This window comes from Blautia sp. MSK17_66, assembly GCF_020538025.1.
Lineage (GTDB): Bacteria > Bacillota > Clostridia > Lachnospirales > Lachnospiraceae > Blautia_A.
Genome location: NZ_JAJBNQ010000024.1, coordinates 1 through 57,671, shown reverse-complemented (window position 1 = coordinate 57,671; position 57,671 = coordinate 1). Strand labels below are relative to the sequence as shown.

General features: G+C 43.6%; 45 protein-coding genes, 1 riboswitch and 1 other annotated feature (1 of these 47 running past the window's edge). Of the genes, 43 read left to right on the top strand and 2 right to left on the bottom strand.

The window, feature by feature from the left end:
• The 43 genes from LIR34_RS13145 to LIR34_RS12930 form a co-directional block, all read left to right on the top strand.
• Nucleotides 1-397 carry the end of a plasmid recombination protein gene (locus LIR34_RS13145; RefSeq protein ID WP_055057786.1) on the top strand. 848 nt of this gene lie to the left of the window's left edge, so only the last 397 of its 1,245 coding nucleotides appear in the window; the start codon falls outside the window, past its left edge; its stop codon occupies nt 395-397.
• Nucleotides 398-669: 272 nt separating this feature from the next.
• On the top strand, nt 670-1,230 hold the full coding sequence (locus LIR34_RS13140; RefSeq protein ID WP_055057787.1) for an RNA polymerase sigma factor: 561 nt from the start codon (nt 670-672) through the stop codon (nt 1,228-1,230).
• Nucleotides 1,227-2,255 (top strand): DUF4179 domain-containing protein, encoded by a 1,029-nt coding sequence (locus tag LIR34_RS13135; protein ID WP_055057788.1) that lies wholly within the window; start codon nt 1,227-1,229, stop codon nt 2,253-2,255. The genes LIR34_RS13140 and LIR34_RS13135 overlap by 4 nt, the downstream gene beginning before the upstream one ends.
• A gap of 453 nt (nt 2,256-2,708) precedes the next feature.
• On the top strand, nt 2,709-4,214 hold the full coding sequence (locus LIR34_RS13130; protein WP_173902952.1) for a hypothetical protein: 1,506 nt from the start codon (nt 2,709-2,711) through the stop codon (nt 4,212-4,214).
• Between the two features lie 93 nt (nt 4,215-4,307).
• Nucleotides 4,308-6,038: a class I adenylate-forming enzyme family protein gene (locus tag LIR34_RS13125; RefSeq protein ID WP_244092319.1), complete on the top strand. Its 1,731-nt coding sequence runs from the start codon at nt 4,308-4,310 to the stop codon at nt 6,036-6,038.
• 166 nt (nt 6,039-6,204) lie between these two features.
• Nucleotides 6,205-8,169: a bifunctional metallophosphatase/5'-nucleotidase gene (locus LIR34_RS13120; protein ID WP_173902954.1), complete on the top strand. Its 1,965-nt coding sequence runs from the start codon at nt 6,205-6,207 to the stop codon at nt 8,167-8,169.
• A 29-nt stretch (nt 8,170-8,198) separates the two neighbouring features.
• Entirely contained in the window at nt 8,199-9,587 is a 1,389-nt protein-coding gene (locus LIR34_RS13115) for an MATE family efflux transporter (protein ID WP_173902955.1), read from the top strand.
• A 219-nt stretch (nt 9,588-9,806) separates the two neighbouring features.
• Nucleotides 9,807-10,376 (top strand): glycerol-3-phosphate responsive antiterminator, encoded by a 570-nt coding sequence (locus tag LIR34_RS13110; protein ID WP_173902956.1) that lies wholly within the window; start codon nt 9,807-9,809, stop codon nt 10,374-10,376.
• A 38-nt stretch (nt 10,377-10,414) separates the two neighbouring features.
• Complete coding sequence (gene glpK / locus LIR34_RS13105; RefSeq protein WP_161285389.1) at nt 10,415-11,911, top strand: glycerol kinase GlpK; 1,497 nt, start codon at nt 10,415-10,417, stop codon at nt 11,909-11,911.
• A 119-nt stretch (nt 11,912-12,030) separates the two neighbouring features.
• Nucleotides 12,031-13,467, top strand: a complete 1,437-nt coding sequence (locus LIR34_RS13100) for an NAD(P)/FAD-dependent oxidoreductase (RefSeq protein ID WP_173902957.1) — start codon at nt 12,031-12,033, stop codon at nt 13,465-13,467.
• 17 nt (nt 13,468-13,484) lie between these two features.
• Entirely contained in the window at nt 13,485-14,753 is a 1,269-nt protein-coding gene (locus LIR34_RS13095; protein WP_173902958.1) for an NAD(P)/FAD-dependent oxidoreductase, read from the top strand.
• Between the two features lie 3 nt (nt 14,754-14,756).
• Nucleotides 14,757-15,116 (top strand): DUF1667 domain-containing protein, encoded by a 360-nt coding sequence (locus LIR34_RS13090; protein ID WP_173902959.1) that lies wholly within the window; start codon nt 14,757-14,759, stop codon nt 15,114-15,116.
• 292 nt (nt 15,117-15,408) lie between these two features.
• Nucleotides 15,409-16,068, top strand: coding sequence for a signal peptidase I (lepB, locus tag LIR34_RS13085; protein ID WP_173902960.1), 660 nt, complete (start codon nt 15,409-15,411; stop codon nt 16,066-16,068).
• A 103-nt stretch (nt 16,069-16,171) separates the two neighbouring features.
• A complete protein-coding gene (locus LIR34_RS13080; protein ID WP_173902961.1) occupies nt 16,172-21,277 on the top strand; it encodes a prealbumin-like fold domain-containing protein in 5,106 nt (1,701 codons plus the stop codon).
• An 81-nt stretch (nt 21,278-21,358) separates the two neighbouring features.
• On the top strand, nt 21,359-22,861 hold the full coding sequence (locus LIR34_RS13075) for a SpaH/EbpB family LPXTG-anchored major pilin (RefSeq protein ID WP_173902962.1): 1,503 nt from the start codon (nt 21,359-21,361) through the stop codon (nt 22,859-22,861).
• 100 nt (nt 22,862-22,961) lie between these two features.
• On the top strand, nt 22,962-23,819 hold the full coding sequence (locus LIR34_RS13070; protein ID WP_173902963.1) for a class C sortase: 858 nt from the start codon (nt 22,962-22,964) through the stop codon (nt 23,817-23,819).
• A gap of 21 nt (nt 23,820-23,840) precedes the next feature.
• Nucleotides 23,841-24,839, top strand: coding sequence for a Cna B-type domain-containing protein (locus tag LIR34_RS13065; RefSeq protein WP_173902964.1), 999 nt, complete (start codon nt 23,841-23,843; stop codon nt 24,837-24,839).
• Nucleotides 24,826-25,515: a sortase gene (locus tag LIR34_RS13060; protein ID WP_173902965.1), complete on the top strand. Its 690-nt coding sequence runs from the start codon at nt 24,826-24,828 to the stop codon at nt 25,513-25,515. The genes LIR34_RS13065 and LIR34_RS13060 overlap by 14 nt, the downstream gene beginning before the upstream one ends.
• A gap of 87 nt (nt 25,516-25,602) precedes the next feature.
• A complete protein-coding gene (locus LIR34_RS13055) occupies nt 25,603-26,289 on the top strand; it encodes a hypothetical protein (protein ID WP_173902966.1) in 687 nt (228 codons plus the stop codon).
• A gap of 146 nt (nt 26,290-26,435) precedes the next feature.
• Nucleotides 26,436-26,681: a binding site (T-box leader), on the top strand.
• An 84-nt stretch (nt 26,682-26,765) separates the two neighbouring features.
• Nucleotides 26,766-27,263: a TRAP transporter small permease gene (locus LIR34_RS13050; RefSeq protein WP_173902967.1), complete on the top strand. Its 498-nt coding sequence runs from the start codon at nt 26,766-26,768 to the stop codon at nt 27,261-27,263.
• Nucleotides 27,264-29,618 carry a TRAP transporter large permease subunit gene (locus tag LIR34_RS17770; RefSeq protein ID WP_320442970.1) on the top strand — a complete coding sequence of 785 codons (2,355 nt, stop codon included), beginning with the start codon at nt 27,264-27,266 and terminating at the stop codon, nt 29,616-29,618.
• A 392-nt stretch (nt 29,619-30,010) separates the two neighbouring features.
• A riboswitch (TPP riboswitch) is annotated at nt 30,011-30,118 on the top strand.
• A 307-nt stretch (nt 30,119-30,425) separates the two neighbouring features.
• Entirely contained in the window at nt 30,426-31,397 is a 972-nt protein-coding gene (thiS, locus tag LIR34_RS13035; RefSeq protein ID WP_173902968.1) for a sulfur carrier protein ThiS, read from the top strand.
• A gap of 18 nt (nt 31,398-31,415) precedes the next feature.
• Nucleotides 31,416-32,651, top strand: a complete 1,236-nt coding sequence (gene thiH / locus LIR34_RS13030; RefSeq protein WP_173902969.1) for a 2-iminoacetate synthase ThiH — start codon at nt 31,416-31,418, stop codon at nt 32,649-32,651.
• Nucleotides 32,638-33,219, top strand: coding sequence for a thiamine phosphate synthase (locus LIR34_RS13025; protein WP_173902970.1), 582 nt, complete (start codon nt 32,638-32,640; stop codon nt 33,217-33,219). The genes thiH and LIR34_RS13025 overlap by 14 nt, the downstream gene beginning before the upstream one ends.
• A 161-nt stretch (nt 33,220-33,380) precedes the next feature.
• Nucleotides 33,381-35,096: an ABC transporter ATP-binding protein gene (locus LIR34_RS13020; protein WP_173902971.1), complete on the top strand. Its 1,716-nt coding sequence runs from the start codon at nt 33,381-33,383 to the stop codon at nt 35,094-35,096.
• 6 nt (nt 35,097-35,102) lie between these two features.
• A complete protein-coding gene (locus tag LIR34_RS13015; protein WP_173902972.1) occupies nt 35,103-36,047 on the top strand; it encodes a hypothetical protein in 945 nt (314 codons plus the stop codon).
• Between the two features lie 88 nt (nt 36,048-36,135).
• Entirely contained in the window at nt 36,136-36,414 is a 279-nt protein-coding gene (locus tag LIR34_RS13010) for a DUF1294 domain-containing protein (RefSeq protein WP_320442969.1), read from the top strand.
• Between the two features lie 33 nt (nt 36,415-36,447).
• Nucleotides 36,448-37,056, top strand: coding sequence for a GDSL-type esterase/lipase family protein (locus LIR34_RS13005; RefSeq protein WP_173902973.1), 609 nt, complete (start codon nt 36,448-36,450; stop codon nt 37,054-37,056).
• Nucleotides 37,044-37,985 (top strand): GTP-binding protein, encoded by a 942-nt coding sequence (locus LIR34_RS13000; RefSeq protein WP_173902974.1) that lies wholly within the window; start codon nt 37,044-37,046, stop codon nt 37,983-37,985. The genes LIR34_RS13005 and LIR34_RS13000 overlap by 13 nt, the downstream gene beginning before the upstream one ends.
• Before the next feature lie 29 nt (nt 37,986-38,014).
• A complete protein-coding gene (locus LIR34_RS12995; RefSeq protein WP_173902975.1) occupies nt 38,015-38,830 on the top strand; it encodes a Cof-type HAD-IIB family hydrolase in 816 nt (271 codons plus the stop codon).
• Nucleotides 38,831-39,027: 197 nt separating this feature from the next.
• Nucleotides 39,028-40,095 (top strand): CDP-glucose 4,6-dehydratase, encoded by a 1,068-nt coding sequence (gene rfbG / locus LIR34_RS12990; protein ID WP_173902976.1) that lies wholly within the window; start codon nt 39,028-39,030, stop codon nt 40,093-40,095.
• A 13-nt stretch (nt 40,096-40,108) separates the two neighbouring features.
• Nucleotides 40,109-42,088 (top strand): hypothetical protein, encoded by a 1,980-nt coding sequence (locus LIR34_RS12985; protein ID WP_173902977.1) that lies wholly within the window; start codon nt 40,109-40,111, stop codon nt 42,086-42,088.
• A 14-nt stretch (nt 42,089-42,102) separates the two neighbouring features.
• Nucleotides 42,103-43,440, top strand: a complete 1,338-nt coding sequence (gene rfbH / locus LIR34_RS12980; protein WP_173902978.1) for a lipopolysaccharide biosynthesis protein RfbH — start codon at nt 42,103-42,105, stop codon at nt 43,438-43,440.
• A gap of 22 nt (nt 43,441-43,462) precedes the next feature.
• The gene (locus LIR34_RS12975; RefSeq protein ID WP_173902979.1) at nt 43,463-44,791 is read left to right on the top strand and encodes a phenylacetate--CoA ligase family protein; all 1,329 of its coding nucleotides are present in this window, start codon (nt 43,463-43,465) and stop codon (nt 44,789-44,791) included.
• Entirely contained in the window at nt 44,754-46,031 is a 1,278-nt protein-coding gene (locus LIR34_RS12970; RefSeq protein ID WP_265107733.1) for a lipopolysaccharide biosynthesis protein, read from the top strand. The genes LIR34_RS12975 and LIR34_RS12970 overlap by 38 nt, the downstream gene beginning before the upstream one ends.
• Nucleotides 46,018-47,340 (top strand): phenylacetate--CoA ligase family protein, encoded by a 1,323-nt coding sequence (locus LIR34_RS12965; protein WP_161285407.1) that lies wholly within the window; start codon nt 46,018-46,020, stop codon nt 47,338-47,340. The genes LIR34_RS12970 and LIR34_RS12965 overlap by 14 nt, the downstream gene beginning before the upstream one ends.
• Nucleotides 47,340-49,187, top strand: coding sequence for a thiamine pyrophosphate-binding protein (locus LIR34_RS12960; RefSeq protein ID WP_173902981.1), 1,848 nt, complete (start codon nt 47,340-47,342; stop codon nt 49,185-49,187). The genes LIR34_RS12965 and LIR34_RS12960 overlap by 1 nt, the downstream gene beginning before the upstream one ends.
• Before the next feature lie 28 nt (nt 49,188-49,215).
• A complete protein-coding gene (locus LIR34_RS12955; protein ID WP_161285409.1) occupies nt 49,216-50,142 on the top strand; it encodes an NAD-dependent epimerase/dehydratase family protein in 927 nt (308 codons plus the stop codon).
• Nucleotides 50,143-50,148: 6 nt separating this feature from the next.
• Nucleotides 50,149-51,117, top strand: a complete 969-nt coding sequence (locus tag LIR34_RS12950) for a glycosyltransferase (RefSeq protein WP_173902982.1) — start codon at nt 50,149-50,151, stop codon at nt 51,115-51,117.
• The gene (locus LIR34_RS12945; protein WP_173902983.1) at nt 51,114-52,955 is read left to right on the top strand and encodes an ArnT family glycosyltransferase; all 1,842 of its coding nucleotides are present in this window, start codon (nt 51,114-51,116) and stop codon (nt 52,953-52,955) included. The genes LIR34_RS12950 and LIR34_RS12945 overlap by 4 nt, the downstream gene beginning before the upstream one ends.
• 144 nt (nt 52,956-53,099) lie before the next feature.
• Nucleotides 53,100-53,627, top strand: a complete 528-nt coding sequence (gene hpf / locus LIR34_RS12940; protein ID WP_161285412.1) for a ribosome hibernation-promoting factor, HPF/YfiA family — start codon at nt 53,100-53,102, stop codon at nt 53,625-53,627.
• A 79-nt stretch (nt 53,628-53,706) separates the two neighbouring features.
• Nucleotides 53,707-54,975 (top strand): GNAT family N-acetyltransferase, encoded by a 1,269-nt coding sequence (locus LIR34_RS12935; RefSeq protein ID WP_330603717.1) that lies wholly within the window; start codon nt 53,707-53,709, stop codon nt 54,973-54,975.
• A 63-nt stretch (nt 54,976-55,038) separates the two neighbouring features.
• A complete protein-coding gene (locus LIR34_RS12930) occupies nt 55,039-55,473 on the top strand; it encodes a hypothetical protein (RefSeq protein ID WP_161285413.1) in 435 nt (144 codons plus the stop codon).
• 67 nt (nt 55,474-55,540) lie between these two features.
• On the opposite strand, the gene LIR34_RS12925 is transcribed toward LIR34_RS12930, so the two are convergent.
• On the bottom strand, nt 55,541-55,783 hold the full coding sequence (locus LIR34_RS12925; RefSeq protein ID WP_161285414.1) for a hypothetical protein: 243 nt from the start codon (nt 55,781-55,783) through the stop codon (nt 55,541-55,543).
• Nucleotides 55,784-56,142: 359 nt separating this feature from the next.
• Entirely contained in the window at nt 56,143-57,318 is a 1,176-nt protein-coding gene (locus tag LIR34_RS12920; protein ID WP_161285415.1) for an IS110 family transposase, read from the bottom strand.
• Nucleotides 57,319-57,671: the final 353 nt, after the last annotated feature.

Here is a 57,671-nt window from a genome sequence, read left to right as displayed (position 1 = left end):
ACGTGAGTATGGATATTATCCGGAAGAATGGCTGCCAGAAGCCGGAACTTTAGAGTCAGCAAAATCTTATCGGAAGAGAATATTTCCTTTGGTGAAAAAAGTTGCGAATATGATACAGGCATTATATAGCAAGTATTTGGATTTGAAAAACAAAAATCAAAAGCTGTCAGATCGAAACATAGATCTTGAAAATCGTGTAGATCGGTTGAGAGAGGAAATATCTGTTATAAAGAAAGAGAATGTAGCTTTGTTAAATGTGGCATATGATATGGATCGTGTTGTAGCTGTTTTGGGAGAAAATAAGGTCAAGGAAGCAATAGAAGTGGCAAAGCATTTGGAACAGGTAAATGCAAAGCAAAAAGGTAAGAAGAGACGTACAGATAGAGAGGGGAGATAAAGGGAGTCGAAGAAATCAAATCTATGTTTAGAAAGTACGGTTTAGATGTTGATTTTTGAAGTATAAATTAGAGAGAGTAGATTTTATACAGAAAGAAATAAAAGAGAGGAGAATAAATAGTGTAATATAAGTAAGCAGACAGTTTTTTATAGCTGCTTTTATATGGTCTGAAAACTTGTCTGAAAATTTATTTGAAAAGTGTAACTAGATGGCATAAATTATTGCTATGAAGTATGAAGGTATTAAATATAATCAGGAAGGAGGTTGTTAGAGTGGACGATGATGAAATCGTGGAATTATTTTTGAAGAAAGATGAATCTGCAATTATTCATACTGCTGAAAAGTATGGTTGCAGATTACGTTCGATTTCGCAACGAATTACTGCAGATATTTTAACTGCTGAGGAGTGTGAAAATGATACATACCTCGAAGCATGGAATAGAATTCCACCAAATGAACCCAGAACGTATCTTATAGCATTTTTGTCAAAAATCATTCGTAATATATCTATTAATAAATGCATAGAGAAAAATCGATTGAAGCGCAGAGCATATATTGTAGAGCTATCTAGTGAAATGGAACAGTGTATTCCAGCGGTGAATGATGTTGAAAGCTATGTTGATGGAGTTGAGATAGGCAGGGTAATCAGTACATTTCTTCGCAAACAGCCTAAAGAAAAGAGAATAATTTTTATGCATAGATACTATTATTGTGATACTGTTTTGTCGGTTGCAAAGCGTTTTGGATATTCGGAAAGTAAAGTGAAAATTATGCTTTATCGTATGCGAAAAGACCTTCGAGTCTATTTAACAAAGGAGGGATATTTTTTATGAATGGAAAAGAATTATTGCAAAGTATGAGTGAGATAGAAAATGATTTAATCATTCAGTCAGAATTTGAATTTCATCAAAAGAAAAAAATAATTCATGTTAAAAGAAGGATAGCAATTGCAGCGTGTTTATGTTTGTGTTTATGCGGGACAGTGCCTATATTGGCATTTGCCGGCAATGATTTTGCACATGAACTTCTTTATTCGATTTCTCCATCAATAGCTCAAAAACTTAAGCCGATTAATGTTTCGTGTGAGGATAATGGCATTGAAATGACAGTAGTTGCAGCGGAAGTAAATGGCGAAAAAACAACCATTTTGTTGTCAATGCATGATAAGATTGCTAAAAGACTAGATGAAACAACTGATCTTTTTGATAGTTATAGTATTTGCACTCCGTATGATCAAAGTGGAGGATGTTCTCTTGTTAGTTATGATGCTGGTACGAATACGGCAACATTCATGTTAACAATTGAGCAAACAGACCATATATTGCTTCCAGGTGATAAAATTACGTTTTCTGTAAATCAGTTGCTCAGCAAAAAAGAACACAATAATTTTAAAATTGAAAAAATAGATACAAACAACGTGTATTCTATAACAGAGTTTCTAGAGGAACCAGATATCAGAGGAGGTAGTGATTCGGAGTCTGAATCCATTGATGGGGATAATATGTTATTTATTAAACCTGACGAAGCAAATGCTATTATTCTCAAAAAAGGGGTAGCTGTTACTGGATATGGAATCGTAGAAGGGAAGTTGCATATTCAAGTTAGATTTAGCGATATTCTTAATACAGATAATCATGGTTATGTATATTTGAAAAACGAAGATGGAAAAGTAGTTAATTGTCAATCAAGTGTTGCATTTTGGGATCAGAGTCATGTGAATAGTTATGAGGAGTTTGTTTTTGAAGTATCTGCAGAAGAACTTGTTAACTATGAAATATGGGGAGAATTTTGGACATGTAACAATGCACCGATAGAAGGGGAATGGCAAGTTACATTTCCGGTGGAGAAAAATGAATAATAACTTTTAAATAGAATTTCTTGTATAGATAGTAGATGATTATTAGTTGATCTTGATATATAGCATATTGTTGACAATAAAATGACAATACAATCAGATGAAAACATAGCGAATCCATACAAAACAGTTCAAAAACGAACGGTTTCAAGAACGGAATACCAGAGAAACACTACAAAGCAGATAGAACTTTGCGAGTTCGAATAATATCCATATCCCCAGAAAACTTTGAATTACAAGGTTTTCTGGGGATTTTTTCTTTTCGATGGCTACAAATTGTCTACTATTCGGGATGGTAGTAAGTCCCTCAAAGATTGAGGGATTCAGGGAATTTGAAGTGGACTTGTCCGCTTTGTTTGTGTATTTATAATTATATGACAACAAATTGGCATTGATGCGAAAATAGACGGAGAGTATAATAAAGTGAAAAATATTTGTACTGAAGGAGGGCAGAGTATGGAAACAACAGAAAAAAATCGTTTCAGTATTTTGTTGGAACAACTGATCAATATGGGAGAAGTTAAGAATTCTTCTCTGGCAACAGCACTTCGATATGATCCGAGTTATATCAGCAAATGGATTACAGGGCGAATACTTCCGGCTGAAAAAACAAAACAGAAGGTGCTTCGGGGAATCAGCCAGGAAATTGTCAGACAGAGCACGCAGAGCGGGCTGGAAACGTTGAGTGCAAATTATCAGATTACAGACTGTGAAGAACTGCAGGCTGTAATCTATGACAATTTAGAGGCAGAATATAATTATGTGATGGAATTACAGAAAACATATGGTACATTGGTTGCGCCGAAGATGAGCTTTTTTATGACTTTAAGTCCTGCCCAGTATATTGTGAAGATGCATCATCCGGTGCTCAGACGTGTGAAACAGTTGAACATTGCGGCAGAGATGGATCTGATGGCTTTAAAACATGAATACCGTATGCAGATCATACAGGGAAGTATGCGAAGAGAAGTATACAGAGCATATCCGGATGTCCATTTTTCCCTGCTCATTCATATTCAGCCTGAAAAAATGAATATTATAGAAGACACCATGTTTTTGATGAATGTCATATCAGATATGTCAAGAGTTGATTTTCGATTATATAAAAGCAGTCAGGCAGCAGGACGGATGATCTTTTCTGTTCAGGATGAATTTATGATCAGCGGTATGCTGGTGGATGATAAAAAATGCATGGCTGTCAATGTCAGTACAGAGGCTTCGCATTGCCGGAGTATGTTTGAGACTTTGCGTGAATCGTGCACAAGAGATGCTTTGCTTTACCGCCCGTCAACAATTGACGAATTGATCGTGGAACATATTTATCAGCGTTCGATGCTTGCTATGAACAGGAACTGGTATATAGGACATCTGACAGAACATTTTCTGCCGGATGAATTATTTGAAGAACTGCTGGAGACCTTGAAAAAAGGCATACATGAGGATGAACAAAGTAAAATAGAAGAAGCACAGCTGCGGTATCTGCATGCACTGACCCGGAAAGTATTGGCGGAAAGTCCATCCAGAGTCATTTTCTGCAAGGAAGCCATTGCACAGCTTGTAGTTGAAAAAGAAGTCAATTTTTTGGGTTATCCGATCAGGCTTTCATTAGCACAGGTAAAAACTTATCTGAGGTATTTACAGTCGTTGTGCAAAAATGGAGAAAGTCCGCTGGAGATAAAACTGCTCAGCGGACGACTGACGACGGATTATCAGTATGAGATGACACAATGCATTTTCCTTTCGGACAGCAATTCTTACTTAATATCCAAAACAGAGAACAGAAAAAATAATCTGGCATTGTTTACTCATCCGGAAATGACGAGTATTTTTGACAGGTTTTTCCAGGATATATGGAATATTCAAGATGAAAGATGTCTGTCAGAGTCGGCAGAGCAACAAAGATTTTTTGGCCATATGATTCATAATACAGAGATTCAGACAGATATCTCATTCAATTTTTAACGCTATTTATCATAAGAATTCAAGTCCGTTCATTTTTTTCTATGTTAAACTGTCCCCATCTTACTCAGGAAGAATATGAAAGGGGAAAATGTTATGAATAAAATGACTGGAAAACCGAGTATTGACAAACCATGGATGCAGTATTATCCGCCACAGCTGATACAGGGGCTTGCGATTCCGGAACAGACAGTTTATGAATATCTTATGGAGAGATGTCCTGGTGATGATGTGACAGCGATACATTATTATGGACGAGATATACAGTGGAAGGAAGTAAAAGAGCAGGTTGATCTGACTGCAAGAGCTCTGCGTGCGATCGGCTTTGGAGAGGGAGATCAGATTCCGGTTTTCCTGAGAGCTGTTCCTGAATTTATTTATCTGTTTTTGGCAGCAGAAAAGATAGGGGCATCTGTTCTCTGCAGAGATAACACACTTGAGGAAAACATAGAGGCAGTCAAGAAATCCGGAGCAAAAATGATCATTGCACATGATTTTCTTTCACATGAGGATTTAAACAGATACCGTAAGGAAGCCGGCATTCGAGGAGCAGTCTTGTTAAGTCCGATCCGCAGCGCCATGAGAACCGGGCTGCCGGATTACTGCTGGAACTATCTGGAATCTCTTTATACCGACTATCCTGCTTATGGACCTTATACGATGTCGTGGGATGCCTTTATTTCTGAGGGCAAACAGTTTTCAGGTACTGTGGAGGCAGAGAAAAACATTGACAGACCGCTGTTCAGGACCTATACAAGTGGTTCAACAGGACCATCCAAGCAGGTGATCCATTCTGCACACACAATGATTGGCAATATGCATCAGATGAATTTCTATGGCGCTTCTTCAGAATTCCGTCCGACCTGGCTGGTTACACAGCTGACTCCATCACTGGTAGCGGTGGTTGTTGCGATGCTTCTGATGCCGTTGGCATCTGATAAACTTCTAATCTTGAGTCCATTTATTGCACCGGAAGATGTTGATCTGGAAATGATGCATTATCGACCAAACTGCTGGCCATTGATTCCGATGTTTATTGAAATTGTCATGAGAAACGGACGTGTACCGGATGACTATGATATGTCTCATCTGTTTTCCGCAGGTGCCGGCTGTGAGGCTTACAACAACAACCAGTTAAAAAGAGCTCAGAAATTTCTGGAAGATCATCATTGTAAAGCCCGTTTTACAACTGGTTACGGATGCAGTGAAGCCGGATCTAACATGTCATTGCCATTAACAGCTCATCCGATAAAAGATGGAAACGTAGGTATACCGATGCCTCTTACAACGATTTCTATTTTTAAACCGGGAACAGATGAAGAACTGACGTATAACACAATGGGAGAAATCTGTCAGTGTGGTCCGGGAACAATGATGGGATACGATGATCCGACAGCAACGGAAAGAACAATCAAAATCCATGAAGATGGCAGTCGGTGGCTGCATACCGGTGACATCGGTTATATGACAGAAGATGGAACAATTTATGCTCTGACAAGGGGCGAAGCACCAAGATACGGCGGAGGTTCACTGGCAACACTGCCGATGGAAAACCGTCTTGCAGATGCAGAAGTAGAAGGAATCGATGACGAGTTTTTTGTTATCGTGCAGGATCCGGAACATCACAGATGCTTTATTCCATATTTGTTTGTAGTACTTAATAAAGGTTATACCGTTGATGATATTCGTGAAAAAGTAAAAGAAAGTCTGGAAGACTATATGCAGCCGGTTGACATTATTGCTCTTCCGGAGCGTCCGTTCTTCCATTTCAAAACTAATCGTATCGGATTGATTCATGATATTGAAGCGGGAAAATTTAATAAATAATTTTTCTTTTTCAGAGATGCTCTTTTCCAGGCAGACAAGTGAAATAAAAAAACCTGCTGCCTGGAAGGGAGTATTTTTTTTACTTTATTATTATACGTGACAAACATGGTGGAAATCACGTATACTCAAATCAGGTGAAAAAGTTCGAAATGAAAGGAAGTAGTTTATGAAAAAATGGAAAAAAATTCTGTCAGTCATGCTTGTTGTCGCAGTACTGCTTTTACCTGTGATGGATATTCCGGTGGGGGCGGCAGACAGCACAAAACAGATAGATGTCCTGTTTACGCATGACACGCATTCCCATCTGGACAGCTTCTCGACAATTGTAAACGGAAAGCAGGAAAAAGTAGGTGGATTTGCAAAAATTAAAACGCTGATCAACGAAAAAAAGAAAGAAGATCCGGACACGCTCATACTGGATGGCGGTGATTTTTCAATGGGAACACTGGTCCAGACAGTATATGATACAGAGGCAGCAGAGCTTCGGATGCTTGGATCTCTTGGTTACGATGTGACCACGTTTGGTAATCATGAATTTGATTATCGTTCCAAAGGTCTGGCAAATATGCTGAAGGCAGCCAAAAGCTCCGGTGAGACGCTGCCTGAGATCGTAGTGTGCAATGTGGACTGGGAGAGCATGGAAAAGGCTGGTCTAAGCGACGGTCAGAGACAGATACAGTCAGCATTTGAAACTTATGGTGTGAAGGATTATGTAATGGTTCAGAAGGGTGACGTGAAGATTGCAGTTGTCGGTGTTTTCGGAAAAGATGCCCTGGAATGCGCACCGACCTGCGAATTGTCTTTCAAAGATCCTATAGAGGCTGTTAAGCAGACTGTAGAAGAGATCAGGAAAAACGAAGAAGCAGACATGATCGCCTGCGTTTCTCACAGTGGAACCTGGGATGATGAGAATAAGTCCGAAGACGAGCTCCTTGCAAAGGCGGTTCCGGATATCGACCTGATCATCAGCGGACATACACATTCAGAGCTGCCGGAGGCAATTCAGCACGGAAACACCTATATTGTGTCCTGCGGGGAATACGGAAGAAATCTTGGTTCCCTTTCGATGACCCAGAATTCTGACGGACGCTGGGATTTGAGCTCTTATGAGCTGATTCCTGTATCGGAAGATGTAGAGGCGGATCAGGAAACCCAGAAACAGATCGATGCATTAATGGATAAAGTGGATACGAATTATCTGGCAGATTTTGGTTATACAAGAAAAGAAGTTCTTGCACAGAATGATGTTGAATTCAACAGTCTGGAAGAAATGGAGACGAAGCATGAAGAATTGAATCTCGGTGATATCATGTCGGATGCCTATGTCTATGCAGTGGAGAATTCTGAGTATTATGACGGGGATCCTGTAGATGTGGCTGTTGTTCCGAGCGGAACCGTGCGTGACACCTATACAAAGGGTGATATTACCGTAGAAGATGTATACAATTCATTTTCTCTGGGGATTGGCAGGGATGGAGTGGCCGGATATCCTCTGATCAATGCATATCTGACAGGAAAAGAACTGAAACTGGTGGCAGAAGTGGACGCATCTGTCTCTGATTTTATGATGACCGCAAGATTATATTGCAGCGGACTGAATTTTACATACAACCCGCATCGAATGATTCTGAATAAGGTAACAGACTGTTATCTGACAAGAGCGGACGGAGAGAGAACAGAGATCCAGGATGACAAACTGTATCATGTCGTAACAGATTTGTATACCGGCCAGATGCTTGGATCAGTAATGAAAATGTCTTATGGACTGCTGTCTCTTGAACCAAAGGACAAGGATGGAAATCCAATTGAAAATCTGGAAGATCAGGCAGTCATGGAAGGTGACAAAGAATTAAAAGCATGGGATGCGATTGCAAGATATATGCAGTCCTTTAAAGATACAGACGGAGATGGCATCGCGAATGTCTCAGAATATTATGCGACAACATATGGACGTAAAGTCGTGGATGACAGTAAAAATATAATCAGTCTGATAAAAAATCCGAACAAATTTACTGCAATCATAGTATCTGTTATTCTGATTATAATTGTAATGATTGTTCTTGTGACAGTCCTGATCCGCAAAGTCGTTCAAAAGATAAGAAAGAAGAAAAACGGAAAAAAAGAAAAATAAAAAGAACTGAAGTAAAAGGAAAAGTAACTATGTTAACACACTTTAAGGAAAAATATATTGGCAGTGCGTCATTTTACAAGAGATATCTGTGTCTTGCACTGCCAATGATCCTGCAGAATGCCATCACAAACCTGGTGAGCTTTCTTGACAACATTATGGTCGGTCAGCTGGGGACTGAGCCAATGTCGGGAGTTGCGATCGTAAATCAACTGATCTTTGTGTATAATCTGGCGATCTTTGGGGCAGTATCGGCAGCGAGTATTTTTGGGGCACAGTATTTTGGAAAAGGGAACCATAAGGGACATATGCATTCCTTCCGGTTCAAGTTATATGCGTCACTGACTATGACGGCGGCTGCAATACTTCTGTTTATAACAAAAGGCTCCACACTGATATCATTATATCTGACAGATACAACAGGAAGCGGGGCAACAGAAGCTGCCCTGCAGTATGGCCTGGAATATCTTGCGATCATGATGATCGGGCTGATCCCATTTGCGATAAATCAGTCCTATGCGACGAACATAAAAGAAACCGGTCAGACCATGATTCCTATGATTGCAAGTTTTGCCGCGGTTGGAATTAATGCAGTCCTGGATTATCTTCTGATCTTTGGACTTGGTCCAATCCCGAAGATGGGCGTTGTCGGTGCGGCACTGGCAACTGTGATCGCACGTTATATAGAAGCGTTGATCGTAATCGTGTGGGCACATACTAATAGAGCGAAAAACCGATATCTGGAAGGTGCATATCGCGGATTTGGAATTCCAAAGGCAGAGTTTAAAGCAATCCTTATCAAAGGACTTCCGCTTATGCTCAATGAAGTCTTTTGGGCGGCAGGAATGACAACAGTGACCCAGTGCTATTCTGTCCGTGGACTGGATGTCATTGCGGGGCTGAATATAGCAACAACGATCACCAATCTGTTTAACATCATTTATATTCAGCTGGGAGGCTGTATCAGTATTATTGTCGGACAGTATCTCGGTGCAGGCAAATTAAAAGAGGCCAAAGATGCCGATAATAAGATGATTGTTTTCAGCGTATTCTGCTGTGCATTAGTTGCCGGAGTAATGTTGATATTTGGTGGATTATTCCCACAGATTTATAATACGTCCGAAGAGATCAAAGCGCTTGCAACCAGCTTTATTGCAGTATCTGCGATCATTATGCCATTCTGTTCTTTCAGTCATGCCTCTTATTTTACGCTGCGTTCCGGTGGGAAAACGATGGTCACATTTTTATTTGATTCCGTATTTACCTGGGTTGTGGTAGTACCGACATCTTTTCTTCTGGCCCGCTATACAGGCCTTGGAATCGTGAGCGTGTATTTCCTGGTACAGGCAACAGAAGTGATCAAAGTAGTGATCGGATATTTCATGGTAAAAAGCGATGTATGGCTGGTGCAGATGGTGTGACCAGGTTGCTGTGAACGGAGTGAACAGTAACACTTGGTTTGTGTAAATAGTATATTTATTTTAAAAAATACTTGTAATTAATTGTGCAATGTGTTATGATAAGCGCATTGAATAAGTAATTGGAAAGTGAAGCTGTGAGAGGAGAGCGAATTCATATCAGTCGAAAGGCTGTTATAGAATGCGCTCTTTTTTATTTTTGAAATTGCAAGGAGTGAGAGGGTGAGCAGTTCTTTTTATGAAGCAGTTGAGGATAATCCGATCATTGCAGCAGTAAAAAACATGAACGATCTGGAAGTCTGTTGTTCCCTGGAGGACATCCGTGTGGTATTTATCTTATTTGGAGATATCTGTTCTGTCAAAGAAATCGTAGATAAGGTAAAGGCAGCCGGCAAGGTTGCAATGGTCCATGTGGATCTGATCAGTGGGCTCAGCAGCAAGGACATTGTAGTTGAATTTATCCAGAAGAATACAAAGGCAGATGGAATCATTTCCACAAAGCCGATCTTGATCAAAAAAGGAAGGGAACTGGGAATGTTTACAATACTCAGGTATTTTCTTCTTGATTCAATGGCATATGAAAACATCAGGCAGCAGCAACATGCAGTGAAGCCTGATTTCATCGAAGTCCTTCCTGGCGTGATGCCAAAGATCATCAAAAATGTCTGTAAGATGTCGAGAACACCAATCATTGCAGGCGGACTAATCTCAGATAAGGAATCTGTGATGGATGCTCTTTCAGCAGGAGCAATCGCAGTTTCATCCACAAATCATGAGGTCTGGATGTTATAAAAAGTAACGATATTCACATGTTTAATGGAGGAAAAGATATGGCTAAGTATGTAATGGCTCTGGATGCAGGAACAACAAGTAACAGATGTATCCTGTTCAATGAAAAAGGAGAAATGTGCAGTGTAGCTCAGCGAGAGTTCATACAGTACTTTCCAAAACCTGGCTGGGTTGAGCATGACGCAGATGAAATCTGGGCAAGTATGCTTGGTGTAGCGGTTGAAGCAATGAATATGATCGGAGCAGCAGCGGAAGATATTGCAGCGATTGGTATTACCAACCAGCGTGAAACCACCATCGTATGGGACAAAAATACAGGAGAACCAATTTATCATGCAATCGTATGGCAGTGCCGCAGAACTTCTGAATACTGTGACAGCCTGAAAGAAAAAGGACTTACCGATAAGTTCAGAGAAAAAACAGGTCTTGTTATCGATGCATACTTTTCAGGAACAAAGGTAAAATGGCTTCTTGACAATGTTCCGGGTGCGAGAGAACGTGCAGAAAAGGGCGAATTATTATTTGGTACCGTTGAGACATGGCTGATCTGGAAACTGACAAAAGGTGCAGTTCATGTAACCGATTATTCCAACGCTTCCCGTACGATGCTGTTTAACATCAACACGCTGGAATGGGACGATGAGATTCTTGCAGAACTGGATATTCCGAGATCCATGCTGCCGGAACCAAAACCGTCAAGCTGTGTATACGGAAAAGCAGATCTGGCCTTCCTCGGTGGAGAAATTCCGATCGCAGGTGCAGCAGGTGACCAGCAGGCCGCATTGTTTGGACAGACCTGTTTTAATGCAGGTGAAGCAAAGAATACATATGGCACAGGCTGTTTCCTTCTGATGAATACCGGTGAGAAACCGATCTTCTCAAAGAATGGTCTGGTAACAACGATCGCATGGGGACTTGATGGCAAAGTAAACTACGCACTGGAAGGTTCTATCTTTGTAGCAGGGGCTGCGATCCAGTGGTTGAGAGATGAACTTCGTATTATTGATTCCGCACCGGATTCCGAATATATGGCTAAAAAAGTAAAGGATACCCATGGTTGTTATGTAGTGCCGGCATTTACAGGACTTGGTGCACCGCACTGGGATCAGTATGCAAGAGGAACTATAGTGGGAATCACACGTGGTGTAAACAAATATCATATTATCCGCGCAACGCTGGAATCCATTGCTTATCAGGTAAATGATGTTTTGGAAGCTATGAAGGCAGATTCCGGAATCGATCTTGCAGCACTTAAGGTTGATGGCGGCGCAAGTGCAAATGATTTCCTTATGCAGACACAGTCTGACGTCATCAATGCGCCGGTTAACCGCCCGCAGTGTGTAGAGACAACTGCAATGGGAGCTGCTTATCTTGCAGGTCTTGCAGTAGGTTACTGGACAAGCAAAGAAGACGTTATCAAAAACTGGGCAATTGACAGGACATTCGAGCCACAGATTTCTGACGATGACAGAGCAAAACAAATCAGAGGCTGGAATAAAGCTGTCAAATATGCTTATGGTTGGGCAAAAGAAGATTAAATTTTTATAACTAAAAAGAGTAGCGGCATGAGATGAGAGAGCCTGGCAGGATAATCGCATATAGTATGCGCTTACTTGGCAGGCTCTTTTTACAAATCAGTTTAAGGAGTGATCTGAGAATGTATGATGTAATAATTATCGGAGCGGGAGTTTCAGGTGCGGCAACAGCAAGAGAGCTGTCACGATATAACGTAAAAACATGTGTGATCGAAAAAGAAGAGGATGTATGCTGCGGTACTTCCAAAGCGAACAGCGCGATTGTTCACGCCGGTTATGATGCAGCAGAAGGGTCACTGATGGCAAAACTGAATGTTCGTGGAAATCAGATGATGGAGCAGCTTTCCAAAGATCTTGATTTTCCGTTTAAGAAAAACGGATCTCTGGTCGTATGTCTGCATGAAGAGGATATGCCAAAGCTTCATGCACTGTACGACAGAGGTATTGCAAATGGTGTTAAGGAGCTGAGGATCCTTAACCGTGAGGAATTGAAAGAAATGGAACCGAATATTTCCGATGAAGCCTGCGCTGCACTTTATGCACCTACAGCGGGTATCATATGTCCTTTCAATATGAACATCGCAATGGCAGAGAATGCATATGCAAACGGCGTGGAGTTTAAGTTTGATACGGAAGTTACGGATCTTAAACCAATAGATGAAGGCTGGGAAGTCCATACAAACAATGGAGTTTTCCAGACGAGATACGTGGTCAATGCAGCAGGAGTCTATGCAGATAAGTTCCACAATATGGTGAGTGAGAAGAAGATCCATATCACTCCGAGAAGAGGTGATTACTGTCTGTTAGATAAGAGTGCAGGAAACCATGTGAGTAAAATAATTTTCGCACTTCCGGGAAAATACGGAAAAGGAATCCTGGTCGCCCCGACAGTTCACGGCAATCTGCTCCTTGGACCGACAGCAATCGACGTTGAAGACAAAGAAGGAACAAACACTACAAGAGAAGGACTGGATCAGGTCATTGAAAGAGCAGGAATGAATGTAAAAGATATTCCGCTTCGTCAGGTGATCACCTCATTCTCCGGACTTCGTGCCCATGAAGACGGACATGAATTTATTATCGGAGAAGTGGAGGATGCAAAAGGATTTATTGATTGTGCAGGCATCGAGTCACCCGGTCTTACCAGCGCTCCGGCAATCGGAGAGATGGTGGCACAGATTCTGAAAGAAAAAATGAATCTCGAAGAAAAAGAAGATTTTGTTGCAACAAGAAAAGGTATTCTGAATCCGAATACACTCAGCAAAGAAGACAGAATTGCCTTGATCAAAGAGAAACCGGAGTACGGAAATATTATCTGCCGTTGTGAAATGGTTACAGAAGGTGAGATCATCGATGCGATCACAAGACCTCTTGGAGCGAAATCTCTGGATGGAGTAAAGCGCAGGACAAGAGCCGGAATGGGACGCTGTCAGGCAGGCTTTTGTTCACCGAAGACCATGGAGATCCTGGCAAGAGAACGACATGTGAGCATGTTTGATATTACGAAATCCGGTGGAGATTCCAGAATTGTCACAGATTATAACAAGGATTCGTTATAAAAGGGAGGCATTGCATCATGAAAGCTTATGATATTGTTATCATCGGAGGAGGACCGGCAGGACTTGCGGCTGCGATTTCTGCTAAAAAAAGCGGAACAGACAGTATTCTGATCCTGGAAAGAGACAGAGAACTTGGCGGCATCCTGAACCAGTGTATCCATAACGGATTCGGACTTCATACCTTTAAAGAAGAGCTGACTGGACCGGAATATGCAGGACGTTTTATTGAACAGGTAAAAGAACTGGGCATTGAATACAAATTAAATACCATGGTCATGGATATCAGCCCGCAGAAAATCGTCACAGCAATGAACCGGGAGGAAGGTCTCTTCGAGATTCAGGCAAAAGCAGTAGTACTTGCAATGGGCTGTCGTGAACGATCCAGAGGAGCACTTAACATTCCGGGATACCGTCCGGCAGGTATTTTTTCTGCAGGTACAGCACAGAGACTGGTAAACATTGAAGGTTATATGCCGGGAAGAGAAGTTGTGATCCTGGGTTCCGGAGACATCGGCCTTATTATGGCAAGACGAATGACATTTGAAGGCGCAAAAGTTAAAGTAGTTGCAGAACTGATGCCGTACTCCGGCGGACTGAAACGAAACATTGTACAGTGTCTGGATGATTACGGAATTCCGCTGAAGCTCAGCCATACCGTTGTTGATATCAAAGGAAAGGAACGTCTGGAAGGTGTCACACTGGCACAGGTAGACAGCCATGGAAAACCGATCCCGGGAACAGAAGAAGAATACAGCTGCGACACCCTTCTTCTCTCCGTAGGTCTGATCCCGGAAAATGAAATCTCCAGGGGCATGGGTGTGGACATGAACCCTGTTACCTCAGGACCTAAGGTAAATGAGAGTCTGGAGACAAGTATCGAGGGCGTTTTTGCCTGTGGAAACGTACTGCATGTACATGACCTGGTTGACTTTGTATCAGAAGAAGCAGGAACTGCAGGAAGAAATGCAGCAGAATATGTCAAAGCAGGAAAAGAGTGCAGATCAGATGCAGAAGAAATCCAGATAAATCCTGTCGAAGGTGTCAGATACACAGTTCCCGGAACGATCAATGTGAATCGCATGGATGAAAATCTGACCGTCCGTTTCCGCGTCGGCGGTGTTTATACGAACTGCTACATCAGTGCATATTTCGATGATGAGAGAGTGATCCGCAAAAAACGTCCGGTTGTTGCACCGGGTGAGATGGAAGAAATCAAGCTGACAAAAGAACAGCTTCTAAAATATCCGGATCTCAAGACGATCACGGTAAAGATTGAGGAGGCATAGACTATGGAAGAGAGAAAACTGACATGTATTGGCTGTCCGATTGGCTGTCCTCTTACTGTTGTGATGAATGGGGAAGAAGTAGTCAGTGTCACGGGAAATACCTGTAAGCGAGGCGGTGTATATGCAAGAAAAGAAGTGACCAATCCCACAAGAATAGTGACCTCCACTGTACGCGTAGCAGGCGGAAGCATTGATATGGTATCAGTAAAGACAAGAGAAGATATTCCAAAGGGAAAAATCTTTGACTGTGTGAAAGCACTGAAAGGGATCGAAGTTCCGGCACCGGTTCATATTGGAGATGTGATTCTCAAAAATGTGGCAGATACGGGTGTGGATATTGTCGCAACAAAAAATGTAGAATAAGATATAGAAATCACCGGAAATACAGCTTACATATCTAAGAAAAAAAGAGACTGAAAGAGCTTTAAAAAAGAAGATTTTCAGTCTTTTTTTGTCAGAAAAATACCATATATGATAAAAAGTGACAAAAACGTGCACAAAAATGCAAACGAAAGTAAAAAAATGACTAAAAATAGTATTTTTGTGAATTGACCCGTCATATACAAAAAAAATATAATAATGACACTATTGATAAGAGTAAAAACATGGGTGATTTAAGCGAACCCGGGGTTAGAACATGAAGAAGAAAAATAACATGAGAAAGAATGACCTGAAGCATTTAAGCAGAGGCGAACTGATCGATCTGATCTGCGAGATGAAGAAGACAAATCCTTCCATGGATGTCCCGGAGATAGAAGAAGCCGAGAAAGAACAAAAAAGGTTAAGACGTCGTGCAGCTTATCGTCAGACCCTTCGCGGAACAGTTGCAGTGCTGATCGTTGTGGCGGCAGTTTCTGTTCTGGTGGCAACTTTATGGATGCCGGTTCTCCAGATTTACGGTTCTTCCATGTCCCCGACTCTGGAGCCGGGGCAGATCGTGGTTTCCGTAAAGAGCAGGCAGCTCAAAACAGGAGAGGTCGCTGCGTTCTGGCAGGGCAACAAGCTTCTGATCAAGCGTGTGATCGCAGGTCCGGGACAGTGGGTTGACATTGATGCGAACGGAGTGGTAACAGTCGACGGAGAGACACTTGATGAGCCATATCTTAATGAAGTGTCACCTGGAAACTGTGATATTGAGCTTCCGCATCAGGTGGCAGAATCTCACTGGTTCTTTATGGGAGACAACAGGGAGACATCGGTCGATTCGAGAACAGCATCGATAGGCGATATCTCAGAGGATCAGATTGAAGGGCAGATCGTGTTTCGAATCTGGCCGTTGAAAGAAGCAGGCAGGATAAATGCAGTAAACAGGTGACAAAAGCGGATCGTGAGTATCCGATTTATATAAAAAAAGTATCGAAGGAGAAGACTGAAAAAGAGAGGCATCAGATACACACCAGAAAAGAGAAGGTGGAACTGTGCAAAACAAGGGAACGGATTATATCAGAAGAATACTAAAGGACAAGGCACGGCTGAAACGATGGAGAAAAGTAATGCTGTGTCTTTCGTGTATAGTCGTTTTCTGTACAGTATATGTACTGATCCTTCCGGCGATCACGCTGGAGAGAAAGACGACATGTGGACAGGAAGAACATGTCCATACAGAGGAATGTTATTCCGTGGATGGTCAGCTGATCTGCGGCAGAGAGGAACATCTGCATACCGAGACGTGTTATGCGGCGGCTGATAATATTTCGGACAGCCAGTCGGATGCGGCGGAATGGGAGGAGAACCCGATACAGGAAGAGGACGGAAATACGGTTCAGGACGAAGGCAATGCCGGAGAGATAGAATTCATGCCGGATGAGCCATCAGATCAGGCCGCTGACAACATCGAAGGTGCAGAAGACGCGGCAGAGGATATGGATGCTGATTTCACCTCCGGAGACGAGAATAGCATCGCGGATACGGCAGAGCCGACAGCAACACCGACTCCGGCTCCGAATTCGGCAGACGGATTTGATCTGAGTGCGGCAGAGAACGGAAACAGACTTGAGGATGTTAAGCTGCTCTATAAACTGCCTGATAATGAGAACTGGCAGGAATTTAGTACGACAGATAATGCGGCGGTGATACCGGCAAATGCAAAGATTAAGCTGCAGGTTGAGTATAAGGATATACAGATCCAGAATCTGATAGATCACTATAATTGTAAACTGACCTATAATCTTCCGGAGTTATTGCGTAATATAACGACGGAAGGTGCGATTTTTGATGAGAATCAGAAGAAGGCAGGAACGGTGACGAGTCAGGGCGGGAAATTGATTGTTACCTTTGAGAAAAGATATCTTGAGGATCTCATTAAAAATAAACGATCCACAATTACCGGATATTTTTATGCACAGGGCGATGTGAATCTGATTCGGTTGCCAGATACTGGCAAGACAACAGTGGAATCAGTAAATAAGACTTATCATTTGAATTTCGGTCCGGATGCCGTTGCACAGTATGGGAAGATAAATGTTACGAAAGAATGTGCTGATCCTCAGGTGATATCTACATCTAGTGGAGATTACCTTGCTTATACCATCACCGTGACAGCAGGAGAAGATGGATGCCCGGATGTTTCGGTGGTTGATACGATCGTGAGCAGTTCGGATTGCGTGGATTCTTATGCAGAAATTAGTACGACAGCCCAAAATCTTGCAACTGGTCAGGATGGACAGAAGCCATATGAGACGATTGCAGAAGACAAGACTCCTGGAACAGTCTATCTGGGAAATACGATGGCTGATGGGACTGTTCCGCCAGAAAATACAAACATTACTACTGCACCGGGAAGTATGGTCTGGAAAATTGGTGATATGGCAGCAGGTGAGAGCCGCACACTTACATATTATGTGAAGTTGAAGGATAAGGTACCTTTAAACGGTAAGCATATTAAAAATAAAGCAGATGTGTATTCCAGGACTTATAAGAGAACTTATGCTGAGAAGACGTTTGTACCAACTATTGGTTATAATATGTGGAAGACGCGAGCGGAAGATATTGTACGGAACGAAGATGGATCTTATACAATAAAATATAAAATTTACTTTGATTTGACAAGTAACTATCCACTGAAGGATTTTGAATTTCTGGATTATCTGGATGATCAGTCGGATAATATTCATACAGATCCAGGGGCACTTCCATATATCAGTTACGATCGTGCTTCAGTAAAACTGTATAAGAATGGAAACGAATTGCCGTCAACAGATTATACTGTAAGCTGGGCAAATGGTAATGATAACTATGAAACTTCCTGGAATGATCCAGATAATAAGCCAACTCGATTTAAGATCTCAGGCACTGATTCCAGTCCGCTGACTGTGCGTATGGGAGATTCCTATTATGCAACTTACACAGTGACTGTGAAACCGGAAGCACTGGCGGCAATGAAGTCAGATCGTGTAGAAGTGAAAAACCGATATTATGTAAATACATCGAATGCATCTAAGAAGTGGAATTATGGACTGGATAGAGTTTATTCCAATGAAACAGTCGGTAACTACACATGGGATAAAAAAGTAGTCGGAAGTGGAACCACGTCAGAGCAGACGTTCACGATGAGTGGTGACAAGTATGACTATAAGTCGTCTGCCAAACCGGAAAAAATTAATTCTCAAACAGACATTTCTTTTACCGTCCCTGCCGGAAGCTATCCATATACCGTAGATGTCAACCAGACACTGGGTGACTGGAATGCGACAGAGGTGTCGATGACGGACACACTGAGTTCGGATAAGATGAACTATATCGGATATGCAAAAGTAGAAGCCTGTGAGTACAATGCAACTACGAAGATATATGATGTAAAAGATACAAAATGGGTAAAGATTGACGGCTTAAGATCATTTACCCTGAAACCATCGGATCTTGGCTGGACAGGTGTAAATTATGCATATAAATTTACCTACTATGCAAGGCCGGCAGACAGCAATTTTGGCGAGGTAAAGGTCACTAATACATTTTCATTGTCAGGAAATGCGATAAGAGGACAAAATAGCTTGCCACTTGACGGAATATATTCTCAGGGAGAGGTAACAGTCTCCGGCTCTTTCAAAATGAATGTCAAGAAAGAATCCTGGTATTATGAAGAACCAAAAACAGGAGCGACAACCTGGAAGAACGGAAAACTCTACTGGGTGATTGAAGTATCAGGAACGGCAATTTTGCAGGATACAGGTTTCCGGGATGCCATCTTAAATGGAAATGATCTGAAAGATTCTTATCTGCATTCAGATTCACTGGAAGGAATCTATATCGGAACATTGCCAGGAGGAAAGATGATTACCGGATACAGTAGTCTGGAAGAACTTAAGGCAAGTGGAAGCCTTACTGATGCTAAGGATAAGTTTACAGCACCAGTGTTGGGAAAAAGCAAAAACTTTGAGGGTACTGATAATTACAGTGAACTGACCGTACGGGCAAAGGAGCGGATCACTCTTGAAAATAATAAACTTTATTTTATTATAAGGACAGAACCCAGAGAATTACCGGCAGCATACAGAGATGCTTTTAAATTTGGAAATAGTATAGATACCTGTGAGAATGGTACAGACTGGGTTCAAAAGAGTAATGCAAATAAGACTCTTTATAAAGGTGCAGACATCCTGAAGGAGCTTGGGCAGACATTTACCTATGATGGAACAACAGTAACCAGCAAGAACGACGGTGCAGATCAGGGAAATAATAGCAGGATTGTTACAACCGCACTGTCAGGTGCAGGACAGTATGCGACCTGGGCATTTAAGGTGAACTATGCAGGGGAACTGTCAGGAAGCTATCGGGTGTTGGAGGCGATACCGGATGGTATGGAACTGGCATATATTCGAATCAAATGGGTTGGAGACCAACAGAACTTTAGTGCAATGTCCTCAAAAGAAATTCCAGAACTCCAGTCGGCCGGATGGGAAGAAAAAACCATTACGGCAGGTACGGATAATGGACCTGAAAAGACAACAACCTATTATGTCAAGGACAATCAGGCTATAGTTGAACTGGGCGATTTTACAGCAGGAAAGGGAAGGGATTCCTATTCTGTTGACGTGCAGGTTGTATGTAGGGTGACTGATCCGGATGTACTGCTTGGAGGACGAGAAAAGACATTTAGAAATCAGGTTACACTCCAGACAACTGACGGACAGGAGATTAATACTGCGACCGCTCCGGCAACCATAGAACCACAGAAGAAACTGGACAAAAAGATAACCAGTAAGGGAACCGAAAAAATAACATTTACAATCGAAGCCAATCCGTTTGGTGAGGCACTTCCTGCGGAGAACGGTACGACATTGACGTTGATTGATAAGCTGACTTCTACGCTGATTCTGGATACGGGATCGATTAAAGTGATTAACTCAAAGACGAATGAAGGTGTTGTCTATACAGCTTCTTTTGATGCAACAGCTAATATGCTGAAAATAGCAATTCCATGTAATGTGCCGGTTAAGATCACTTATGATGCGACGGTAGACGCACCACCGGGACAGACAGTAAGTTTCTCGAATGATGCATACTGGGAGAAATATTCTCCGGCTGGCGGAGACAGTGTGAAAGAGGAGAATTATTCCTATGCCGCAGGTGGAACCGTATCAGCGGGAGATAATATAACTCTGAAGATCATCAAGAAGGATCAGAACAATCTGTCTTCTTTATTGAAGGGAGCTGAATTTGAGATAATCGAGTGCGAAAGAGAATCAGATGGCACAATTACAGATGTATCAGGTAAGAAGTGGAATGGAACGACAAATGAGGAAGGGGAAATTTCCTTTGGATCAGGAAGATCAACAGATTCTGCAATGAATTACAATACTATCTATAAAGTGACAGAGACAGAGGCACCGTCGGGATATGCAGTAAACAGTGAACCAATCTATATTATGGTTCCAAGAAAAGCAAAAAATGTTACAGATTATTCGGATTATGTGAATGCTTGCATAAGTGATTCGAGAATTCATAAACAGTATAAGGCAACCTATGAACTGACTGTCCTCAACCACAAAGGTGAGATCACAGTGGAGAAGAAGTTCAAGGGTCCAGGTGGTCAGAATGCGAATCCGGTGAGTGGAACGTATAAGTTTGGATTGTATGAAAATGCAAATGGAACAAACACGACAAATCCAGGCGGAACTACATCAACCACAGCACCGCTTCAGACGGTCACCATTACATATAACGCAGCAGAGACAGGTTCCAGGACAGCGAAATTCACGAATCTGGATCTGACAAAGACATATTATGTTTTTGAACTTGATGATGAAGGAAAGCCGATTAAAAATTCCACCATAGCTGCGACGGTGAATAAAATGGAATACTTCACATCGTATGAGAATCCAAAGACTGCAAGTACGGCAACAGGGGGAAACAGCGCAGTCAGTGGAGACACGGTGACGGTTACCAACCAGATCCGTGTGAAAGAACTGCCTTCTACAGGCAGTTATGGATCCCTTATTTACAGGCTGGCAGGCGCGATATTAATACTCTTCGCGGGACTGCTGATGCTGATCAACATAAAGAAACAAACCTGCAGAAACAGGTAACAAAAAAGGGGTACTGTACCCTTCGGAAAAGCTGGTTTTTTCCGGGGGGGGGGCAGTAGTGCGAAAACAAGGAGGAAGAAAATGAAACTATTTAAAAAAATCGCCGCAATAATGCTCTCCATTATGATGGTACTGGGAATGGCAAGCGTGGTAAGCGCGGAGGGAACGACAAGTGGTACATACGGGAATAACGATGGAACAATAACAATTAGTAATGCGATAAAGGATCATACATATACGATTTATCGAATTCTGAAGTTGGAGAGTTTTAGTAAAACAGGTACTACAGAAAATTATGCTTACAAAGCAGAAACTAACTGGAAAAATTTTATCAAGAACGCGAAAACAAATGATAGTAAAAGTTATTTAGTAGAAGATAACAGTGGTTATGTAACATGGAATACTGAGGTGACACAAGATGATTCTAATAAAATAGAATTTGCAAAGAAAGCATTGGAGTATGCAAAGGATACTAGTCATAATGTAACAGCGGTTGAAACAGCAACAGCAACAGCAACAGAAGTAACATTTTCTACTCTTCCGCTTGGATACTATCTTGTAGATTCCAGCGTGGGTGCACTTTGTTCACTTAATACAACAAATCCAACAGCAACAATCCAGGAAAAGAATAATGTTCCTTCAGTAGACAAGAAAGTTCAGGAAGATTCTACAAACACTTGGGGTGATAGCAACACAGCTGACATCGGACAGACTGTAAACTTCCAGACTACAATCACAGCACAGCCAGGTGCACAGAACTATGTACTGCATGATAAGATGGATGCAGGATTGACATTTGATGGTACTGTAACTGTGACGAAAAATGGAACAGATGTTGAGGCAACAAATTATACACTAAAAAAATCTACAGATTCACCTGCTACTATCACCGATAAATGTACATTTGAAATTGCTTTTACTCAGGCATTCTGTAACACACTTGCAGAAAACGACAAAATCATCGTTACCTACTCTGCAACGCTGAATGAGAAGGCAGTGATTGCAGGAGAAGGAAATAAGAATACTACAAAACTTACTTATGGAGACAGCAGTGAAACAACTCCAAGTACAACAACTACAAAAACCTTTGAATTACCAGTACTCAAATACACAATGAAAAACGGTACAGAAACAGCACTTGCAGGTGCAATCTTCACATTAAGTAAGACTGCTGATGGAGCAAATCTAATTAAGCTTGTAAGTGATGGCAATGATGCTACAGCAGGTGATATCTACCGTGTAGCAAAGGCTGATGATGCAAACACAGTGACAGAAGTAACTACTCCAGCTTCCGGTAAATTCACAATCAAAGGTCTTGATGCAGATACATACTACCTTACAGAGACAAAGCAGCCAGACGGTTATAACAAACTGTCTGCTCCAATAAAAGTAGTCATTTCTGAAGATGGAACTATTACTGTTGGCGAAAACACATCATCTGTAGCTGAAGTTAAAGTCGAGAACAACACCGGTTCCCTCCTCCCATCCACAGGTGGAAGCGGAACAACCCTGATCTACATCCTGGGTGCAATTCTTGTACTTGGATCCAGTGTAGTACTGATCACAAAGAAAAGAATGAGATAATCATTTTATAGAAGAATCAGGTTATTACAAAGAGCAACATAATTTTGCTGCACAGGGAATATTTTTATTCCCTGTGCAGCAGCAAGGAGAGGATTGTAACATGAGAAAGCATATTTCGACAATTATTACAGCAATTATCTTTCTTACAGGTCTGTCCTTGCTGCTGTACCCGACAGTAAGTAATTTCTGGAATTCGAAGCATCAGACACAGGCGGTTGCGGAGTACTCGGACCGCATTGAAAAGATGGGAACGCAGGAGAAGAAGCAGGCTCTGGAGCAGGCAGCGCAATATAACCAGACGCTGGTTTCAGATGCAGGGCGTTTTAATCCGTCAGAGGAGCAGGATGCTTTGTACAAAAGTCTTCTGAATGCAGACGGAACAGGAATGATGGGTTATATCACCATACCTGAAATCAAATGTAAGCTTGCCCTCTATCACACGGTGGATGATTCCGTCCTGCAGGTAGGCATCGGTCATCTGGAAGGTTCCAGCCTGCCGGTAGGAGGTACCGGAACGCACTGTGTTCTTTCCGGGCACAGAGGACTCCCGAGCGCGAAGCTTTTTACGGATCTTGATAAGCTGCAGAAGGGAGATGTTTTTCTCCTTCATATCTATGATCAGGTTTTTACATATGAAATCGATCAGATCCGTATCGTGGAGCCGGAGGATTATGGTCCGCTTGAGATCGAAGAGGATAAAGATCTGTGTACGCTTCTTACCTGTACCCCGTACGGGATCAACACGCAGAGACTGCTGGTGCGGGGAAAGAGAATTGCGAACCGCGCGGGTGATGATTCCAGGATCACTTCGGATGCCGCAAAGATGAATACAGTGGTTGTCGCGACAGGCATCGCCATTCCGCTGCTTGTTATCAGTTTTATTGCAGTGGATATATCGACCCGGCGTTCCAGAAAGAAGAAAGAAAAACAAAAAGGTAACCATACGAAACAGAAGTAGAACCAGCAGTGGGAGAAGAAGATGGAGTATCGAAGGAAGAAAAACGTTCACAGACAGGTCAAAAACATAATATTTATGCTGGCTTTTGTCGCTGTCCTTGTCGGGATGATGACGAGGGTGCCAGTTCTGGCGGCAGATCAGACGAGGGGCAGTATTTCGATTGAATGTCCGGCAGAGGGGATGGAGCTTTCTTTGTACCGTGTGGCAGACTATGAAGACAGTTTTACGCTGACAGGAAAATTTCAGAATTATCAGGTTTCCCTGGATCAGAAGGATCAGGATGGCTGGAAGGGAGTGGCGCGTACTCTTGCGGACTATATCGGACGTGACGGGATCGAGGCAGATGCGGTGACGAAGTCAGGAAGTGACAGGAGTGCACGTTTTGAGGATCTTTCGAGAGGGCTTTATCTTGTGAGTGCGAAGGAGATCGAGGTGCAGGAGAATGGAAAGACCAGGATCTGCACTCCACAGGTTTCTCTGGTCGCACTTCCGGATTCCACGCAGGAAGATCCGTATAACATAGAAGTTTTTCTGAAATATGATGACAGGGAAAAGCCGGAAGGTTCCCGGACGAGGGTTCATGTGCTGAAGGTATGGAAGCAGGACAGGGAGGAAAACCGCCCGACTTCTGTGCAGGTGGAGCTTCTTCGGACAGATTCAAAGGGAAAGACAACGGTTGTTGACAGGCAGATCCTGAATTCGGAGAATCAGTGGTCTTATACCTGGGAAGATCTCTCATCGCAGGCGCGCTGGAGTGTGACAGAGCAAAAAGTGCCGTCTGGCTATACGGTAAGTACCAGCCGGCAGGGAAGCACGGTTGTGCTGACCAATACGGCAAAGGAGCCGGGAGGATCCGGAGACAGTGAAAATAATTCCGGAAACACAGGGCAGAAGCTTCCACAGACAGGACAGCTCTGGTGGCCGGTTCCGCTTCTTATGCTGGCGGGGGTGATGTGTCTGCTGGCAGGTAAGGTACTGCGAAGATCCGGAGATAAAAAGAAGAAAAATGATGCGAGATAAGAGAAAGAATCGACTTGGAAGATTTTTTACAGGGGCAGGGCTGATCCTGGTGGCATTGGCTGTGCTGCTTCTGATGTATAACCTGTGGGACAGCCGCCGTGCAGAGGAGAGTCAGGAGGAGATCCTGGCAGAATATCTGTCGGAAAACAAAAAAGCTTCAGAGGTTCCATCGGATCCTGACGGGGAAGCGGCGGACAGTCAGGACATACCGGACTATATGCTGGACCCGGATATGGAGATGCCGGAGTTTACGCTGAGCAGTCTTGGTGATATATCATGTATCGGGATTCTGGAGATCCCGGCTCTTGATCTGAAATTACCGGTCATCAGCAGATGGAGTTATCCGGCTCTGAAGCTGGCACCCTGTCGTTATTCCGGGAGTGCGTACAAGGGAGATCTGGTGATCGCGGCTCATAATTATCAGTCTCATTTTGGTGGGCTTCGGACGCTTGCACCGGGAAGTGAAGTGTTTTTTACAGATGCAGTGGGAAACAGATTCTCCTATTATGTGGCTGTGACGGAGGCACTGACTCCGTGGAGTGTGGCGGATATGACGAGCGGGGAGTGGCCGCTCAGTCTGTTTACTTGTACTCTGGACAGCCAGAACAGGGTGACAGTACGCTGTGAGTACAGCGAAGCATCTGAAAAACCGGATTTACAGGATGGTTTTTCGTAAGTGTATAATAAAAGCCGTTACAGGAAAAGCAGAATTTTCTGCCGGGAGTCGGAGAGTTCTGTGGCTTGATTGTAAGGGGCGATTATTATGAAACGATTCAGGGGAATGGTACTTGCAGGAATTGTACTTTCGATGCTGGCAGTGAATTTTTGCAGTGCAAAGGATCGAAAGGTCGGGGAAGATACGACAGAAACCCAGGAGCAGGAGATGGCTTCCGGGACGAAGGAAGAGGCAGCCGTGAAGGGGACGGTAAAGCTTCCGGTATTTATGGTTGACTTTCCGGATAACCGATTTCAGGAGGAAGCACTTCCCTCTGACAAACTGAAAACACTGCTTTTCAGCGAAAACCAGAACAGTATGACTACACGAGCGAAAGATATTTCGGATTCACAGCTTCATCTGGACGGAGATATTTTTTACTATACTGCCAAGTATAGTATGGAGAAATATGAGAACAGCAATGATCCGACGGAGGAACTGGCCCGTGAGGTTTTGTCTGCGTTTGATTCTCAGATCGACTATATGGATTATGACAGTAACGATGACAAATACGTGGATGTTTTTGTACTGAGCGTTGCAGGGGAGGATACCTGCTGGCAGGAAACAAATGGAATCTGGAAGGAAAATTCCGGATTTCAGCTGGATGGAATGAAATTCGGCAGATATATTGTCAACGATGCACAGCCATATACAGAGAATGAAGATGGCTTTGTGGAAAAAATGAATTATGAATTTGACCTGTGTATGGGACTGACCGATTATTACAAAAGATAAAATAATCGGCCGGTCCCTTAATCTTTGAGAGATTTTGATTCATATATATCGAAAAAAGTTGATTCATATATCTCGAGAAAAGTCTTGACTGTGACGAAAAAGAGTTGTAGAATAGCTTTGTCCTGTTAAAGGGATAAAGCATAAAACTAAATTCTGAGAAGGGAATCAGTAGGAACAGAGAATGTGTGTCTACAGAGAGCCGCAGGTGGTGCGATGCGGCGGCAGCACTGTTTTGAATATCATCCCTGAGAAGGAAGACCGAACGCTATATGATTAGTAGGTTTTCACGGAGGCTCCCCGTTACAGGAGACGCGTATGCCGGTACGTTGCAGAATCGTACTTGTTTCAATGGAGAAACAGGGTGGTTGCGGAATATCAGATCCGTCCCTGAGGGACGGTTTTTTTGTGCCTAAATTTCTGAAACCGGGAAGAGGGGATTTTTTCCCCGATATCATAATATAGGGAGGAAAGAGAGGATGAAAGTCTACAAAAAACTTATGAATGCACTGGCAGCAGTAGAAAAAATTGTTCTTGTGATCTCGACACTGCTGATCCTGGTGCTCACTGTGGGAAATGTATTTTCCCGTAAAGTAATCCACCGCTCCTGGTCTTTTACAGAAGAACTGGTCGTAGCGGTATTTGTACTTATTACACTTCTGGCAGCGGCACTGTCCTGCAGAGAAGGCGGCCTGGTAAGCCTGACGCTGGTTACGGATCGTCTTCCAAAAAAACTGAAAAAACCTTCTGTGATACTGATCACAGTTTTGAGTATTGTTTTTTCAGTGATCCTTTTTAAATATGGTATGGACAAGGTTCTTACTCAGCTTGCAAATGGCAAGAGGACGTTTGTACTGAACTGGCCGGAATGGATCTTCTGGTCCTTCGTACCGATCGGGGCAGGATGTATGATCCTTCATTTTATTGAATACTGCCTGGATATCTGTCTTGGAAATAATGATAAGGAGGAAAAATAAATGATCAGTGCAGTTTTATTTATCTCATTTTTTATTTTTTTGATTCTGGGTGTGCCGATCGCATTGTGCCTTGGTCTTTCCTCCGTCTGTGCGATCCTTTATTCAGGTACTTCACTTACTATTGTTGCGACAAATATGTATTCGGGAATCAGTAAGTTCCTTCTTCTGGCAATTCCGTTCTTCGTACTGTCCGGAAATATCATGGCAAAAGCCGGAATTTCCCGCAGACTGATCGACTTTGTAGATACCTGCGTTGGACACAAAAAAGGTGGTATTGCGATCGTATGCGTTATTGTTTCCTGTTTCTTTGGAGCAATCTCCGGTTCCGGTCCGGCTACAGTAGCAGCCCTCGGTGCTGTACTGATCCCGGCAATGGTAGAGCAGGGAGGATTTTCCGCACCGTTCTCCACAGCACTGATGGCGACATCGAGTTCCGTGGCGATCGTCATCCCGCCGAGCATCGCGTTTGTCGTATATGCATCCATCACAGGTGTTTCCATCGCAGATATGTTTATGGCAGGTATCGTTCCTGGAATTCTGATGGGCGTGGCACTTGTGATCGTTGTACTTCTTGAAGCAAACAAACATGATATCAAACCATCCCGTAAGAAGGCGACAGCAAAAGAACGCTGGAGTACCTTCAAAGATGCATTCTGGGGATTTCTGATGCCGGTTATTATCCTGGGCGGAATCTATGGAGGAATCTTTACACCGACAGAGGCAGCTGCCGTATCTGTTGTGTATGGACTTTTTGTAGGTATGGTGATCTACCGCGAGGTGTCTTTCAGAGATCTGTTTGATATTCTGGTAGACTCAGCAAAAACAACCGGCGGAATCATGCTGATCGTTGCAAGTGCGTCTCTGTTCTCATTTGTATGTACCAAGTTTGGTATTGCAGATGCCGCATCAGGACTGCTCGCATCCATTGCACATAATCAGTTTGTTTTCCTTCTGATCGTCAATATTATTTTCCTGATCGCAGGATGCTTCATCGATGCAAACTCAGCAATGTACATCTTTATTCCAATCATGCTCCCGGTATGCAAGGCACTTGGATATGATGTTGTTGCATTCGGTGTTATGGCAACAGTCAACCTTGCAATCGGACAGGTTACTCCTCCGGTTGGCGTCAACCTTTTTGTTGCTATCAGTATCAGGATCAAGAAAGGTCTGGAAGTTACCCTGCAGGAGATCTCAAAGGCAGTTATGCCGATGATCGCAGCCAGTGTGGCGGTGCTTCTGATCGTTACCTATATTCCGGCAGCTTCCACTGCACTGCCGAAGGCACTTGCAAAAAATGGCTCCTACACGGGAGACCAGTCCGGTACTGATACGGGAAGCGGTACTTCCAAATCAGCCGGAAATGACAACGATTCCTTTAATACAATTGAAGATTACAGCGACCTTGATTGGCCGGAAATGACCTGGAACTTCGCATGCTCCACAACAGAGACAAGCACCTGGGCAGACGGCGGCCGTAAATTTGGTGAGCTGATGGAAAAAGCAACCGGAGGCAAGATTAAAGTCAATGTTTATGCTACAGATCAGCTGACCAATGGAAACCAGTCTGAAGGAATCCAGGCACTGATGAACGGAGACCCGGTGCAGATCTCCATGCATTCCAACCTGATCTACTCCGCATTTGACCCGAGATTCAATGTCGTATCACTTCCGTTCATCTATGATTCCTATGATGACGCAGATGCGAAATTTGACGGGGCAGCAGGTGAGAAACTGAAAGAACTGCTTTCTGAATATGGACTGCATTGTATGGGAATCGCAGAGAACGGCTTCCGAGAACTGACCAACAGCAAACACGAAGTCAAGACTCTGGATGACATGAAGAACCTCAAGATCCGTGTGGCAGGCTCCAACCTTCTGATGGAATGCTATAAGAGATGGGGAGCAGACGCAACAAACCTGAACTGGACAGAGACTTACACAGCCCTGCAGCAGAATACAGTAGAAGGACAGGAAAATCCTCTTCCGGCAATCGATGCTGCAAGCGTACAGGAAGTACAGCCATACTGTTCCATGTGGGATGCAATCTACGACTGCCTGTTCTTCTGCATTAACCAGGACCTGTACGATACACTGACACCAGAGCAGCAGGCTGTTGTTGATGAATGCGGACAGAAAGCCGTTGAATATGAGCGTTACATCAACCGTTCCGGCGACGAAGAGATCATGAGCCGCTGGCAGACCAAAAATGACGTTACCATCACAGACAAACAAGATATGGATATCGATTCCTTCAAAAAAGCCGTAGATGGCGTAGATGAGTGGTTCGTAGAACAGCTCAAAGATGCCGGATACGACGATGGCCAGGAACTGGTAGACCTCTTTGAAAAATAAAAAGCCCATGAAAAGTCCGGATTTTCCGGACTTTTCATATATAATCGCCTACCTGCAATGACAGTACTCCCGCATTACATTGAACAGCCCCTGGCATAAACCAGACAACAGGATCACGGAAACAAGTCAGGGAATGCTCAAGAGTACGGCGTAATGAGGTGCAGGCAAGCTTCCGCCACCAAGCCCACTGTCTGAGCGAAGCGAGTTTGGGCGACTGGCGGATAAAAAGCGAATGCACCGAATAGCCGCACGCAATGGCATTCCCTGCACTGTATCCGTGAATCCGTTGTCGTAAATGTTATAAAGATTACTGTTCACAATAATCTGGTCAAAATCCATTCCACACAAAACACACCTTGACAGAAAAGAACTTTCGTCATATACTAAACCATGTAAATAAGCAGGGGAGCTTGTATTCGCAGGCTGAGAGGAAGTAATCAACTTCGACCCTTATACCTGATTTGGATAATGCCAACGTAGGAATTTGAACGTATGTGAATATTACGGGAGATACCCTACGGTATTTCCCTTTTTCGTTTACATATATCTGAACAGGGACACACAATTTCATAGCGATACAAATGAGAGTGAACAGAGTTCATGAAGGGGTGCACCACCACGGGTGTATTACTTCGTGAACTCTTTTTTTGCTTTAGTGGAATATGTCTGCTAAAGCAGACTGCATCTGGCATGCAAAGCGTAACAAGACCCTCAAAGACTGAGGGATGCAGGGAATTTGAAAAGAACCTGTCCACTCTGCTCCTTCACAGGCATCATTTGTATCAATCACAACACAGGAGGAAAACCATGATCACAGTAAACGGAGTAGAAAAAACACTGGAAAAACCATTATCAGTCACAGAATACCTCGAGACAAACAAATACGTACCAGTACAGGTAGCAATCGAACTAAACGACAAAATCCTGGCAAGAGAACTATACCCAACAACCATTCTGAAAGAAGGAGACATTATGGAAATCGTAAGCTTTATGGGCGGCGGAAGCGGCAAAAACGAAGACAAATTCATACTGGGAGGACACGAATTCACCTCCCGATTCATCCTCGGATCAGGCAAATTTTCACTCGATCTCGTAAAAGCCTGCATCGAAAAAGCAGAAGCACAGATCATCACCCTTGCACTTCGCCGTGCAAACGAAGGAGGCCTCGCAAACATCCTCGATTACATCCCGAAAAACGTCACACTCCTTCCAAACACCTCCGGTGCAAGAAATGCAGAAGAAGCAGTCCGCATCGCAAGACTCTCCCGCGAACTCGGCTGCGGAGACTTCGTAAAAATCGAAGTCATCCATGACTCCAAATACCTTCTCCCGGACAACTACGAAACCATCAAAGCAACAGAAATCCTTGCAAAAGAAGGATTCGTAGTCATGCCATACATGTATCCGGATCTGAATGCAGCAAGAGATCTGGTCAATGCAGGAGCAGCCTGCGTCATGCCACTCGGTTCCCCGATCGGCTCCAACAAAGGCATCTGCACCAAAGAATTCATTCAGATCCTGATCGACGAAATCGACCTTCCAATTATCGTAGATGCAGGAATCGGCAGACCTTCCCAGGCATGCGAAGCAATGGAAATGGGAGCTTCCGCAGTCATGGCAAACACTGCGATCGCAACAGCAGGAAATGTAGAAGCAATGGCAGAAGCATTCAAAAAAGCAATCGAAGCAGGACGCAGCGCATACCTTTCCGGACTTGGACGCACCCTGGAAAAAGGAGCCAGTGCATCCTCACCACTGACAGGATTTCTGCATGACTAAAGAACGGAGGACAGAATAATGGCAGAGAATACAGCAAATCATGGAGATCACTTTAACGAAAGTATCGTCAACGAAGTGATCCTTGAAGATATGAAAAAAAACCGCATCGATCATATGAAATACCTTCCGGGAATGGAAACAATGGAAGAATCAAACGTAATGGAACAGGTCATTGAAGCAATGAATGCTTATGATTATGATCAGTATACAGAACAAGATGTCCGCAGAGCACTGGAACATGACAACCGCACGATTGAAGACTTCCAGGCACTTCTTTCCCCGGCAGCCCTTCCTCTCCTGGAAGAAATCGCACAGGCGGCAAGAGTAGAAACAAGAAAACATTTCGGCAACAGCGTGTATATGTTCACACCGATCTATATCGCAAACTACTGTGAAAACTACTGCATCTACTGCGGATTTAACTGCCATAACAAGATTCGCCGTGCACAGTTAAATGCAGAAGAAATTAACAAAGAAATGGAAGCAATCGCAAGGACAGGACTGCAGGAAATCCTGATCCTGACAGGAGAAAGCAGAGCCAAATCAGATGTAAAATACATCGGAGAAGCATGCAAGATCGCAAGAAAATACTTCAAAGTCATCGGTCTGGAAGTATATCCGATGAACTCCGACGAGTATCATTATCTGCATGAATGCGGAGCAGATTATGTGACGGTTTTCCAGGAAACATACAACTCAGATAAATATGAAACACTTCATCTGGCAGGACATAAACGAATCTTCCCATATCGTCTGAATGCACAGGAACGTGCATTAAAGGGCGGCATGAGAGGCGTCGGTTTTGCAGCACTTCTCGGTCTGGATGACTTCCGTAAAGACGCTTTTGCAACAGGATATCACGCATGGCTCCTTCAGAGAAAATATCCTCATGCAGAGATCGCATTTTCCTGTCCGAGACTCTGTCCGATCATCAATAATGACAAGATCAATCCGATGGATGTACATGAGCCGCAGCTTCTCCAGGTTGTCTGTGCATATCGACTGTTTATGCCGTTTGCAAGCATTACAGTATCTACAAGAGAGTGTGCGAGAGTCAGAGACAATCTGGTAAACATCGCGGCAACCAAGATCTCAGCAGGCGTCAGCACAGGAATCGGAAGCCACGGAGATGACATTGCAGATAAAGGAGATGACCAGTTCGAAATTTCCGATGGAAGGTCAGTGGATGAAGTATATCAGGCACTTCTGGACCACCAGCTTCAGCCGGTCATGAACGATTATGTCTACCTGTAAAGAAGAATATAGAAACATTATCGCAGTGACAAACCGCAAGCTGAGCAGCAGACCGTTCCTGGAACAGATGGAGCGTGTCTGCAGACTCCAGCCGAAGGCGGTGATCCTGAGAGAAAAAGATCTCCAGGAGGAGATGTATGAGGAACTGGCGGTAAAAGTTATAGAATTATGTAAACAATATCAGGTTTCGTGTATGCTGCACACCTATCTGGAAACAGCGAGAAAACTGCAGCATCCATATATCCATCTTCCCCTGTTTCTGCTCAGAGAAAACAGTGGGAAACTGAATGATTTCGTAGAAATCGGATGCTCCATACATTCAGTGGAAGAAGCAGAAGAAGCACAGAAACTCGGTGCGACTTATCTGACAGCAGGACACATTTATACTACAGACTGCAAGAAGGGACTGCCGCCGAGAGGAATCGATTTCCTGAAGGAAGTCTGCGGTGCTGTGACGATCCCGGTGTATGCGATAGGCGGGATCCATGCAGGTACAGGACAGATACAGGAAGTAATAAAATGCGGTGCTTTCGGTGGCTGCATCATGTCAGAAATGATGCGGATATAACTGTCCGGAAGCTAAGGTAAAAAAAGAGAACAGGAATCAGCATATCTGATATTCTTTACTCAAAATAAGTTTCATGGTATCATTATGAGGAAAAATGATACTGTGAAACTTTTTTTCTGTAATGTAAAAATTCTTGGAAGGATTAAAAGGAAAATATTTTTATGAAACATAATAACACTTTGAAATGGATTGCAAACACAATGGGACATTCCAAGTGGCTGGTATTGTTTCTGACTTTAATACAGATAGTTCTGAGCGTGTCAAGTATTTTTTTGGCAATTGGGATGCGTCAGGTCATTAATGCAGCAGTGGAAGAAGAGAGAAGTCAGTTCTTGATTTCCGTAGCAATGCTGACAGGTATTTTGATTCTTCAGATTGTGTTAAGTGCATTAAATCGTTTCCTAAGCGAATATACTAGTGCGACGGTTGAAAATCTTTTTAAGAAGAAATTATTTTCTTCACTTTTGAAAGGAAAGTATGCATCTGTTACAGCAGTACATTCTGGAGAGTGGATGAACAGATTGACTTCTGATACTGTAGTGATAGCTGGTGGCGCAACTCAGATTATTCCTGGCATGATTGGAATGGTGGTGCGTCTGATAGGGGCATTGGCGGCAATTTTGTGGTTAGATCCACGCTTTTTTTATATACTTGTTCCTGGTGGAGTTGCAATGTTTATTCTTACCTATATATTTCGTAAGATTTTGAAACAAATGCATAAGAATATTCAGGAAGCGGATGGTTTGGTGCGAGTTTTTCTACAGGAGCATCTAGAAAGTATGTTGATTGTGCGTACATTTGCAAAAGAAGAACAAGCTATTTCACAGGCGGAAGAATTGATGAAAAAACATAAGTCTGCACGTTTGAAGAGAAACCGTTTTTCTAATTTGTGTAATATTGGATTTACGGGTGCTATGGATGGTGCTTATTTGTTGGGAATTGGATTTTGCGGGTATGGTATTTTAACAGGGACAATGAGTTATGGAAATCTGTTGGCGATTATTCAGCTTATTGGACAGGTGCAGAATCCATTTGCTAATATTACAGGATATTTGCCACGTTATTATTCCATGATTGCAAGTGCGGAGCGATTGATAGAAGCAGAGAATTTTGAAGTAGATAGTCAGATTTCTATTACACAAAAACAAACATTTGAATTTTATCAGACAGAATTCATATCTATAAATCTGGAGCATGTATTTTTTGCTTATCAATCTCCAGTAGGTGAGGAGAAAATAGAACAGACTATGCCAGTTGTTCTTCGGGATATTGATTTTTCAATTAATAAGGGAGAATATATTGTATTTACCGGACCATCGGGATGTGGTAAAAGTACAGTATTGAAATTATTGATGTGCTTGTATTCTTTGGATTCAGGGAAATGTTATATGAAAACTACGAGAGGAAACCTGCAATTGACGTCTGAATGGAAAAATCTGTTTGCTTATGTTCCACAGGGGAATCAACTTCTTTCAGGTAAAATCCGTGAGATTGTTGCTTTTGGAAATCAGAAACAATCTCAAGATGACAGAGCAATCAGAAATGCTCTTCGCATTGCCTGTGCGGAGGAATTTGTGATGGCACTGGAAAAAGGTCTGGACACTGTATTGGGTGAGAGAGGTCAGGGACTTTCAGAGGGTCAGATGCAGAGAATTGCGATTGCAAGGGCAGTTTTTTCTGAGCATCCGATTTTGATGTTAGATGAGGCTACAAGTGCACTTGATGAAATGACTGCACACAGGATTTTGAATAATTTACGACTTATGACAGATAAAACTGTTTTATTGGTAACACATAGGGCAAACCAAAAATTCATTTTTGATAAAGAATTTTCTTTTTCAAAAGATGGTATTCAGCAAATCAGAAGAAAGGAGTAGAATTTTATGAAAAAAATACTGTTAGTTATGTTGGCACTTGTGTTAGTAATAATTTCGGGAATGTTAGTGTTTGAAAGCGATCAAAAGGAACAAAGACAACAAAAGCATATACTGAAATTGCAGAAAGAAGCAGAACCTTATGAAAGTGAACTCCAGGAAATTCGTCAGGATCTTGAAGAAAGATCCCGTGCAATCTACAGTAGTTCGGATATTTCGAGTTCAATGGTGGGATTTGTTATGACTTCTGCAGGAGATATGGATCTGGTAAAAGAAGTGGCAAATGAATATAGTTTTACTCCGATAATTGTTCTGAATTGTGATTTGTCACAGGATATACTTTTGGAAATTCTACAGAAAGCATCTGAACAAAATTATGAGATTATGCTGTCAGGCATGACTTTTGACGAAAATGTTTTAAAAACGGCTGATATTATCAGAGACCAAGGGACAGATTATGGTTATGACCAAGATGTGGTATTTATGATAAGAAAAAAATGCGATTCAGATAAAAACAGAAATCTTTTGAAACAACATAAATATAAGAACATTATTTATTATGATAGTATGATGAAATCTGATATATCGGGAAAAATGCGGTATATTCCATACAGATTTGTCCGTTCAAATGTTTCTGCTTATATAAATACAATTGAATACGCGGTATCAGAAAAAGTAGATATAATCTGGTTATTTAATATAGAAGAAATAGAGAATGGAAAGTTGAGTAAAGGAATCATTACAGATTTTCTGCAGATTTTGGATAAACGTATAAAAGAGGGTACGATGCATTATATAAAATTGGGAGAGGCATTTTATGCTCTTGCAAAAAAAGAGGGTCTAATGCAAGAGGCGGAGGAGGAGTATACACGTTATAAAGAGGAGCAAAAAGTACGTATTGATGAATTGGAGGCTGAAATTGATAAAATTTACAGTTGTTGGAATGAATCCTAGGAAGTTTTATACAAAACTATATCTTTGCAGGTAAAACTTAAAGAACTGGAAGAATAGTTCATATCAATTAACAAAGGGGAGGATATTTATGGATTTCATGAAATATTTCGGCTGGTATCTTGCCGCAGTGAATATCGTGGCATTTATCATGTACGGTATCGACAAGGAAAAAGCCAGATGCGGTGCGTGGCGCATCCCGGAGAGTACTCTGATCGGAGTGGCATTTCTGGGCGGCAGTTTCGGTGCATGGGCAGGAATGCGTTATTTCCACCACAAGACAAGAAAGAAGAAATTTTCTGTAGGAATACCGCTGATCCTTGTTGTGGAATATGGACTGGTTGCATGGCTTATGACGAGCATTAAATGAACAGAAACTGCAGATAAAAACGGAGGAAAAACAATGTCAGGGACAATTATCTGTTATGGAGATTCTAATACTTATGGTTATGATCCATGTGTGCTGGCAGGAGACCGCTATCCAGAAGAAGACCGCTGGGCAGAAATTCTGGAGAGGGAAACAGACTGGAAGATCGAGGATCACGGAATCTGCGGAAGATGTATTCCGCATACAGGAAGTCAGATTCGATTTGCCTGTGAACAGCTGAGAGACTGGCAGGATATGGATGCTCCTGTACAGCTGTGGATTATGCTTGGAACAAACGATCTTCTTCAGGAAAGACAGTTTACAGCAGAAGATACCGCACAGAGAATGGAGGATTTCCTTAAGAAGATCATGGCAGAGCCGGCAGTTTCTGACGGTAAGATCACTCTTCGTTTGATCGCACCGGCCCGGATGGAATACGGGGCCTGGGTAGATGAGGAACGGCTGTATCTGGAGTCGAGACGGCTTGGCGAAGAATACAGAAAAGTCGCAGAACGCATGGAGACAGATTTTACAGATGCAGGTAAATGGGAGATCCCGGTCGTGTATGACGGAGTCCATTTTTCAGAGAAAGGACACCATATATTTGCACAGAAAATACAGGAGGAACTTGCATGGTTAAGGTAGATCTGATCACGGGATTTCTGGGATCAGGAAAGACAACTTTTATCAAAAAATATGCCAGATATCTGATGGATCAGGGATATAATATAGGAATTCTGGAGAACGATTTTGGCGCTGTAAATGTGGATATGATGCTTCTGCGCGAACTGGAAGGAGAACAGTGTGAGCTTGAAATGGTGGCAGGAGGGTGTGACAAAGACTGTCACAGAAGACGATTCAAGACGAAACTGATCGCAATGGGAATGTGCGGATATGACCGCGTTCTGATCGAGCCCTCCGGAATTTTTGACATGGATGAGTTTTTTGATGCACTGCACGAAGAGCCGCTGGATCGCTGGTATCAGATCGGAAACGTGATCGCAGTGGTGGACGCCGGACTGGATGAGAAAATGTCAGAAGAAACAGATTATATCCTGGCTTCGGAGGTTGCAGATGCTGGCTGTATAGTCTTAAGCAAGACGCAGGAAGCTTCCGAAAAGTCCATAGAGAATACGGTAAAACATTTGAACAGAGCACTGAAGGCAGTTCACTGCAAGCGAAAGTTTGGAGAGGATGAAATCATCCGGAAAGACTGGGAACAGTTTGAAACAGAGGATTTTGAACGGATTCTGAACAGCGGATATATAGCGGAAGATTATGAAAAAATGAGTCTGGATGAGAAAGAAGTTTTTAAATCTCTGTATTTTATGGATCTGGAGATTTCGAGGGAAGAACTGCGTGATGCAGCACAGAAGATCATGCAGGATCCGGCGTGCGGGTCTGTTTTCCGTATTAAGGGATTTACACAGGAACCGGATGGAAACTGGACAGAACTGAATGCCACTCATCACGAGATAACTCAGTGTCCGATCGCGGAAGGACAGAAGGTCATCATAGTGATCGGGGAGCAGCCGAACGAAGAGATGATAAAGAAATATTTTGGAACAGATTAGTTTTTTTGTACATAAATGGAGGACTACAAATGGCAGTGAACACCAGAATTTTGTTTACGGATCTGGATGGTACTTTGTTGAATGACAATAAAGAAATTTCAGAAGGAAACAGAGCGGCAGTAGAAGAAGCACTCGCAGCGGGACACAAGATCGTAGTATCAACAGGAAGAGCTCTGGCGAGCGGACTCCAGATCGCGGAGCGCGTCGGACTTACAGGAGAGGGATGTTATGTCATCGCGTTTAATGGCGGACAGATCTATGATCCTTACCACAAAAAGACGATTCACGGAGTAACCTTCCCAAGAGATACAGCAGTTGAGATCTTTGAAAAAGCAGCAGAAAGAAATCTGTATATGCAGGCGTATTCAGATGAGGCAATCCTGACGATAGAGAACAGTGAACTGCTCCGGGAGTATGCGAAGATACAGAATCTGCCGTATAAACTTGTAAAAAATGCGAAAGATGCGATTATTCAGGATCCATATAAGCTCCTCGCGATTGACAAGGACAGGAGCAGATCTGAGGAATTTCAGGAGGAGGTTCTTGAGGGATATTCTGACACCGTGAGAAGCTTTTTCTCCAATGCCACTTATCTTGAGATCGTACCAAAGACGGTATCCAAGGGAGAAGCTGTCCGCTGGATGTGCGACTATCTTGGAATCCCGATTGAGAACTCTGTGGCTGCCGGAGATGCACAGAATGATATCGAAATGCTCAAGGCTGCCCATGTAGGTGCCGTGATGTGCAATGCATTTCCGGGGATTCAGGAATATGGCGATTATGTGACAGAAAATGACAACAATCACGATGGGGTTGCAGAGATCATCCGCAACTTTATCCTGTAAGGGATTTTGCTCCACATCTGTTTATTATGAAGTCTGGATAAGGTCTTCTGAGCAGAAATGTTCAGAGGATCTTTTTCTTTATAAAAAAATTACTTCCGGCAAAAACGAGTGACTTTACAGACAAATGCGAGTATAATAAAGCTATCTATGCCTGAATCCCAATAGCAGGCAGTATGTTTGATTAAAAGGAGAAATAGATGAGTAATACATTTGATTTCAGTTTTTATAAAGGAAAAAAGGTTCTCGTGACCGGGCATACAGGCTTTAAGGGCTCCTGGCTCTGCCGACTTCTTCTGAAGCTTGGCGCGGAAGTCACCGGATATGCACTGGAGCCGCCGACGCAGCCGGATCTTTTTCAGCTTCTGGATGTGGAATCGCAGATGCATTCTGTCACAGGAGACATCCGTGATCTGGAGAAACTGAAGCAGGTTTTTGCCGAGGCACAGCCGGAGATCGTACTTCATCTGGCTGCACAGCCGATCGTAAGGGAATCCTACAAAAATCCCGTATACACCTATGAAACCAATGTTATGGGAACGGTGAACATTCTGGAAGCAGTGCGACAGTGCAAAAGTGTAAAATCTTTTCTGAATGTGACAACCGACAAAGTATATCGAAATAACGAATGGGAATGGGGATACAGAGAGACCGATGAACTGGACGGCTATGATCCATACTCCAACAGCAAATCCTGTTCGGAACTGGTGACACACAGTTACGAGAAAGCTTTTCTTAAGGAGCTTGGGATTGCAGTATCTACAGCAAGAGCCGGGAACGTGATCGGTGGCGGAGATTTCGCAGCAGACCGTATCGTTCCTGACTGTGTAAGAGCCATCGCCGATGGAAAGAAGATCGCAGTCCGCAATCCGCATTCTACCCGTCCGTACCAGCATGTGCTGGAACCGCTGGGGGCTTATCTTATGATTGCCGGAAGCCAGTACGAGGACGCATCCCGTGCAGGTGCCTACAATGTGGGACCCGGAGATGATGACTGTATCACGACCGGTACACTTGCGGATCTTTTCTGTGAAGCCTGGGGAGAGGGAGCTTCCTGGGAAAATCTCTGTCAGGGAGGACCGCATGAGGCGAATTTCCTGAAACTGGACTGCTCCAGAATCCGCAGTACGTTTGGATGGAAACCGCACTGGCAGGTAAAGGAAGCCATCTTTCAGACTGTAAAATGGTATCAGGCATGGCTTGACGGAGATGATATGGCTGCATTTACGGATCGTCAGATCGAGGAATATCTGACACAAAACAGATAGAAAAGGAAAGAGTATGAAAAAAAACAGAGAAATTATCTGCGGACTGACAGCGTGGGTCCTGACAGTATGTTTTTTCCTGAGCTGCCTTCTGATTCCGGGACTTTCTGAGCGGATCAGTGAACATGGAAATATCAACATTCTGGTCTATGGAATGACGCTTGTCCTGTTCTGTATTTTGTTTCTTGCAGGAATGGCATGGAGTACATCCCGGCAAAATAACAGCCTGAAGCTGACTGAAAGCCCTGTGGTGAAGAAGACCGCATTGGTGTTCCTTCTTGGGTCACAGCTTCCGTTCTGGATCGTGTGCGTGACGAGGGAGACGGAGCAGGTAGGAACCGTATCGATGAAATATGGCTGGCATACACAGCCACTGGCAGTGATGATCCTTTTGTTTCTTGCTGAACTGGCAGTCTTTTTCTGGTTGTATGAGAATCTTTCTCTTACGGAGAAAAAGGGCGAATGGATCATCTGGCTTACCTATGCGGCACTGGTGATTCTGATCTTTTACTGTATGTACACGCCGAATATCTACGGAAGAGGAGAACAGGGTGATAATTATCACGCACATGCATATTTTAATTCCGTTTACAATGTGTATCAGGGAGTGCCGTATACACATAATGTGACAAGTATCTACGGTCATTACGGACTGTTTTTCAAGATTCCGATGAAACTGGTACATGGTGACTTCCGGGCATTTGTGCTGATGATGGCAGGGCTTGGAGCACTGACTTATATCGGGGCATTTCTGGTACTGCAGATGCTTGTAAGAAGCAGAATCCTCAGAGTGATTGCAGCATTTGCACTTGCGTTCCCTGTGCTTGGCATGCGCGGTGGATATTACTGGCAGGTGTGGCCGCACAGAGTGCTTTTTCCTGTGCTTCTGCTTCTCTATGGAACGGTGATCCTTAAGAAAAAACGGAGCAGTCTTCTGACTGCGGCTGGTGGATATCTGATCTGTCTTCTTGCGATTTTGTGGAATACGGAGACAGGCCTTCTTCTTACAGTATCCTGGGCGGGACTTTATATTTCAAGACTGCTCTCAAGAAAAAAATGGAAGATAAGAGAGCTGCTTTTTTCTATCGGTGCACAGGTAGCTGGCATGATCTTTGCCTTTACAGGTGCTTATGGAATCGTAAATATCTATAATCTTTCCAAGCACAGTCCGATGAATTCCGTGAGAGATTTTCTGATTCCGCTGCTCTCTGACGGCTATATGACAGACATCCTTCATCTGGATCTTCCGACCTATCCGAGTGCCTACATGGCGGTGATCACACTGTTTCTGACTGGTGTGGCGATGGGAATCGCCGGATGGTTCGGTGACAGGGAGGAACGCCGCTGGGAGACAGATTTGATTTTTATGCTCAGCATCGGGGCTCTTGGATGTCTGGTCTATTATATGAACCGTCCGTCTTATCACAACCTTGACTGTATCAGTATTTCTGCTGTTCTTCTGGCAGCTTATCTGGCACAGCACGGACTGGATTTTGTGAAAAAAAATGGCTGGAAAAACATCGCCCGTATCACTTTTTATGAGGTTGTGCGTGGCGGGATCGGGGTCATCTGTGCGGCTTCTGTGCTTGCAATGGGAACAGGAGCAATCCTGCAGTTTTCACAGAACAGCAAGATCAAAGAAAACTTCCATAATACGGCGGAGTTTGAGGATTTTGCACAGCAGATTGCAGCCATTGTGCCTGCAAACACACATGGATTTGGTCTGAACGTAGCTGAGGTTTACAGCATGCTTCGCTGGAGTACACAGTGTTTTACCATGGATTTCAGTGATATGGCAGTCCGCCCGGATTCTCTGAAGGAGCTGAAAGAGCAGCTTGAAACAGAGGATGCGCCGGCAGTTTTTACAAATAAATCTTCACTGGGAATCTGGAAAAGAAATGATCCAAAGACCTACCAGTGGTTCTGTGACAATTATAAACTGAACGAAACTTTTTCATTTTATAATGAGGAATTCAGATACTTTACAAAACGATGATAAAGGAGAAAAATATGTTTGAAGAAATGACAGAAAAACAGGCGAGAGAAGAAATTCTCAAACTGACAAAGGAATATTGTGAGAAGTATCACAATCAGAAGAAACCGTACGAAAAAGGAGACCGTATCCCATACGCATCTCGTGTCTATGATGCAGAAGAGATGGTGAATCTTGTGGACAGCTCTCTGGAGTTCTGGCTGACAGCCGGACGTTATACAAATGAATTCGAGCATGAATTTGCGAAGTACCTGGGCGTAAGATACTGCTCTCTGGTAAACTCAGGTTCTTCCGCGAATCTTCTTGCGTTTATGACTCTGACTTCCCCGCTTCTCAAAGAGCGTCAGATCCTTCCGGGAGATGAGGTTATCACAGTTGCGGCAGGTTTTCCGACAACCGTAGCGCCGATCATCCAGTACGGTGCAGTTCCTGTTTTTGTCGATGTGGCGATTCCGCAGTACAACATTGATCCGCAGCTTCTGGAGGCTGCATATTCTCCAAAGACAAAGGCAGTCATGCTGGCACACACACTTGGAAATCCGTTTGACCTTAAGGCAGTCAGAGATTTCTGCAAAAAACATAATCTCTGGCTGGTGGAAGATAACTGCGATGCACTGGGTTCTGTCTATACCATCGATGGTGAGGAAAAACTGACAGGAACGATAGGTGATATCGGAACTTCCAGCTTTTATCCGCCGCATCATATGACAATGGGTGAGGGTGGTGCTGTTTATACGGACAATCCGCTTCTCAACAAGATCGCGAGATCTTTAAGAGACTGGGGAAGAGACTGTATCTGTGCACCGGGACAGGATAACCTGTGCGGACATCGTTTTGACCGCCAGTACGGTGAGCTCCCGGTAGGTTACGACCACAAATATGTATATTCTCATTTCGGATATAACCTCAAGGCGACGGATATGCAGGCTGCAGTCGGCTGTGCACAGCTTAAGAAATTCCCGTCTTTTGTAGAGCGAAGGATCCATAACTTCAATTATCTGAGAGAGGCACTTAAAGGAACGGAGGACAAGCTGATCCTTCCGACAGCATGTGAAAACTCCAGACCGAGCTGGTTTGGCTTTCTTATCACCTGTAAGGAGGGCGTTGACAGAAACAAACTTGTTCAGGAGATTGAAGCCAGGGGTGTTCAGACACGTATGTTGTTTGCAGGAAATCTGACAAAACATCCATGCTTTGACCAGATGCGTGCAGCAGGTAAGGGCTATCGTATTTCTGGAAGCCTGGAAAATACAGACCGCATCATGAAGGATACCTTCTGGATCGGTGTTTATCCGGGAATGACAGATGAGATGCTTTCAGCAATGGCAGACGCGATCAAAGAAGCTCTGAACTGATTTACAGTAGAATGGAGAAAATATGATTTTAGATGAAAGACTTCGCTGGATGGGCTTCTGGATGCTGGATAAGATGAAGGGCGGAAAGATTCGGGAATATTATGATCAGATCCGCTATGCCTGGAAAGAGGGCAGTTCCATCGAGGAGACAGACAAAAGGATCCGGGATCTGATCGCACATGCAGTCAGAACGACTGATTTCTACAAGGATTATCCGGAAGATATCGCACTTAGAGATCTTCCGGTGGTAAATAAGGATACATTTCGTCAACAGTATGACCGTTTTATCTCTTCTACATACAAAGACGCACCGGACAACCGGGTGATGTGTACCAGCGGTTCTACGGGAACTCCTCTCCGCATGATCCAGAACAGGGACAAGATCCGGCATAATACAGCAGGCGGTATTTTCTTGGGAGCGGCAGCAGGATATTACATAGGCATGAAGGAAGCTTTTATCCGTGTGTGGGTAAACAATGTCAGAAAAAGTAAATTTCAGCTGATCCAGGAAAACATGATCATGATGGACAGCTCCCGCATGGATGAGAAGGCACTGTCCGAAATGTTCCGCACGATCGAGAAGAAAAAGGTGAAATGTCTTGTCGGATATTCCTCCGCTCTGGGTGAGCTGAGTGATTATATCCGAAAATCCGGCACAGACTGCAGCAACTGCAGTGTCAGAGCGATCATTCCGATCTCCGAGACAATGCCGGAACCGGTGCGAAGGACTCTGGAAAAGCAGTTCGGCTGTCCTGTAAGGGCATGGTATTCCAATGAGGAAAACGGAATCATGGGACTCCAGAATGAGGAGAATGAAGGGTATCATATCGACACAGAAACCTACTATTATGAAATCCTCAAGATGGACTGCGATGAACCGGCGGAACCGGGAGAACTGGGACGTATCGTGATCACGGATCTTTTCAACTATGCATTTCCGATCCTGCGTTATGATAACGGAGATACAGCAGTGGCTGTCCGCAAAGAAAAAAACGGACGTTTCAAGCTGTATCTGTCGGAGCTTTACGGACGCAGAAGTGATCTGATCTATGACTGCAAAGGCAATGCGGTGACACCCTATATCATCACCAATAATCTCTGGGATATTGAGGGAGTGAAGCAGTACCGCTTTATTCAGGAAGATGTAAAGGATTACACGATCTGGCTGAACGGAGATCCGGCGAAGATGGATCAGAAGGAGATACTTGGAAGGATCTGCCCGTATCTTGGCGAGGAAGCAAGGATCAAAGTAGAGATCGTGGATGAGATTCCGGTTCTGGCCTCCGGAAAGCGTAAATACATAGAGAATCGCTGTGAGAAATATAAGGATCACAGGGGAATCTGTGGCTGACAGAGAGGCGGGAAACAGATTGGAAAAAAAGGAACAGAAAAAAAATATTGCAGTAAACACGCTGTATACTATGGGCGGGCTGATCTTTATGAATGCAGTTCTGCAGATTGTGATCACACCGCTTCTTAACAGAGTTATGGGAGCAGAGCAGCTTGGAGGTCTTCTTTATATCACAGGACTGATCGCAATTGTGTGTCCTTCCGTCGGACAGGCACTGAACACCAGTCGTCTTGTGGTACGGAGAAATTTTGCCGTGACAAACGGGGATTATGACTGGATCCTGCTTGTATTCGGGGCCATCGGAAGCGGTGTCGCACTCTGGATGTCGAGGAACAGCCTGGAAGGTCCTGTTATGGCAGTTGGAGTCTTTGTGCTGTTCATGTTTACTGTATTTCGATATTATGGCGATGTGGAATATCGTCTGAATCTGAATTACCAGAGATATTTCATTTATTATCTGCTGATCGGGCTTGGATATCTTGCCGGGTTTGGTGTGTATTATGTGACAGGTCAGTGGGTGTGGATCTATCTGATCGGAGAGGGGGCAGCCCTTGTCTTTGTGGGACTGACAGGAAGTATTTTTCATCAGTTTTTTCAGAGAAGCCAGTATTTTTCGACAGCACTGGGCAGAGGATTCTTTCTTACGCTGTCGTATCTGATCACAAACACGACTATGAATATGGATCGCCTTGTGATCAAGCAGGTTCTGGGAAATGAGCAGGTTACCTGGTATTACGTGGTCTCTCTGATCGGCAAGACTCTGGTGCTTCTGATCGCTCCGATCAACACGATCGTGATCTCCTATCTGACCAGGAGAAAGGAACTTCTGACACGATCTCAGTTTGGAAAGGCAGTTCTTGCAGGCGGTGGCGTGAGCTTTGTGTTCTTCCTTGCCTGTCAGGTGGGAACTCCATTATTTGTATGGCTTTTTTACAGAAATCTCTATGATTCGGTCAGGGGACTTGTCACAGTGGTAAACCTTGCACAGATCCTGGGACTGTTTTCCGCATTTTTATTTATTCTGGTACTTACATTTACAGATGAAAAATGGCAGCTGTGGATCCAGCTTGCACATTTTGTAATCCTGCTGGTCAGCTCTGTGCTGGCGGCAAGGGCATACGGTATGATTGGTTTTGCCTGGGCGTCCCTCGGGGCGAACAGCCTCAGAGTGGCAGCAGTCATTATTCTGGGACTGTTAAAGGCAGGAAAGGACAAAGGAGGCAGCAATGCAGACAGGTGAAGTTCTGAGAAGAGTGGCATTTAATCTTCTCGATGCTGCAAAAGGCGGCAGACTCAAAAAATTAAAAGAAGTAAATAAACGGGAGATCGTGGAGGGTGTCACAGAAGAATATGTGGACCGCAGGCTCCACATTCTTCTGGATTATGTAAAGGAACATTCTCCTTATTATAAGGATCACTCGGAATGGATGGAGCTGCAGGACTTTCCTGTGATGACCAAGGGTGATTTTATCGAAAATTATGACCAGGTTCTTGTGGACAACAGCAAGGAGCAGGGGAATCTCTATCGCTTAAGTACAAGCGGCTCTACGGGAACTCCGTTTACCGTACTCTGCGACGGGGACAAAATGAGCAGAGTCAACATGAATTTTATTTCCTGTATGGAACTGAATGGTTTTCGTATGGGAATGAAGCGCGGAGAGTTCCGTGCGTGGATAAAGGGAAAAAATACAATCAGTAAGTGGAAATCTTTCAAAAATAATCTGATCATGGTGGATATCTCTAATATGGGAGACGATTCCCTGGACAAAATCTGCCGGGATATCGAGAAACAGAAGATACAGGTGCTGGTTACTTACTCCAGTGCGCTGACAGCACTGACACAGTACATCAGAAGAACAGGAAGAGACATCAGCAAGTGGTCAGTGGAGATGGTCTTTTCCATGGGAGAGGCACTGCCGCAGGAGACCTATGATCTGACAAAAGAACTGTTTGGATTTTCTCCGGTCCGTTCTTATGGAAACAATGAAAATGGTTTTATTGCGATCCAGCTTGATGAGGATCCGGAATATACCATTGACCTCTACAATTTTTATCCGGAGATCCTGAAGCTGGACTGCGATGAGCCGGCAGAAGAAGGAGAACTGGGAAGGATTGTGGTGACAGATTATTACAATAAGACTTTTCCTATGGTCCGTTATGATACCGGTGATACGGGAATCATGAGAATGTATAAGGATGATAAGGGCAGGATGCATGGAAAATATGTCGAGATCTATGGCCGAAGAGGTTCTCTGATGTACAACACCAAGGGCGAACCACTCTCCATCCATGTATTTATGAATACGCTTCTCAAATTCGAGGGCATTGTCTATCAGGCGAAATGTATCCAGTGGGGAGAGAAGGATTACGAACTTCTTGTCAATGCAGACAGAAAAAAATTGGATGAAGAAGAACTTCTTGCAGCATACCGTCATTATCTCGGTGAAGATGCCGATATAAAGACAACCTATGTCGATCAGATCCCGATCCAGGCCTCCGGCAAGTTTATGGTATGCGAAAACAAATGGGACGGAAGGAAACAGGCGTAATGAAACAGAAAGTATCTGATTATATAGCTGAGTATATTGCACAGTGGGGAATCCGGGATGTGTTTACAGTGACCGGCGGCGGTGCCATGCATATGAATGATGCCTTCGGTCATCATCCGAAGCTTCACTGTACCTATCAGCATCATGAGCAGGCGTGTGCGATGGCAGCGGAGGCATACGCACGGATGGATAACCGTATGGCTGCTGTCTGTGTGACGACAGGACCCGGGGCAACAAATGCCATCACAGGCGTCCTGGGCGGCTGGATGGATTCCATTCCGATGCTGGTTTTTTCCGGACAGGCGAGATATGCGACAACCGTCCCGGCAAGCGGGCTTCCGCTTCGAAGCATGGGCGTTCAGGAGTGTAATATTGTCCCGGTGGTTTCTTCTATTACAAAGTATGCACATATGATCGTTCATCCGGAAGATATCCGCTATCATCTGGAGAAGGCACTTTATATGGCAGTTACAGGAAGACCTGGACCGGTCTGGCTGGATATTCCTCTGGATGTACAGGGGGCTGTCATTGAGACAGAAAATCTGAGAGCTTATGATTCGGCAGAAAATCCGGAGCAGAAACCACAGGAGATCTCACAGGAGATAATAGAGAAGATCCTTGATAAGATTGAGGAAAGTCATCGTCCGGTACTGTCACCGGGAAATGGTGTCCGTCTTGCCGGTGCGATCGGGGAATTCCATGAACTTGTAGAACTTCTCGGCGTACCGGTTGTGACAGGAATGAGCAGTGTAGATGCACTGGAATCCGACCATCTGTATTTTGCGGGCCGGAGCGGCGGAACAGGAACGAGAGCAGGAAATTTTGCCCTGCAGAACAGTGATGTGCTGCTTTCCATCGGAAACCGTCAGGGATTTACACAGACAGGTTTCCAGTATCAGGACTGGGCGAGAGAGAGCTATACGATCCTGAATGATATTGATGAAAATGAATTAAAGAAGCCAAGTCTCCATGTCAGCCTTCCGGTTGTCGGAGATGCGGGGGAACTGATCCGTGGACTCCTTACGGAGGCAAAGAAGCGTGGAGCAGATAAAGGACATCCGTTGTTTAAGGGAGAGGACTGGAGAAACCAGTGCCTTCTCTGGAGAGAAAAATATCCGGTCGTAACACAGAAACATTATGAGACACAGGAAGAGGGCTGCACAAATATCTATGCTTTCTATGAAGAACTTTCCAAAGCCATGAAGGAAGATCAGAATCTCATGGTCAGTGTGGGAACTTCCAGGGTGGCAGGCAGCCAGGCCTTTCAGGTTAAAAAAGGGCAGCGTTTTATCACAAATCCAAACACGGCGTCTATGGGCTTCTGTCTTCCTGCGGCGACAGGGATCGCAGTGGCACAGCCGGGCAAACCGGTTGTCTGTGTGACAGGTGAGGGAAGTCTGCAGATGAACATTCAGGAAATGCAGACAATCCGTCATAATCATCTGCCGGTGAAGCTGTTTGTGATCAACAACCAGGGCTACCATTCAATCCGACAGACACAGCAGAGTTATTTTGCTCCGCCGTTAGTCGGAGTGGGAGAAGAGAGTGGAGATTTAAGCTTTCCGGATCTTTCCAGGATTATGCCGGCCTACGGATTCCCGTACAGGGCGGTTCATTCTGCAAAGGAACTCCCAGAGGCAATCAGGGAAGTGCTGGATGCAGACGGAGCTTTTGTCTGTGAGGTCTTTGTGACAAAATACCAGAAGACGGAGCCGAAGACTTCGGCGAAGAAGCTTCCTGATGGAAGCATGATCTCCGCACCGCTTGAGGATATGTATCCGTTTCTTGACAGGGAAGAACTGGAAGCAAATATGTACATCCCTCTTCCGGAAAAAATGCGTCAATGATGAGTCGGCAGAACAGATGGAGAAAGAGATGAAGAAAATTGTTGTTACAGGAGCCACCAGTATGATCGGTTCGGCTCTGATCGAAGAATGTGTAAAACATGACATAGAAGTCTATGCAGTTCTGCGGTCGGCTTCCGGGAAGCAGGACCGTCTGCCGGACAGCAGCCTTGTACACTTAATAGACAGCAGTCTGGAAACTCTGGAGGAACTTCCAGAACTGATTCCACAGGGATGCGATACCTTTTATCATATTGCCTGGGGGAATACGGGAGAGAACCGCAACAGAAGTACAGAATTACAGAGCAGGAACATAGGCTATACACTGGCGGCGGTGAGAGCGGCAAATGCACTTGGCTGTAAACGCTTTATCGGGGCGGGTTCTCAGGCAGAGTACGGTCCGATGGATGTGGAAAGAATCTCACCGGACAGTCCGACGAATCCATCTACACCGTACGGTGCAAGCAAGCTGGCATCCGGCCATCTCGCGGGAATGCTCTGCCGGGAACTGGGGATGGAATGTATCTGGCCGAGGATTTTCAGTGTTTATGGGATCCATGAGAAGGAAACGACGATGATCGCTTCGGGACTTCGCAGGATGCTGAAGGGCGAACCGACAGAATTTACTCCGGCAATGCAGCGGTGGGATTATCTGTACAGCAAGGATGCAGGCCGCGCCTATTACCTGATCGGTGAAAAGGGCAGGGACAAAGCGGTATACTGTATCGGAAGCGGAGAAGCACATCCTCTTCGGGAATATATCCTCAAGATGGCAGAACTTACCGGAGCAGAAGAAACAGGTATTGGTGTAAGACCATACCCGCCGGGGGCAGTGATGAATCTTTGTGCAGACACAGAATCTCTGAAGAGAGATACTGGATTTGTGCCGGAATATACCTTCGAAGAGGGAATCAGAGAAACGATCGACTGGATCAGAAGCCAGGAAACAGGAGTATAAATAAAAATGAAGAAAAAAATTTCGGTGGTGATCCCCACCTATAATGAAGAGGCAAATGTAGTACCTCTGGCCAAAGCAGTGTCGGAAGTCATGGAGCGTGATCTTAAGGAGTATGATTATGAGATACTGTTTATTGACAATCATTCCAAAGACAATACCCAGGCACTGCTTCGGGGGCTGTGTGCCAATAACAAAAAGATCAAGGCAATCTTTAATGCCAAAAACTTCGGACAGGCACGTTCTCCGGTATACGGAATGAAGCAGGCCTACGGAGACTGTGTCGTGCGTATGTGTGCGGATTTTCAGGATCCGGTTGACATGATTCCGAAATTTGTGCGTGAGTGGGAGCAGGGAACAAAGATTGTGATTGGAGTCAAAAGTGCCAGCAAGGAGCGTAAAGGTATGTACTGGATCCGTTCCTGCTATTACAAGATGATCAACAAGATCACAGATATTGACCATATTGAGCAGTTCACCGGATTCGGACTCTATGACAGGAAGTTTGTAGATGTGGTCCGTGATCTCCATGATCCGCTTCCATATCTCCGCGGAATCATCGCAGAACTCGGCTTTGATTATAAAGCGATTGAGTATACGCAGCCGAAACGTCGTGCAGGTAAAAGTAAGAATAATTTTTACAGTCTGTATGATTATGCCATGATTGGGATCACCTCTTATTCAAAGGTAGTCATGAGGCTGGCGACGTTTGCCGGATTTATCATCGGTGGTCTGAGTCTGGTTGCGGCCATTGTCTATCTGGTACTGAAGCTGATGTACTGGGATCGTTTTTCAGCCGGTGTTGCACCTATGGTCATCGGCATGTTCTTCCTTGGGGCACTGCAGCTGTTCTTTATTGGTTTCCTTGGAGAATATGTGCTCAGTATCAACAGCAGGGTTCTTGACCGTCCTCTTGTAGTGGAAGAAGAGCGTCTGAACTTTGAAGAAGATGAGACAGAGGAGCAGAAAAACGTATGAAAGAAAAAGCAGTAAAAAAACAGAGCTTCCTGAATCGCAAAAAAGCGGAATGGAAGGAAATGAGACTCTGGAATGCAGATGAACTGTGCAGGGTGGACTGGATTGTTTCCATCCTGATCCTGACGGTATTGTTTTTTACCTGTGTACATTCAGATGTAAAACTGACCGGAAACAGATCTTTCCTGATGTATAAGCACTTTACGGATTTTTATCAGGCAAGCTATGAGCAGTCCGGCGGTTACTGGGCGAATTATCTGCCAAGCACCTTTATCGCCTATGCAATCTGGAACCTGCCGCTTTATCTGACAGGGCATGTTCCGGAGGCAATCCTTACAAACAGCTTTGTCAATCTGATGTGGTACAAGCTTCTGCCGGTGATCATTTATTTTATCACGGCACAGCTTATTTATCATATTGGTAAAGAAATGGGATTTGGAGAGAAAAAATCTCTCCTGTGCAAATTTGCCTTTCTGGTATTTCCGATGGGTGTCTTCAGCCAGTTTATCTTCAGCCAGTATGACATCTTTACCGTATTCTTTATGGTACTGGGGCTGTATTTCTTCCTGAAAAACAAAATGTGGCAGTTTGCACTGGCGTTCGGAATGGCGAGTACGTTCAAATATCATGCGGTACTGTACTTTGCGGCGCTGCTTCTTCTGAAGGAGAAAAAAATCCGCAATCTGATCCGCTATACCGTGATCATGGCAGTTCCCCTTATGGTAGAAATCCTGCCGAATCTCAGTTCCGATGCATTCCGCAGAAATGTGTTTGGGTTCAGTGCACTTGAATATGTCAAAAAACCATTTAGTGTAGGCTTTTTCAGCGGGATCAACCTGATGGCGGCGGTTGCGGCCTTTGTGCTGGTCTGGGCTTATCAGAAAAAAGTGGACAAAGATGCCATAGCTTCCTGGACAGTATTTTTCTGTGTGGCAGTGAGTTTTTCTGTGTTCGGATTTTCCACCTGGAATCCACAGTGGGTACTTCTAATGGCACCGTTCCTCGTTTTGAATATCTTTATGAACGAGAATGGAAATCTGCTTCTGATGATTACGAACATCTTTATGTTGGCGATGTATATTTTCTGCAGCCAGAGCATGGTAGATGAAAGAGTTCTGAATGGCGGAATCCTGAAATATATTCTTAAGGACAGGAATTTTGCCGTGCGTATGTGGGATGTTTACCGATTCCATGATCAGGAGCTTCTCTGTACAGCGATGTGGATCGTGCTTCTTCTGTATGTTGTCTTTGGCCATCCTCGTTATCACAGTAAAAAAGGCAGTACGATCTCCAGAGGTCTGGTGTGGCAGATCCGTGCAGCCTTCCTCTTTGGAGTGGCAGCCTTTGTACTTCCGATGTCTGTCTGTGCAATGGGCGTTCTGCAGGGCAAAACAGTCTTCTTTGACAACAGCCGCCAGAATATGGAGATGGAAAATGTCGTCATGCTGGAACGTGATCATCCGATCATCCAGGAACTTACCGCAGATGGAAAAGAGATCACGGGTATCAAGATCCGTGTATATACAGAGACAAATCTTGATCTCTACGGCCTGAAAGTGGTACTTCGCGATAAGGATTCCGGTGAGGTGCTTTATGAGAGCGAGGGCGATACTTACGGTCTCAAAGAAAATACGGCACTTTACTCCTTCCTGACGCATTCGGTAGAAGTGGAGAGCGGAAAAACTTATCAGCTTGAGATCACAACTGATGCACCGCAGAACAGCGGAATCGGCTTGTATTGTGTCACAGCAGGTAAATCCCCGGAACAGCTTGTCCAGCCGCACGATGAAGAGCACCCGGAAAAACGCAGCCTTCAGATGTGTGTTACAGGAATTGAGTAAAAGAGCTGGAAATTTTTATCAGAATTTTTATAAAAATTTTGTAAAGTTGTGTTAAAATTCAAATGGATGTGTTATAATGGTCACATAGACAACCGGATTGGTTGAATATAAGCATCCAAAATAAACAGCAAAGGGGATGGGACTATGAAATTTATTATTAGTGGAAAGAACATCACAGTATCCCAAGGACTCAGAACAGCCGTTGAGGACAAACTCGGTAAACTGGAGCGTTATTTTACTCCTGACACAGAAGTTATCGTAACTTTAAGTGTCGAAAAAGAAAGACAGAAAATCGAGGTTACAATCCCGGTAAAAGGAAATATCATCAGATCCGAGCAGGTAAGCAACGATATGTATGTATCCATCGATCTGGTAGAGGAAGTTATCGAGCGTCAGCTTCGTAAATACAAAAATAAAATCGTAGACAAACAGCAGGCCGCAGCCAATTTCCAGAAGGAATACATTGATAGAGATTATGAGGAGGATGATGAGGTTAAGATCATCCGTACCAAGAAATTCGGTATCAAGCCAATGTATCCGGAAGATGCATGTGTACAGATGGAACTTCTGGGACACAACTTCTTCGTATTCTTTAACGCAGAGACAGAGCAGGTAAATGTTGTTTACAAACGTAAAGGCAATACCTACGGTTTAATAGAGCCGGAGTTCTAAGTCTGAAGTGGAATCGAGGTTGAAGCACTTCTTAAACATTAAATAAAACGTAAACGCAGTCCCATCTCTCTTAGGAGGGATGGGACTTGTTGGTAAAAAGGGCTGCTGTGGACAGCAGCGAAAAGGGAAAGGAATCATGAATAACAAGAAAAACCTGAAAATGAAACCCGTAGGCAGCGAATATATGGAACAGTACAATGCCCTTCTACGCTATGTGTTCCAGGTGACAGAACAGGAACTGAGTTCCATCGGATGGCAGGAACGTGAGATTATCCGTGCCAAATTTCCAACCATGGAAAAGGCAGATGTGATCGGATGGTTTGATGATGACAATCTTGTTTCTCAGGTGGCAGTCTACCCTATGCAGGCACGTATTTTTGGTAAAACCTATGCCATGGGCGGTCTTACCGGAGTCGGAACCTACCCGGAATACTCCAACATGGGTCTGATGCACAAGCTTCTCGAGCAGGCACTCAAGAACATGAAGGAGCATGGCCAGGATATCTGTTATCTGTATCCATATTCCATTCCATATTACCGTCGCAAGGGCTGGGAGATTATCTCGGACAAAATCTCCTATGAGATCAAGGATTACCAGCTTCCGAAGAACCATCAGGTTCCGGGGGATGTACGCCGCGTTGATACTGAGGGCGAAGAACTGAAGGCAGCTTATAACCGCTATGCCATGCGGACACACGGTGCGATCCTCCGTGATGATCTGGCATGGAATGAGTACTGGCTGTGGGACTCCGATGATATTATGGCAGCCGTCTACTATAACGAGAATAATGAACCGGACGGCTATGTGATCTACTGGATCGCGAAGGAAGTTTTTCATATCAAGGACATGATCTTCAATAATGAAGAGGCAAGAACCGGACTGTGGAATTTCGTTGCGGCACACTTTTCCATGATCAATCAGGTGGAGGGCGATACCTACACCGATGAACCACTGGCATTTCTTCTGGAGGATGCAAGTATCAAGGAAATAATCTCACCATACTATATGGGAAGAATCGTAGATTTTGTCTCCTTCATCGAGAAGTATCCGTTTAAACCGAGCGTTCTTGACCGTGAATGGAAGTTTAAGCTGATCGATCCGGTCATGGAATGCAATCAGGGAAATTTCAGCCTGACGATCTCCAGAGAAGGCTGTGGTCAGGTGGTCCGGATTATGGAACCCTGCCAGGATGAGATAAATATCCAGACCATGACTACTATGCTGATGGGCTACAAACGCCCTGAATATCTTGCAAGGATCGGAAGGATTAAGGCAGCCGAGTGGACCATCGACATGCTTGAAGATGCGATCGAGCAGCAGACACCGTACATATCGGATTATTTCTAAGATTAATGATTTAATGAAAAAGATTACAGAAATTGCACCGTATGCTTGCAGAAAAGGAACAAAATGAAAGAATATAACTATATTTCTGTTCTGGACGGATTTTTGAGAGCGAAAATATATCTGTGGATGATAAATGTTATTCTCTATGTAAGGTCATTTCGTGTAGCGGAAATTTTTCTGCTGGCTGGAATACTATTGATGGGAGTCAGCATATTGTGTTCTTCTGCTATAAACAGAAAAAGATGGATAACTTCCTGGATGATCAGTTTCTGTGCCTGCTTTATTTATCTTATCTGCTATATTCTGGAAGGTTATGCAGGGGTGATCATACCGATGGGAGGAATATCGGAAGCAGATTCTAATCCAGCAAATGGAATTATTATGATGTTATATACTGCGGTGTTTTGGGGCGTGGCAGTGGCAGTTCGTATTGTGTCAGGCATTTTTTGTTCGGTGATGAATAAACCTGGTTCTTCCAGGAGGAACACATATTTATGAGAAAAAAGAAGGTACTGTAGAGTCATCGAACATGATGATTTTACAGTACCTTCTTTTATTTTGAGAATTATTTATTTGTTTCCAGCTGCTCAATCATACGCTTGATAATCTGTTCAGCTTCCTCAGGTTTGTAGTAAACATCCGGATCCATATTTGTCAGGAAGTTCTGGAAGATCTGCAGGATAAATGGTTCCGTGATCGCAAAGCACATATGATCTCCGGAATTTGTCTGGTAAGTGAGTGAACAGGTGTTGCCACAGAGACACATGCGAAGATTCTCAGACAGATGATTCAGAGGCTTCTTTAACAAAGCTTAGCAAGAATTCTCCTACCTCTTCAGGTAGTGAGATGAATTGTGGAGCTGAGCATAAATGCTCAAAAGAATCTTGTAAATAAAGAGAAGAAACACTTGTTCTGATAGCGGGTTTGTATTATAATAGAGCAGAAAGAACAAAATGTTCAAAGACAATGATTGAAATCATTTATCAACATATAGAAATAAGACTAACTATTAAAAGTCAAGCCTTAAAATGATATTTTTTGAATAAAGTACAGAAATGTATTTTATATATATTTGGAACTTAGTTAGAGTTCCTTGAACCTTGAAAACTGCATGACAAAAAGAGCATCGTGATAGGTGCTCAAAAAGGAGTATTGAATTAGAAAGATTTAAGCTGCTTTTATGTATTGCTGCTTTGTTTTTTCAAGATGATAAATTACTCGAACCAATTTTTTTGCAGCGTGCGATATGGCAACATTGTAATGCTTACCTTCCGCTCGTTTTTTAGCAAGATAGGCTGCAAATGTTGGATCCCAGTGGCAGACATACTTGGTGGCATTGTACAGAGCGTATCGCAGGTATCTGGATCCACGTTTTTCCATATGTGCGTAAGCACCATCTAGTTGTCCAGATTGATATGTTGATGGCGAAAAGCCGGCATAAGCTAAGATTTTATCAGGAGAATCAAAACGACTGAAATCATCAATCTCGGCAATGATCATGGCTCCCATGCGATAACTGATTCCAGGAATACTGAGAATCGGGGAGTTGATTTTATCCATGATGATTTTGATTTCATTTTCGATTTCGTCAATCTCGGAATCAAGTTCCTGAATCAACTTGATGGTGTGTTTTAGTTCAAGTGATTTCGCTGGCATATTTGAGCCGATAGAAGCTCTTGCAGCATCTCTAAATGTGATTGCTGTTTCCTTGCCGTAATGACCTTTTGAGGATTCAGAAAGTAGATTGGTAAGTCTGGTAAGGTGAGCATTGGCTACTTGTTTTGCACCGGGAAATTCAGAGCGCATTGCATAAACAGATGCCATATGAAGTTGAGGAACCAGCTTTTCCAATTCAGGAAAAAGAATACAGACAAGTCTGGAAATGGAAGTTTTTAGTTTTGCACGTTCTTTTACCTTATCAAAACGATAACGGATTAATGACTTTAGTTCCTCGTTGTGGTAAGATGTGTCTGAGTAGGACTTTAAGTTCACATCAGACATTAGCATGGAAGCAATCGTGCGGGCATCTACTTTATCCGTTTTCGTCTGTCTAAGGCTTAGACTTTTTCTGTATAGATTGGTATGTAACGGATTGATAACATAGGCGGGCAAACCTTTATCAATGAGATATCCAAGAAGATTGTAACTGTAATGTCCAGTGGCTTCCAGTCCTACTTTTATTTTTGTTACGTCATCCATAACGGATTCAATCTTTTGATAAAGTTCACTAAAGCCATCTAAGTTGTTGGAGATGGTAAATGCTTTAAATAACACTTCTCCATCAGCGTTGGTGATAAAGCAATCATGCTTATCTTTAGCAACATCAATTCCTACGTAAATCATAATAAATCTCCCTTGAAATGTATTAATTATTAATGCTGTTTTAGAACCACAGGGTGCTCCTTGCGATTGTAACCTCGTTCTAAATAAACCGTCATGCGGTATCTAACTGATTAACAAATGAACAAAGAGACTGTGGTTGGAGCCTTACTTAAACCATCGAGTGGTAGGTGAAAAAAAAACAATCCACAGCATCTTATATATCATAGTCGAACCTACAGAAGAGGTAAAGAAAAGACTATGACTTAATAGTTATAAAGACCTTGGAGAAGGTCCCTAAAAACCACTACTATATAATACGAGGTGAGGAAAATAAACCGGGCAGTAAAAATAAGAATCTATCCAAATGCAGAACA

What these genes read in the sequence shown, in the direction of transcription:
- LIR34_RS13135 (WP_055057788.1), top strand. Translation starts at nt 1,227, where the DNA reads ATGAATGGAAAAGAATTATTGCAAAGTATGAGTGAGATAGAAAATGAT.
- LIR34_RS13130 (WP_173902952.1), top strand. Translation starts at nt 2,709, where the DNA reads ATGGAAACAACAGAAAAAAATCGTTTCAGTATTTTGTTGGAACAACTG.
- LIR34_RS13125 (WP_244092319.1), top strand. Translation starts at nt 4,308, where the DNA reads ATGAATAAAATGACTGGAAAACCGAGTATTGACAAACCATGGATGCAG.
- LIR34_RS13120 (WP_173902954.1), top strand. Translation starts at nt 6,205, where the DNA reads ATGAAAAAATGGAAAAAAATTCTGTCAGTCATGCTTGTTGTCGCAGTA.
- LIR34_RS13115 (WP_173902955.1), top strand. Translation starts at nt 8,199, where the DNA reads ATGTTAACACACTTTAAGGAAAAATATATTGGCAGTGCGTCATTTTAC.
- glpK (WP_161285389.1), top strand. Translation starts at nt 10,415, where the DNA reads ATGGCTAAGTATGTAATGGCTCTGGATGCAGGAACAACAAGTAACAGA.
- LIR34_RS13100 (WP_173902957.1), top strand. Translation starts at nt 12,031, where the DNA reads ATGTATGATGTAATAATTATCGGAGCGGGAGTTTCAGGTGCGGCAACA.
- LIR34_RS13095 (WP_173902958.1), top strand. Translation starts at nt 13,485, where the DNA reads ATGAAAGCTTATGATATTGTTATCATCGGAGGAGGACCGGCAGGACTT.
- LIR34_RS13090 (WP_173902959.1), top strand. Translation starts at nt 14,757, where the DNA reads ATGGAAGAGAGAAAACTGACATGTATTGGCTGTCCGATTGGCTGTCCT.
- lepB (WP_173902960.1), top strand. Translation starts at nt 15,409, where the DNA reads ATGAGAAAGAATGACCTGAAGCATTTAAGCAGAGGCGAACTGATCGAT.
- LIR34_RS13075 (WP_173902962.1), top strand. Translation starts at nt 21,359, where the DNA reads ATGAAACTATTTAAAAAAATCGCCGCAATAATGCTCTCCATTATGATG.
- LIR34_RS13070 (WP_173902963.1), top strand. Translation starts at nt 22,962, where the DNA reads ATGAGAAAGCATATTTCGACAATTATTACAGCAATTATCTTTCTTACA.
- LIR34_RS13065 (WP_173902964.1), top strand. Translation starts at nt 23,841, where the DNA reads ATGGAGTATCGAAGGAAGAAAAACGTTCACAGACAGGTCAAAAACATA.
- LIR34_RS13060 (WP_173902965.1), top strand. Translation starts at nt 24,826, where the DNA reads ATGATGCGAGATAAGAGAAAGAATCGACTTGGAAGATTTTTTACAGGG.
- LIR34_RS13055 (WP_173902966.1), top strand. Translation starts at nt 25,603, where the DNA reads ATGAAACGATTCAGGGGAATGGTACTTGCAGGAATTGTACTTTCGATG.
- LIR34_RS13050 (WP_173902967.1), top strand. Translation starts at nt 26,766, where the DNA reads ATGAAAGTCTACAAAAAACTTATGAATGCACTGGCAGCAGTAGAAAAA.
- LIR34_RS17770 (WP_320442970.1), top strand. Translation starts at nt 27,264, where the DNA reads ATGATCAGTGCAGTTTTATTTATCTCATTTTTTATTTTTTTGATTCTG.
- thiS (WP_173902968.1), top strand. Translation starts at nt 30,426, where the DNA reads ATGATCACAGTAAACGGAGTAGAAAAAACACTGGAAAAACCATTATCA.
- thiH (WP_173902969.1), top strand. Translation starts at nt 31,416, where the DNA reads ATGGCAGAGAATACAGCAAATCATGGAGATCACTTTAACGAAAGTATC.
- LIR34_RS13025 (WP_173902970.1), top strand. Translation starts at nt 32,638, where the DNA reads ATGTCTACCTGTAAAGAAGAATATAGAAACATTATCGCAGTGACAAAC.
- LIR34_RS13020 (WP_173902971.1), top strand. Translation starts at nt 33,381, where the DNA reads ATGAAACATAATAACACTTTGAAATGGATTGCAAACACAATGGGACAT.
- LIR34_RS13015 (WP_173902972.1), top strand. Translation starts at nt 35,103, where the DNA reads ATGAAAAAAATACTGTTAGTTATGTTGGCACTTGTGTTAGTAATAATT.
- LIR34_RS13010 (WP_320442969.1), top strand. Translation starts at nt 36,136, where the DNA reads ATGGATTTCATGAAATATTTCGGCTGGTATCTTGCCGCAGTGAATATC.
- LIR34_RS13005 (WP_173902973.1), top strand. Translation starts at nt 36,448, where the DNA reads ATGTCAGGGACAATTATCTGTTATGGAGATTCTAATACTTATGGTTAT.
- LIR34_RS13000 (WP_173902974.1), top strand. Translation starts at nt 37,044, where the DNA reads ATGGTTAAGGTAGATCTGATCACGGGATTTCTGGGATCAGGAAAGACA.
- LIR34_RS12995 (WP_173902975.1), top strand. Translation starts at nt 38,015, where the DNA reads ATGGCAGTGAACACCAGAATTTTGTTTACGGATCTGGATGGTACTTTG.
- rfbG (WP_173902976.1), top strand. Translation starts at nt 39,028, where the DNA reads ATGAGTAATACATTTGATTTCAGTTTTTATAAAGGAAAAAAGGTTCTC.
- LIR34_RS12985 (WP_173902977.1), top strand. Translation starts at nt 40,109, where the DNA reads ATGAAAAAAAACAGAGAAATTATCTGCGGACTGACAGCGTGGGTCCTG.
- rfbH (WP_173902978.1), top strand. Translation starts at nt 42,103, where the DNA reads ATGTTTGAAGAAATGACAGAAAAACAGGCGAGAGAAGAAATTCTCAAA.
- LIR34_RS12975 (WP_173902979.1), top strand. Translation starts at nt 43,463, where the DNA reads ATGATTTTAGATGAAAGACTTCGCTGGATGGGCTTCTGGATGCTGGAT.
- LIR34_RS12965 (WP_161285407.1), top strand. Translation starts at nt 46,018, where the DNA reads ATGCAGACAGGTGAAGTTCTGAGAAGAGTGGCATTTAATCTTCTCGAT.
- LIR34_RS12960 (WP_173902981.1), top strand. Translation starts at nt 47,340, where the DNA reads ATGAAACAGAAAGTATCTGATTATATAGCTGAGTATATTGCACAGTGG.
- LIR34_RS12955 (WP_161285409.1), top strand. Translation starts at nt 49,216, where the DNA reads ATGAAGAAAATTGTTGTTACAGGAGCCACCAGTATGATCGGTTCGGCT.
- LIR34_RS12950 (WP_173902982.1), top strand. Translation starts at nt 50,149, where the DNA reads ATGAAGAAAAAAATTTCGGTGGTGATCCCCACCTATAATGAAGAGGCA.
- LIR34_RS12945 (WP_173902983.1), top strand. Translation starts at nt 51,114, where the DNA reads ATGAAAGAAAAAGCAGTAAAAAAACAGAGCTTCCTGAATCGCAAAAAA.
- hpf (WP_161285412.1), top strand. Translation starts at nt 53,100, where the DNA reads ATGAAATTTATTATTAGTGGAAAGAACATCACAGTATCCCAAGGACTC.
- LIR34_RS12935 (WP_330603717.1), top strand. Translation starts at nt 53,707, where the DNA reads ATGGGACTTGTTGGTAAAAAGGGCTGCTGTGGACAGCAGCGAAAAGGG.
- LIR34_RS12930 (WP_161285413.1), top strand. Translation starts at nt 55,039, where the DNA reads ATGAAAGAATATAACTATATTTCTGTTCTGGACGGATTTTTGAGAGCG.
- LIR34_RS12920 (WP_161285415.1), bottom strand. Translation starts at nt 57,318, where the DNA reads ATGATTTACGTAGGAATTGATGTTGCTAAAGATAAGCATGATTGCTTT.